The sequence below is a fragment of the Chelatococcus sambhunathii genome, from assembly GCF_001418005.1.
GTDB classification, from domain to species: domain Bacteria; phylum Pseudomonadota; class Alphaproteobacteria; order Rhizobiales; family Beijerinckiaceae; genus Chelatococcus_A; species Chelatococcus_A sambhunathii.
Genome location: NZ_LIOL01000009.1, coordinates 112,709 through 157,109, shown reverse-complemented (window position 1 = coordinate 157,109; position 44,401 = coordinate 112,709). Strand labels below are relative to the sequence as shown.

General features: G+C 67.7%; 49 protein-coding genes, 1 tRNA gene and 1 pseudogene (1 of these 51 only partly in view). 37 read left to right on the top strand and 14 right to left on the bottom strand.

Features of this window, described 5'->3' with window-relative positions; all coding sequences use genetic code 11:
• The 9 genes from ASC46_RS16565 to ASC46_RS16530 all read left to right on the top strand — a co-directional run.
• A partial coding sequence (locus ASC46_RS16565; RefSeq protein WP_055460405.1) for a recombinase family protein occupies positions 1-1,109 on the top strand: 1,109 nt, incomplete at its 5' end.
• Positions 1,106-1,495: a hypothetical protein gene (locus ASC46_RS16560; protein ID WP_055460404.1), complete on the top strand. Its 390-nt coding sequence runs from the start codon at positions 1,106-1,108 to the stop codon at positions 1,493-1,495. The genes ASC46_RS16565 and ASC46_RS16560, both read left to right, overlap by 4 nt.
• Before the next feature lie 73 nt (positions 1,496-1,568).
• Positions 1,569-2,039 (top strand): Rrf2 family transcriptional regulator, encoded by a 471-nt coding sequence (locus tag ASC46_RS16555; RefSeq protein WP_055460403.1) that lies wholly within the window; start codon positions 1,569-1,571, stop codon positions 2,037-2,039.
• Complete coding sequence (locus ASC46_RS16550; RefSeq protein WP_055460402.1) at positions 2,029-2,922, top strand: NAD(P)/FAD-dependent oxidoreductase; 894 nt, start codon at positions 2,029-2,031, stop codon at positions 2,920-2,922. Before ASC46_RS16555 ends, ASC46_RS16550 begins: the two co-directional genes overlap by 11 nt.
• 87 nt (positions 2,923-3,009) lie before the next feature.
• Positions 3,010-3,222 (top strand): ParD-like family protein, encoded by a 213-nt coding sequence (locus ASC46_RS16545; RefSeq protein WP_055460401.1) that lies wholly within the window; start codon positions 3,010-3,012, stop codon positions 3,220-3,222.
• Positions 3,219-3,986, top strand: coding sequence for a type I methionyl aminopeptidase (map, locus tag ASC46_RS16540; RefSeq protein WP_055460400.1), 768 nt, complete (start codon positions 3,219-3,221; stop codon positions 3,984-3,986). The genes ASC46_RS16545 and map overlap by 4 nt, the downstream gene beginning before the upstream one ends.
• Positions 3,987-4,019: 33 nt before the next feature.
• Positions 4,020-4,397 (top strand): DUF3817 domain-containing protein, encoded by a 378-nt coding sequence (locus tag ASC46_RS20935; RefSeq protein ID WP_072249531.1) that lies wholly within the window; start codon positions 4,020-4,022, stop codon positions 4,395-4,397.
• Positions 4,397-4,822 carry a CopD family protein gene (locus tag ASC46_RS16535; protein ID WP_245280594.1) on the top strand — a complete coding sequence of 142 codons (426 nt, stop codon included), beginning with the start codon at positions 4,397-4,399 and terminating at the stop codon, positions 4,820-4,822. Before ASC46_RS20935 ends, ASC46_RS16535 begins: the two co-directional genes overlap by 1 nt.
• Positions 4,823-4,883: 61 nt before the next feature.
• A complete protein-coding gene (locus ASC46_RS16530; protein ID WP_055460399.1) occupies positions 4,884-5,531 on the top strand; it encodes a glutathione S-transferase family protein in 648 nt (215 codons plus the stop codon).
• A 319-nt stretch (positions 5,532-5,850) separates the two neighbouring features.
• Here the strand turns inward: ASC46_RS16530 and ASC46_RS21875 are convergent, their stop codons facing one another.
• Both ASC46_RS21875 and ASC46_RS16520 read right to left on the bottom strand, forming a co-directional pair.
• Positions 5,851-5,979 (bottom strand): hypothetical protein, encoded by a 129-nt coding sequence (locus ASC46_RS21875; protein WP_280949169.1) that lies wholly within the window; start codon positions 5,977-5,979, stop codon positions 5,851-5,853.
• 673 nt (positions 5,980-6,652) lie between these two features.
• Positions 6,653-6,742: transfer RNA gene (locus ASC46_RS16520), tRNA-Ser, on the bottom strand.
• A 662-nt stretch (positions 6,743-7,404) separates the two neighbouring features.
• Here ASC46_RS16520 and ASC46_RS16510 point away from each other — a divergent pair.
• The 16 genes from ASC46_RS16510 (at position 7,405) to ASC46_RS16435 (ending at position 22,156) form a co-directional block, all read left to right on the top strand.
• Positions 7,405-8,058, top strand: coding sequence for a 50S ribosomal protein L21 (locus tag ASC46_RS16510; protein ID WP_055460397.1), 654 nt, complete (start codon positions 7,405-7,407; stop codon positions 8,056-8,058).
• A 53-nt stretch (positions 8,059-8,111) separates the two neighbouring features.
• The gene (gene rpmA, locus ASC46_RS16505; RefSeq protein WP_055460396.1) at positions 8,112-8,378 is read left to right on the top strand and encodes a 50S ribosomal protein L27; all 267 of its coding nucleotides are present in this window, start codon (positions 8,112-8,114) and stop codon (positions 8,376-8,378) included.
• Positions 8,379-8,553: 175 nt separating this feature from the next.
• Complete coding sequence (locus tag ASC46_RS16500; RefSeq protein WP_055460395.1) at positions 8,554-9,234, top strand: GNAT family N-acetyltransferase; 681 nt, start codon at positions 8,554-8,556, stop codon at positions 9,232-9,234.
• On the top strand, positions 9,234-9,773 hold the full coding sequence (locus ASC46_RS16495; RefSeq protein ID WP_157672348.1) for a GNAT family N-acetyltransferase: 540 nt from the start codon (positions 9,234-9,236) through the stop codon (positions 9,771-9,773). Before ASC46_RS16500 ends, ASC46_RS16495 begins: the two co-directional genes overlap by 1 nt.
• 122 nt (positions 9,774-9,895) lie before the next feature.
• On the top strand, positions 9,896-10,966 hold the full coding sequence (gene obgE, locus ASC46_RS16490) for a GTPase ObgE (RefSeq protein WP_055460393.1): 1,071 nt from the start codon (positions 9,896-9,898) through the stop codon (positions 10,964-10,966).
• Positions 10,954-12,117, top strand: a complete 1,164-nt coding sequence (proB, locus tag ASC46_RS16485) for a glutamate 5-kinase (RefSeq protein ID WP_186438022.1) — start codon at positions 10,954-10,956, stop codon at positions 12,115-12,117. Before obgE ends, proB begins: the two co-directional genes overlap by 13 nt.
• Before the next feature lie 118 nt (positions 12,118-12,235).
• A complete protein-coding gene (locus ASC46_RS16480; protein ID WP_055460392.1) occupies positions 12,236-13,528 on the top strand; it encodes a glutamate-5-semialdehyde dehydrogenase in 1,293 nt (430 codons plus the stop codon).
• Complete coding sequence (locus ASC46_RS16475) at positions 13,528-14,175, top strand: nicotinate-nucleotide adenylyltransferase (RefSeq protein WP_055460391.1); 648 nt, start codon at positions 13,528-13,530, stop codon at positions 14,173-14,175. Before ASC46_RS16480 ends, ASC46_RS16475 begins: the two co-directional genes overlap by 1 nt.
• 82 nt (positions 14,176-14,257) lie before the next feature.
• On the top strand, positions 14,258-14,677 hold the full coding sequence (rsfS, locus tag ASC46_RS16470) for a ribosome silencing factor (protein WP_071923319.1): 420 nt from the start codon (positions 14,258-14,260) through the stop codon (positions 14,675-14,677).
• A 7-nt stretch (positions 14,678-14,684) separates the two neighbouring features.
• Entirely contained in the window at positions 14,685-15,164 is a 480-nt protein-coding gene (gene rlmH / locus ASC46_RS16465) for a 23S rRNA (pseudouridine(1915)-N(3))-methyltransferase RlmH (protein ID WP_055460389.1), read from the top strand.
• 18 nt (positions 15,165-15,182) lie between these two features.
• Positions 15,183-16,598 carry a murein hydrolase activator EnvC family protein gene (locus tag ASC46_RS16460; RefSeq protein ID WP_055460388.1) on the top strand — a complete coding sequence of 472 codons (1,416 nt, stop codon included), beginning with the start codon at positions 15,183-15,185 and terminating at the stop codon, positions 16,596-16,598.
• Positions 16,598-17,917, top strand: coding sequence for a S41 family peptidase (locus ASC46_RS16455; RefSeq protein WP_055460413.1), 1,320 nt, complete (start codon positions 16,598-16,600; stop codon positions 17,915-17,917). Before ASC46_RS16460 ends, ASC46_RS16455 begins: the two co-directional genes overlap by 1 nt.
• A gap of 130 nt (positions 17,918-18,047) precedes the next feature.
• Positions 18,048-19,121: a divergent polysaccharide deacetylase family protein gene (locus tag ASC46_RS16450; protein WP_055460387.1), complete on the top strand. Its 1,074-nt coding sequence runs from the start codon at positions 18,048-18,050 to the stop codon at positions 19,119-19,121.
• Positions 19,122-19,123: 2 nt separating this feature from the next.
• The gene (locus ASC46_RS16445; RefSeq protein WP_055460386.1) at positions 19,124-19,642 is read left to right on the top strand and encodes an RNA pyrophosphohydrolase; all 519 of its coding nucleotides are present in this window, start codon (positions 19,124-19,126) and stop codon (positions 19,640-19,642) included.
• A 66-nt stretch (positions 19,643-19,708) separates the two neighbouring features.
• Positions 19,709-20,323 (top strand): phosphatase PAP2 family protein, encoded by a 615-nt coding sequence (locus tag ASC46_RS16440; RefSeq protein WP_055460385.1) that lies wholly within the window; start codon positions 19,709-19,711, stop codon positions 20,321-20,323.
• A gap of 51 nt (positions 20,324-20,374) precedes the next feature.
• Complete coding sequence (locus ASC46_RS16435; protein WP_055460384.1) at positions 20,375-22,156, top strand: ABC transporter ATP-binding protein; 1,782 nt, start codon at positions 20,375-20,377, stop codon at positions 22,154-22,156.
• 10 nt (positions 22,157-22,166) lie between these two features.
• Here ASC46_RS16435 and ASC46_RS16430 read toward each other — a convergent pair whose 3' ends face one another.
• Complete coding sequence (locus ASC46_RS16430) at positions 22,167-22,889, bottom strand: protein tyrosine phosphatase family protein (protein ID WP_055460383.1); 723 nt, start codon at positions 22,887-22,889, stop codon at positions 22,167-22,169.
• A gap of 194 nt (positions 22,890-23,083) precedes the next feature.
• Between ASC46_RS16430 and ASC46_RS16425 the strand changes: the two genes are divergently transcribed.
• The 3 genes from ASC46_RS16425 to ASC46_RS16415 all read left to right on the top strand — a co-directional run bounded on the left by ASC46_RS16425 (position 23,084) and on the right by ASC46_RS16415 (position 25,083).
• Positions 23,084-23,590, top strand: a complete 507-nt coding sequence (locus ASC46_RS16425; RefSeq protein ID WP_055460382.1) for a GNAT family N-acetyltransferase — start codon at positions 23,084-23,086, stop codon at positions 23,588-23,590.
• Positions 23,591-23,698: 108 nt separating this feature from the next.
• Entirely contained in the window at positions 23,699-24,235 is a 537-nt protein-coding gene (gene ppa / locus ASC46_RS16420) for an inorganic diphosphatase (RefSeq protein WP_055460381.1), read from the top strand.
• Positions 24,236-24,432: 197 nt separating this feature from the next.
• The gene (locus tag ASC46_RS16415; RefSeq protein ID WP_055460380.1) at positions 24,433-25,083 is read left to right on the top strand and encodes a LysE family translocator; all 651 of its coding nucleotides are present in this window, start codon (positions 24,433-24,435) and stop codon (positions 25,081-25,083) included.
• 12 nt (positions 25,084-25,095) lie between these two features.
• On the opposite strand, the gene trmD is transcribed toward ASC46_RS16415, so the two are convergent.
• From trmD to ASC46_RS16385, 6 genes are all read right to left on the bottom strand, one after another.
• Positions 25,096-25,785 carry a tRNA (guanosine(37)-N1)-methyltransferase TrmD gene (gene trmD, locus ASC46_RS16410; RefSeq protein WP_055460379.1) on the bottom strand — a complete coding sequence of 230 codons (690 nt, stop codon included), beginning with the start codon at positions 25,783-25,785 and terminating at the stop codon, positions 25,096-25,098.
• Positions 25,786-25,788: 3 nt separating this feature from the next.
• The gene (gene rimM / locus ASC46_RS16405; RefSeq protein ID WP_082464877.1) at positions 25,789-26,397 is read right to left on the bottom strand and encodes a ribosome maturation factor RimM; all 609 of its coding nucleotides are present in this window, start codon (positions 26,395-26,397) and stop codon (positions 25,789-25,791) included.
• Positions 26,394-26,768 carry a 30S ribosomal protein S16 gene (gene rpsP / locus ASC46_RS16400; protein WP_055460377.1) on the bottom strand — a complete coding sequence of 125 codons (375 nt, stop codon included), beginning with the start codon at positions 26,766-26,768 and terminating at the stop codon, positions 26,394-26,396. Before rpsP ends, rimM begins: the two co-directional genes overlap by 4 nt.
• Before the next feature lie 106 nt (positions 26,769-26,874).
• Positions 26,875-28,437 (bottom strand): signal recognition particle protein, encoded by a 1,563-nt coding sequence (ffh, locus tag ASC46_RS16395; protein ID WP_055460376.1) that lies wholly within the window; start codon positions 28,435-28,437, stop codon positions 26,875-26,877.
• Between the two features lie 432 nt (positions 28,438-28,869).
• Entirely contained in the window at positions 28,870-29,238 is a 369-nt protein-coding gene (locus ASC46_RS16390) for a DUF488 domain-containing protein (RefSeq protein ID WP_055460375.1), read from the bottom strand.
• Positions 29,235-30,074 (bottom strand): GyrI-like domain-containing protein, encoded by an 840-nt coding sequence (locus ASC46_RS16385; protein WP_055460374.1) that lies wholly within the window; start codon positions 30,072-30,074, stop codon positions 29,235-29,237. Before ASC46_RS16385 ends, ASC46_RS16390 begins: the two co-directional genes overlap by 4 nt.
• 173 nt (positions 30,075-30,247) lie before the next feature.
• On the opposite strand from ASC46_RS16385, the gene dapF reads away from it, so the two are divergent.
• Entirely contained in the window at positions 30,248-31,117 is an 870-nt protein-coding gene (gene dapF, locus ASC46_RS16380) for a diaminopimelate epimerase (protein WP_055460373.1), read from the top strand.
• A complete protein-coding gene (gene mtaB, locus ASC46_RS16375; protein ID WP_055460372.1) occupies positions 31,117-32,355 on the top strand; it encodes a tRNA (N(6)-L-threonylcarbamoyladenosine(37)-C(2))-methylthiotransferase MtaB in 1,239 nt (412 codons plus the stop codon). The genes dapF and mtaB overlap by 1 nt, the downstream gene beginning before the upstream one ends.
• Positions 32,356-32,358: 3 nt before the next feature.
• Here mtaB and ASC46_RS16370 read toward each other — a convergent pair whose 3' ends face one another.
• Entirely contained in the window at positions 32,359-33,063 is a 705-nt protein-coding gene (locus ASC46_RS16370; protein WP_082464876.1) for a GntR family transcriptional regulator, read from the bottom strand.
• A 392-nt stretch (positions 33,064-33,455) separates the two neighbouring features.
• Here ASC46_RS16370 and ASC46_RS16365 point away from each other — a divergent pair, with 392 nt between their 5' ends.
• The 4 genes from ASC46_RS16365 to ASC46_RS16350 all read left to right on the top strand — a co-directional run bounded on the left by ASC46_RS16365 (position 33,456) and on the right by ASC46_RS16350 (position 37,786).
• Positions 33,456-34,463 (top strand): 4-hydroxythreonine-4-phosphate dehydrogenase PdxA, encoded by a 1,008-nt coding sequence (locus tag ASC46_RS16365; RefSeq protein WP_055460371.1) that lies wholly within the window; start codon positions 33,456-33,458, stop codon positions 34,461-34,463.
• A 55-nt stretch (positions 34,464-34,518) separates the two neighbouring features.
• Positions 34,519-35,511, top strand: a complete 993-nt coding sequence (locus tag ASC46_RS16360) for a Bug family tripartite tricarboxylate transporter substrate binding protein (RefSeq protein ID WP_425349161.1) — start codon at positions 34,519-34,521, stop codon at positions 35,509-35,511.
• Between the two features lie 205 nt (positions 35,512-35,716).
• Positions 35,717-36,217, top strand: a complete 501-nt coding sequence (locus ASC46_RS16355; protein WP_055460369.1) for a tripartite tricarboxylate transporter TctB family protein — start codon at positions 35,717-35,719, stop codon at positions 36,215-36,217.
• A gap of 51 nt (positions 36,218-36,268) precedes the next feature.
• Positions 36,269-37,786, top strand: a complete 1,518-nt coding sequence (locus ASC46_RS16350) for a tripartite tricarboxylate transporter permease (protein ID WP_055460368.1) — start codon at positions 36,269-36,271, stop codon at positions 37,784-37,786.
• A gap of 90 nt (positions 37,787-37,876) precedes the next feature.
• Here ASC46_RS16350 and ASC46_RS16345 read toward each other — a convergent pair whose 3' ends face one another.
• Positions 37,877-39,277 (bottom strand): NAD(P)H-dependent oxidoreductase, encoded by a 1,401-nt coding sequence (locus ASC46_RS16345; RefSeq protein ID WP_055460367.1) that lies wholly within the window; start codon positions 39,275-39,277, stop codon positions 37,877-37,879.
• A gap of 167 nt (positions 39,278-39,444) precedes the next feature.
• On the opposite strand from ASC46_RS16345, the gene ASC46_RS16340 reads away from it, so the two are divergent.
• Positions 39,445-40,200, top strand: coding sequence for a GntR family transcriptional regulator (locus ASC46_RS16340; protein WP_055460366.1), 756 nt, complete (start codon positions 39,445-39,447; stop codon positions 40,198-40,200).
• Here the strand turns inward: ASC46_RS16340 and ASC46_RS16335 are convergent.
• Positions 40,194-40,670: a BA14K family protein gene (locus ASC46_RS16335; RefSeq protein ID WP_055460365.1), complete on the bottom strand. Its 477-nt coding sequence runs from the start codon at positions 40,668-40,670 to the stop codon at positions 40,194-40,196. The genes ASC46_RS16340 and ASC46_RS16335 overlap by 7 nt on opposite strands.
• Before the next feature lie 289 nt (positions 40,671-40,959).
• Here ASC46_RS16335 and ASC46_RS16330 point away from each other — a divergent pair, with 289 nt between their 5' ends.
• Positions 40,960-41,574: a glutathione S-transferase family protein gene (locus ASC46_RS16330; protein WP_055460364.1), complete on the top strand. Its 615-nt coding sequence runs from the start codon at positions 40,960-40,962 to the stop codon at positions 41,572-41,574.
• A 38-nt stretch (positions 41,575-41,612) separates the two neighbouring features.
• Here the strand turns inward: ASC46_RS16330 and ASC46_RS16325 are convergent.
• Together ASC46_RS16325 and ada are read right to left on the bottom strand one after the other, a co-directional pair.
• Positions 41,613-42,346, bottom strand: a pseudogene (locus ASC46_RS16325) (2OG-Fe(II) oxygenase).
• The gene (gene ada, locus ASC46_RS16320; RefSeq protein WP_055460363.1) at positions 42,343-43,416 is read right to left on the bottom strand and encodes a bifunctional DNA-binding transcriptional regulator/O6-methylguanine-DNA methyltransferase Ada; all 1,074 of its coding nucleotides are present in this window, start codon (positions 43,414-43,416) and stop codon (positions 42,343-42,345) included. Before ada ends, ASC46_RS16325 begins: the two are co-directional and overlap by 4 nt.
• Positions 43,417-43,670: 254 nt before the next feature.
• Here ada and ASC46_RS16315 point away from each other — a divergent pair, with 254 nt between their 5' ends.
• On the top strand, positions 43,671-44,401 hold the 5' portion of the coding sequence (locus ASC46_RS16315) for a GGDEF domain-containing protein (RefSeq protein ID WP_055460362.1). The gene runs 469 nt beyond the window's last position; the window shows 731 of its 1,200 coding nt (coding positions 1-731); its start codon is at positions 43,671-43,673; its stop codon lies off the right edge, out of view.

The window sequence follows — 44,401 nt, the reverse complement described above, 5'->3', positions numbered from 1 at the left end:
TGAAGCGTCTCATTCAGGACGTCGAAGCCGGTCTGATCGATGTGATCGTGGTCTACAAGATCGACCGGCTGTCGCGCTCGCTGATGGACTTCGCCAAACTGGTCGAGATCTTCGACCGCAATCAGGTGACCTTCGTGTCGGTCACGCAGTCGTTCAACACCACGACCTCGATGGGCCGCCTGACCCTGAACATCCTTCTCAGCTTCGCACAGTTCGAGCGGGAGGTGATCGGCGAGCGCATCCGCGACAAGGTCGCGGCATCCCGCAGGCGCGGCATGTGGATGGGCGGTCACGTCCCGCTGGGCTACGACGTGCGCGACCGCAAGCTGGTCGTCAACGAAGCGGAAGCCGCGACGGTCCGGATGATCTTCGAGCGCTTCGTCGCCATCGGCTCCGCTACGACGCTGGCGAAAGCGCTCGCGGCCGAGGGTGTTCTGAACAAGCGCGGCAAGCCGATCGACAAGGGCTTCCTCTACAAACTGATCAACAACCGGGTCTATCTCGGGGAAGCCGTGCACAAGGGGACTTCCTATCCCGGCGAGCACGAGGCCATCATTGATCAGGTCCTGTGGGACAAGGTTCACAGCATCCTGCAGGAGAGCCCGCGCCTGCGGGCGAAGAACACCCGCCGCCAGACGCCGGCTCTGCTGAAGGGGATCATCTTCACCGAGACGGGCACGGCGATGACGCCGACGGCGACGAAGAAGGGCACGCGCCTCTACCGCTACTATGCGTCGATGGACCTGATCCGAAACCGCCCGACCGGAGACGCCTCAGGTCCGCTGCGCTTGCCCGCCGGCATGGTCGAGGATGCCGTCGTCGGCGAAATCCGCCGCATGATCCGCGCACCCGAAGTCGCGGCGCGGACCATAAAGGCCCTTCGCGACGAGAACTCGACCGTCGATGAGAAGGTGGTCGTCCAGGCGCTCGGCGAGTTCGACCAGCTCTGGGCGGCGCTCTATCCGGCGGAGCAGACCCGCATCGTCCAGCTTCTGGTCGAGCGGGTGACCGTCGGCGAAGACGGCATTGCCGTCGATCTGCGCCACGACGGGCTGGGCTCGGTCCTGTATGACATGATGGCCCCCCGCCAGACGGAGGCCCGCGCATGACCGACACGACGAAAACCATCCGCGTCGTCATCCCCCTGACGATCCGCAAACGCAATGGGCGGCCGAAGATCCTCCCGCCCGACGAGGTGACAGTCCGGGACGGCCGGTCGCAAGACCCTCATGTGCTGCGCGCCATCGCCCGCGCTTGGAACTGGCGGCGGCAGCTGGAATCCGGTGCCGCTTCCACCATTCAGGATATCGCCGCGGCCGAGAAGGTCTCCGACCGGTTCGTGAGCCGCATGATGCGGCTCGCCTATCTGTCGCCGGAGGTGCTCGAACACCTCGTCATCAGGCGCGTACCACCGGCGCTTTCGCTGAACGACCTCGTCACAGTTGCCGATCGGCCGTGGGCGGAGCAGATGGGGATAGTGTTCGAAGCCCGCTGAATAGGCGCCATCACATCTTGCCAGCTAAGCCTGCTGCTTGACAAAAAGCCACTCATGCAACCAATAATGTTACATGAAGATAAACAGCCAGCTCTCGGACGTCCTGCACGTCCTTCTGCATATGGCGCAATCCGAGCGACCCGCGACCTCGGAAGCGCTTGCCGCTGCCATGCAGACGAACCCCGTCGTGCTGCGCCGCTTGATGGCCGGGCTCAGGGATAAGGGCTTCGTCAGATCATCCAAAGGCCACGGCGGTGGCTGGGTGCTGGCCTGCGCGCTGGACGCGGTCACGCTGCGCAGTGTTTACGAGGCGCTCGGCGAACCCCCTCTCATCTCGCTGGGTTTCCGGGAAGACCAGCCCCGATGTCTCGTCGCACAGGCCGTCAACGACGCATTGGGCGTGGCAATGGGAGACGCCGAGCGTCTGCTGCTGGAGCGACTGGGTGACGTGACGCTGGCCACTCTCGCCAGCGACTTCCGTCGACGCATGAGGGTTCATCGCCATGCCCCGCACCGGCTCGAGGAGCACGTCTATGAAGGTTGATTTCGCGGTCATCGGTGGCAGCTTCGCGGGCCTGTCCGCAGCGCTGCAGCTCGCCAGAGCCCGCCGCGACGTACTGGTGATCGATGCCGGACAGCGTCGCAACCGCTTCGTCGACGAGGCCGGCGGGCATTCGCACGGATTCCTCACGCGTGACGGCCAGTCCCCGGGCGCGATTGCTGACGAAGGCCGGAGCCAGTTGCTGCGTTACCCGAACGTGCAATGGCTGGACGGCCTTGCCGAGGACGCGTGCCGCGGGTCGGATGGTCGTTTCAAGTTCCGTGTCGCAAGCAAGGTGGTCAGTGCCCGTCGATTGATCCTGGCTGTTGGCGTGCGCGACGAGCTGCCGCCAGTGCCGGGTCTGGTCGAGCGCTGGGGCCGCAGCGTATTTCATTGCCCCTACTGCCATGGCTATGAGTTGGACGCTGGGCCCATCGGCATCGTTGCCGCATCACCGATGGCGCAGCACCATGCCCTCATGCTGCCGGACTGGGGCAAGCCAACCCTGTTCCTCAACGGCGCCTATACGCCGACGCAGGAGGATCTGGCCGCACTCGGCAGGAGGGGTACGTGCGTCGAGTCAACGCCCATTGATCGCATCGAGGGTGCGGCCGACGTCGTGCTGGCGGACGGACGCATCCTGTCGATGAAAGGTCTGTTCACTCAGACACGAGCCCACCTCAGCAGCCCTGTGGCGCAACAACTGGGCTGTGAGATTGAGGAAGGTCCGCTTGGCGCGTTCATCAAGGTCAACTCTGCACAGGAGACGAGCGTGCCAGGCGTCTTCGCATGTGGAGATGCCGCGCGAGCGGCGGGAAGCGTGGCGCTGGCTGTCGGCGACGGCGCACTCGCGGGTCTGGCTGCTCATCGCTCGACTTTGTTTTGACTCGCCTGCGGCAGATCTGCAGCTCCCTTGCGCCAAAATCAGAAAGAGCATATATGATTCGCATACGATTCATATAGACGAGGATAGATGGGCATCGTAAATATCGACGACGATCTGCATGACCAACTGCGCAAGGCCAGCGCGGTGTCGTGCCGCTCTATCAATGCGCAGGCGGCCTTCTGGATCAGGATCGGCATGCTGTGCGAAATGAACCCGACACTGAGCTTCAACGACATCGTCACTCGTGAGCTGCGGGCCGCAGGTGTTGTGGCTGAACCTGCCAAGATAGTGTCGGCATGACCAAGCGACCAGAGGAAATCGAGCTGATGGCGGAGTCAGGCCGACTGTTGGCGCAGGTGTTCGGCTATCTTGATCGGTTCAACCTGATTGGCATGTCCACCATGCAGGTCAACGATCTGGTCGATGCATTCATCGTCCATGAGCTCGACGCGCGCCCGGCCAGCAAGGGGCAATATGGGTATGCCTACGCGCTCAACGCCTCCCGCAACCATGTGGTCTGCCATGGCATTCCGTCTGCTGAAGACATCCTGCAGGACGGGGATATCGTCAATTTCGACATCACGCTGGAGAAGAACGGCTACATCGCCGATTCCAGCAAGACCTATCTGGTCGGCGAGGCGTCACTGCCGGCGCGGCGACTCGTTCAAGTGGCTTATGAAGCCATGTGGAAAGGCATTCGTGCCGTTCGGCCCGGCGCCACCCTTGGCGACGTAGGCCACGCCATCGAGCGGCATGCCCGCAGGAATGGCTATTCGATCGTCAGGGAATACTGCGGGCATGGCATTGGACGTGACATGCATGAGCCCCCTCAGGTAGTGCATTGGGGCAAGCCGCGAACGGGCCTGGTCTTGCGTGAAGGCATGGTGTTCACCATCGAGCCGATGGTGAACCAAGGACGGCGTGCCGTTCGGACCGAGGAGGATGGCTGGACGGTGGTCACCTGCGATGGCCGATTGTCGGCTCAGTTCGAGCATACCGTCACCGTCACGGGCAATGGCGCCCAGGTCCTGACCTTGCGCCCCAGCGAAAAATGCCCGGTGTGAATTTCATGAATCGATGCCTCGAACAGAGTAGATATGGCCACAGACACAAAAGCCGAAAAGAACCCGCATCATCAACATGGACTCATCGCGGATCTTGAGCGCACGCAACTGAAGCGCCTTGAGGCATTGTCGATCATCGAAGCCACAACGCTGGTCCTTTTGGTATTCATTGCGGTTCCACTGCGGCATCTTTGGGGCTGGCCGTATGGCTCGAAGCTGTTGGGGCCAATACACGGAATCGCATTTCTGGCATACATCTGGACAGCAATACAAACTGTAGCTGGCGGCGGCTGGCATCAACGTGAAGTGGTTCGATTGTTGTTGGTCGCGTTTGTGCCATTCGGGGGGTACGCCAATATCCGATGGCTGCGCGAACGGGCGAGAACAATCGCCGAGATCAAGCAGGCCTGATGATGGTGGCAGCGATCTACCCCTATTTGGTGGCGGCGCACGTCGCGGCGGTGGTGTTTCTCGTGGGCGGCCTGCTTGCGCAAGAACGAATCGTCAATGCCATCTCGCAGTCGCCACCGGAGGCACAAACAGGGGTGCTGGTGGCGCTGCAGCGTTTTGAACGCACGGTCACCACGCCCGCATTGTTGTTGACCTGGATCCTTGGATTGTCTCTGGCACTCAGTGCAGGCTGGCTGTCATCAGGATGGCTGATAGTCAAGCTGATTTTCGTCGTCGCCCTGTCGGCATTACACGGTTTACGTTCTGGCCGAATACGTCGTTGCCTTCGGACAGGAGCGTCTGTGGAAAAAATTCCTGGCGCTGACCTCGGTATCGTTGTTGCGATGTTGGTCATCGCCGTGTTGGCGCTTGTGAAGCCGGTCTAGCAAGGCAATGGAAACCCGCCTCAGCCGCAATGCTACAGTCGCTTGGGAGGAAAGAACTACGATGGATACATATCGTCTCCACTATTTCCCCGAGTCAGGAAACAGCTACAAGCTGGCACTGATGCTGACGCTCTGCGGCCAAACCTTCGAGTCCATCTGGACGGATTTCGGGGCGCGCGTGACGTGGACGCCGGAGTGGCGGAGCACGATCAATCCGATGGGTGAAATCCCAGTGCTGGAGGTCAATGGCCGCAAATTAACGCAGACTGCACCGATCCTGCTGCAGCTTGCGGCCCAGTACGAGAAATTCGGGGCGACAAACGACGCAGAGACCTACGAGCTTCTTCGCTGGCTCTTCTGGGACAACCAGAAAATGTCCGGTGGAATGGCTACCTATCGCTTCTTGCGCACCTTCACGCCCAAGAGTGATCCGGCCGTGCTGGCTTGGCACTTGGCCCGGGTCAAGGATTATCTGGGCATCCTCGAGCAACATCTTGGCGCGACCACCTTCGTAGCGTGCGAACGCTTGACCATCGCAGACATTTCAATGTGCGCTTACCTGTCTTATCCCATGGACGAGACAGGGATCGATCTGACGGCCTCATACCCCAATATCACTGCCTGGCTGGATCGGCTGATGAAAATGCCAGGCTGGAAGTTGCCGTACGAGCTGTTGCCCGGCAAGCGGCTGCAAAGATGGTCGGCGTAGGCTGGACGGTCTTGAATGTGCGCTATTCACCACTCGACGCATCAAGCAGCAGCGTAGTCAAGGACTAGGCTCGCATCCCATCGATGCAGGTCAACAGTGATGCTGATGCGTCGTACCGCTGCAGCGTGCCTACGCGCTCGGCTGTGCCCTGCGAGAAAACAAGAACTTCAATTACTTGCCTGTGGAAACTCCCATACTTCGTGCTGATCGGCCCAATTCCGTCGCAGAGAATCGGGCCGCCTGCGTGGGGTCTGCAGGTTCAGATGGCGGGGCTGGCGCCAGTCTAGGCTGGCGTCGACGTAGTTATAGGCCAGCAGGGTCAGACGCAGTCCCTCGGCCACCAGCCTGGCTCGAACTTCAGGGTGCGGGCTAGTCTGGTCGTCGTGGGATAGCGCCCCCGCTCGAACTGCTGCTTCCAATAGAAGGTCTTGCCGATCGTCCTGATCATCGGCGCATTTAGTCCTCCCGTGGCCTCAGGTGCGGCCTTGGGCACCGGAGGGATCAGGAGCTTGCCGCTCTGCAAGCGCTTAACCGCCAAGGACGCCAGGGCCACCCGCTGCCGGTCGCTGACGTAGCTGCGCATGTCGTTTCTGATCGCGACGATAATCCCGCCCGTTGCCGTATGGCGGTGACTTTAGGCCGGCAGGCCGATGGCAGAACAGCTCTGACGCCCCGCCAGCTTCATCCCGGCCGCACCCAGCGGGAGCAAACCATCGGCGCCGTCAGCTATGGTGTCCATACGTTCGACAAGTTCGCCGCACATCTGGCAACGCTCCGAGACGCGGGAAACTGAAGGCTGGCGGCACCGCAGTATACCTAAGAACTGCACCTGGTTTCCCCCAAATATGCCTACCGAGCGTTCTCTGGAAGGCGATGCCAACCGGAAGAGCGCCCGCTGAATCCATTGTCGAGCGACCTGCGAAACCCGCTGGAAACGCTGGGCTTCGTGAAGCCGAACCAGGCCTGACGAGGTTCGCTCGGTTAGAGACGGAGGGCCGTTCAGAGACGGAAATTGGACCCGGCGCCAGTCTCCGAGGTTCGGCTGCATCGGCTAAGCGCCTTTGAAACAAAAAGAAAATGGCCCCCAACGGGAGCCTCATCTCGGGTTCGCTACAGGATAATGGCGGAGAGGGAGGGATTCGAACCCCCGATAGACTTGCGCCTATGCCGCATTTCGAGTGCGGTGCATTCAACCACTCTGCCACCTCTCCTTGATGGCGGGCCGTTCATATACGCGCAACCGGGCCAAGATCAAGTCGCCCTGTGAATAAAGATCCCCGCGGCCCGTCTCGCGGGGGACGCCGCAGCGGATGGCAGGCAGCAGCGTGCGGCATGGGAGCGCCCGATCAACGGGATTGTCTTCCCGCGACCGTTTCCATCCGCCTCCGCCCCGTGACGGGCGGACAATTGCGGCCAAAGCCTTCGGCTGCGGGCCGGCTACCACGCCTTCTACAGGCGCTCCGGGCGAAATCGCCCCCTGAGCCGCGTCGTTATCTGCCGGATCAGTCGCGGATGTGCAGCGCGTCTGCCGGCAGCCCCATGGGACGAAAGTGGCCGCTGTGCAGCACCACGACAAGATTGCAGAGCGCACCGGCGGCCGTGGCCGCCCCGGTCCCCCGGCGCCCTCCTTCCGACTCGACGAGCGCCGAAATATGCCGCCGAGCGCCCGTTTTCATTGACAGGCGCGGCCGCGGCATGTATTGAAACGCTCTGGCGCGGCTGGTCCGCGCTTTTTCGAGTCGCGCGCTTCTCTTTCGATACCGCCCTTAGCACGGCGGTGATTTTGAGTGCGTGTCACAAGCCGGAGCAGGCTGACAAGAAGCCGGCCGGGCGGGCAGCCGCCGAGAGCCGGGAGACGAACACGAGGACAAAGATGTTCGCAGTCATCAAGACCGGCGGCAAGCAGTACAAGGTTGCCGCCAACGACGTGATCAGGATCGACAGGCTCGCCGCCGAGGCGGGCGATGTCGTGACCTTCGACAGCGTGCTGATGCTCGTCGACGGTGACAAGGTGGAAGTAGGTGCGCCGTCGATTGCCGGCGCCCTGGTCGCCGGCGAGCTCATCGAGCAGGCGCGCGGCCCCAAGGTCATCGCCTTCAAGAAGCGTCGCCGCCAGAATTCGAAGCGCAAGCGCGGCTACCGGCACGACCTGTCGGTCGTGCGCATCACCGAGATTCTGACCGGCGGCGCCAAGCCGTCGGGCAAGAAGGCCGCTGTCAAGCCGGCGAAGGCCGCCAAGGAAGCCGCTGTCCCGGCCGCCACCGGGGCGCGCGACAGCAGCAACCTGTCGCTCATCGCGGGCGTCGGCCCGACGATCGAGAAGAAGCTGCGCGCCGCCGGCGTCACGTCCTGGGAGCAGATCGCCGCCTGGAGCGAGGCGGACGTCGCGAAGTATGACGAAGAGCTCAACCTGCGCGGCCGCATCGCGCGCGACGAGTGGATCGAGCAGGCGAAGGAGCTCCTCGCCGGCAAGCCCCCGCGCGCCAAGGTCGATCAGGCCGAGCTGAAGTCGGGCGAGGATCTCTGAGGCGCGGCGCGGCTATCGCTGCCCCCCTCTGACAGTATTCGGGAGTAACGGACATGGCACACAAAAAGGCAGGCGGCTCCTCGCGTAACGGCCGCGATTCCGACGGCCGCCGTCTCGGCGTGAAGAAGTTCGGCGGTCAGTCCGTCGTTGCCGGCAACATCATCGTGCGTCAACGCGGCACGCGCGTCCATCCGGGCGTGAACGTCGGCATGGGCAAGGACCATACCCTCTTTGCGCTCACGGACGGTCGCGTGGCTTTCGGCACGAAACTCGGCCGAGCTTACGTGTCGGTTGTACCCGCCATCGAGGCGGCAGAGTAAACGGCGGCAGCTGAGACGAAGGAGCTACCGCCGGCATCCCACGAACCGGCGGATCGAAGCTCCAGACGAATGCTTCCGATCCATGCGACAGGGGAGATGGGATGCCATCTCCCCTTCGTCGTTTCTGGCACCGGCCGCGGGAGGCGGCACGGGCCACAAGGATCGGAGCGAGACTATGTTTACCCGCGAGATCATCGACGACGCCTTCGTGATCGAGACCGCCCGGCTCGAGCTGCGCTGGCCGCGTCTCGCCGACGCCCGAGCTGTCGAGCGCCTCGCAGGTGACAAAGCCGTCGCGGAGATGACGGCGCAAATCCCCCATCCCTATCCGCCAGGCACGGCCGAAGGCTTCATCTACGAGGCCCGTCGCGCCAATGCCGACGGCAAGGCGCTGACGCTCGCCTTCGCGCCGCGCGGCAGGAGATGCGAGCTGATGGGCGCCATCAGCCTGCGCCGGTCGGCTGCCGGCGAGCCGGAAATCGGCTACTGGCTGGGCACACCCTTCTGGGGCTGCGGCTTCGCCACGGAGGCGGTCAGGGCGCTCGTCGACACGGCCTTCACGCACAGCGAGGCACGCGCCATCGTCGCGAGCGTGCGCGTCGTCAACCCGGCCTCGCGGCGGGTCCTCGAGAAGTGCGGCTTCCACGCCGACGGGGCGGGCCTGCTACCGTTCCCCGCGCGCGGCGGCGTCTTCCCGGTCGACCACCTCAGGCTCGAGCGGCGCATCTGGGAGAGCCTCAAGGGGTGGACCAACCCGCTCTTCGTCGGCCTTGCTGTGCGCGAGCGCACAGCTGACGCAGCCTGCCTCGTGTCATCTGCAGAACCTTCCCCCGCCCTGTCCGGAGGAGAGCCATGATGCCGGATACGCTCAGCACCGAACGCCTGTCCCTGCGTGCCCCGCGCCGCGAGGACGTGCCGGCCCTGCACCGGCAGATGACCTGGCCAGTCGTGCGCTGGCTGTCGCAGGTGCCATGGCCGGTGTCTACGGACGACATCGCCGCCCACATCGAGAAGAGTGCCGAGGAGCGGGCCGCCGGCCGCGCGGCGCTCTATACGGTAACGAAGGCAGGCGAACCGATCGGCCTCGTCGGCATCGCCCCGCGCAACGGCGCCATGAACCTCGGCTACTGGCTGGGGGAGGAGCACTGGGGCCAGGGCCTTATGCCGGAGGCAGCAGGCGCCGTGGTGGATGCCTATTTCGCCGACAGCCGGGCGGTTCACATCTCCTCCGGCCTGTTCGCCGGCAACGAGGCCTCGCTCAAGGTGCAGCAGAAGCTCGGCTTCGTCGTCGTCGGTGAAGGGCTGATGCCCGCCAGGGCGCACGGCCGGATGCTGCCGCACTACGACACCATCCTCGGCCGGGCCCGCTGGACCGGTCAGCAGATGGCGGCGTAAGCGCGGAAGCGCCGGCTCCACCCATCGATGCCTGCCCGCGGCGACGCCCATGCGTTGCCGCGGGCGTCCGTCTCCTGTAGGAAAACCGCTCCCCGCCGTGGATGCGGGAGCCGTGTGGTGCCATGAAATTTCTCGACCAGGCCAAGATCTACGTCCGCTCGGGCGACGGGGGCGCGGGGTGCGTCTCCTTCCGCCGCGAGAAATTCATCGAGTTCGGCGGCCCGGACGGGGGTGACGGCGGGCGCGGCGGCGACGTCGTCGTCGAATGCGTCGAAGGGCTCAACACGCTCATCGACTATCGCTACCAGCAGCATTTCAAGGCCCGGCCTGGCATGCACGGAATGGGCAAGAATCGCACCGGCGCCAGGGGCACCGACGTGGTGCTGAAGGTGCCACAGGGCACACAGATCTTTGCTGAGGACAACGAGACGCTGATCGCCGACCTCACCGAGATCGGCCAGCGGGTGGTGCTGGCGCGCGGCGGCAACGGCGGCTTCGGCAACGCCTATTTCAAGACATCCACCAATCAGGCGCCGCGCCGGGCCAATCCGGGCCAGGAAGGCACCGAGATGTGGATCTGGCTGAGGCTGAAGCTCATCGCCGACGCGGGGCTCGTCGGCCTGCCGAATGCCGGCAAGTCGACCTTCCTCGCCGCCGTGAGCGCGGCGAAACCGAAAATCGCCGACTACCCCTTCACGACCCTCCACCCGGGGCTCGGCGTCGTGCGCGTCGACGCGCGCGAATTCGTGCTCGCCGACATTCCCGGCCTCATCGAGGGCGCGCACGAAGGCCACGGCCTCGGTGATCGCTTCCTCGGCCATGTCGAGCGCTGCCGCGTGCTGCTGCACCTCGTCGAGGGCACCAGCGAGCACGCCGGCAAGGCCTACAAGGTCGTGCGCCGGGAGCTCGAGGCCTATGGCCACGGCCTGGCCGAGAAGCCGGAGATCGTGGCGCTGTCGAAGGCGGACGCGCTTGATCCCGAGACGCGCAAGGAGCAGTTCGCTCGCCTCAAGCGCGCGGCGGGTCGCACGCCGCTCGTGCTTTCCGCCGCCTCGGGCGAAGGGGTGGAGACGGCGCTGCGGGCGCTGCTCGCCGAGATCGACGCCGCCCGTGGCGAAGAGAAGGATCACGCGCACAACGCGGTGGCCAACAAGGAAGGGGCCGGCGAGGGAGAGAGCTCGTGGCATCCCTGAGCGCCACTGCCGAGACCTCCGCGACGGCCGGCGTCCCGACGATCGACCGGTTCCGCCGCGTCGTCGTCAAGGTGGGTTCGTCCCTCCTCGTCGACAGGGCGCGCGGGCGGCTGAAGCACGCCTGGCTCGCCGCGCTTGCCGAGGACATCGCCGAACTGCACGGGCGCGGCGCAGACGTTCTCGTCGTCTCCTCGGGCGCCATCGCGCTCGGGCGCACGGTGCTCGGCCTGCCATCGGGCCCGCTGAAGCTCGAGGAAAGCCAGGCGGCGGCCGCCGTGGGCCAGATCGCCCTGTCGCGCACCTGGGCCGAGGTGCTCGCCCATCACGGCATCACCGCCGGGCAGATCCTCGTCACCCTCGCCGACACCGAGGAGCGGCGGCGCTATCTCAACGCCCGCGCCACGACGGCGCGGCTCCTCGAGATGCGGGCGGTGCCCGTCATCAACGAGAACGACACCGTGGCCACGAGCGAGATCCGCTACGGCGACAACGATCGGCTGGCCGCGCGCGTCGCCACCATGGCCGGCGCCGACCTGCTCGTGCTCCTCTCGGACATCGACGGGCTCTATACCGCCCCGCCGGGGAGCGACCCCGACGCGAAGCTCATCCCGGTCGTCGCGCGCATCACGCGCGACATCGAGGCGATGGCCGGTGGCGCCGCCTCGGAACTGTCGCGCGGCGGCATGCGCACCAAGGTCGAGGCGGGCAAGATCGCCACCGCCGGCGGCACGCACATGGTGATCACCGATGGCCGGGTGAAGAACCCGCTGCGCGCCATCGCCGAGGGCGCGCGCTGCACCTGGTTCCTGACGCCGTCGAACCCGGTCACGGCGCGCAAGAAGTGGATCGCCGGCACGCTGGAGGCCAAGGGCGCGCTCGTTGTCGACGAGGGTGCGGCGCGGGCGCTGCGCTCCGGCGCCAGCCTGCTGCCGGCCGGCGTCCGGCGCGTCGAGGGCCATTTCGCGCGCGGCGATGCCGTCATCATCCGCGACGAGGCCGGCGGCGAGATCGGCCGCGGGCTCGTGGCCTATGACGTGGAGGACGCCCAGCGCATCGCCGGGCGCGCCTCGCGCGACATCGAACAGATCCTCGGCCATCCGGGCCGGGCCGAGATGGTGCACCGGGACGACATGACGCTGGCGGGCGGATGAGATGGACGAAAACTGCGCCCAGCCCTCCTCCGCAAGGGGGAGAGAATAAGGGGCACAGGTTTCGGATGTTTGGCCGACGGCCGGCCGCTATGATGGTCGGCGAACGGGAACGGGGACGATGAGCGAGAGCCTCAAGGTGATCAGCGGCAGCGACGATATCGCCGCACTTATGCACGACATCGGACGCCGGGCGCGCGCGGCCGCCCGTGCTCTCGCCATCACCCCGGAAGGGATCAAGACCCAGGCTCTCAACGAGGCTGCGGCAGCCCTTCGCGCCAACAAGGCCGCGATTCTCGCCGCCAATGCGGAGGACGTGGCGGAGGCGCGCCGTAACGGCCAGGCGGCCTCCTATATCGACCGGCTCGCCCTGGACGAGAGCCGTGTCGAGGCCATCGCCGCGTCGGTAGAAGCCGTGGCCGCGCTGCCCGACCCGGTCGGACGTACACTCGCCACCTTCACACGGCCGAACGGCCTCGTCATCGAGCGCGTGGCGACACCGCTCGGCGTCGTCGGCGTTATCTTCGAGAGCCGGCCGAATGTGACTGCCGATGCCGGCGCGCTGTGCCTCAAGGCCGGCAATGCCGCAATCCTGCGCACCGGCTCCGACAGTTTCCGCTCGGCCTCGGCCATCGCCGCCGCCATGGCCTTCGGCATCACGGCGGCCGGCCTGCCGGCGGAGGCCATGCAGCTCGTGCCGACGCGCGAGCGCGAGGCCGTGGGCCTCATGCTCGGCGGCCTCGGCGGCAATCTCGACGTCATCGTGCCGCGCGGCGGCAAGAGTCTCGTCGCCCGCGTGCAGGCCGAGGCGCGGGTGCCGGTCTTCGCCCATCTCGACGGCATCTGCCACGTCTATGTCCATGCCGCGGCCGACCTCGCCATGGCGCAGACCGTCGTGCTCAATGCCAAGATGCGGCGCACCGGCATCTGCGGCGCAGCCGAGACGCTGCTCGTCGACCGCGCCTGCGCGGCGACGCATCTCGCGCCCCTCGTCACCATGCTCCTCGACGCCGGCTGCGCCGTGCGGGGCGACGCGGCGACGCAGGCGGTCGATGCGCGCGTCACGCCCGCGAGCGAGGAGGACTGGCGCACGGAATACCTCGACGCCATCATCGCCGTTCGCGTGGTGGACGGGCTCGACGACGCCATGGCCCATATCGACACCTATGGCTCGCATCACACGGAATCGATCCTCACCGAGGATGCGGCGGCTGCCGCGCGCTTCCTCGCCGAGGTCGACTCAGCCATCGTCGTGCACAATGCCTCGACGCAGTTTGCCGATGGCGGCGAGTTCGGCTTCGGTGCCGAGATCGGCATCGCCACCGGGCGCATGCATGCCCGCGGCCCGGTCGGCGTCGAGCAGCTGACCTCATTCAACTATCGCGTGCACGGCAGCGGACAGACCCGGCCTTGATGCACGACACGCGCTTCGCCGGGCCGCCCCCGCTGCCCCGTCACGGGCGCGGCATGCGCATCGGCCTCTTCGGCGGCACGTTCAACCCGCCGCATGCGGGGCACCGGCTTGCGAGCCTGACGGCTCTCAAGCGGCTGGGCCTCGACCGCATCTGGTGGATCGTCACGCCCGGCAATCCGCTGAAGGACAACGCCGCCCTGCCGCCACTCGCCGCGCGCATCGCGGCAGCGTGCCGTGTCGCCGACCATCCGCGCATCGACGTCACCGGCTTCGAGGCGGGCATCGGCACGCGCTACACCTACGACACCCTCGCCTATCTGGTGCGCCGCTGCCCCGGCACCCGCTTCGTGTGGCTGATGGGGGCGGACAATCTCGCCGGCTTCCATCGCTGGCAGCACTGGCGCGACATCGCCGCGCTCGTTCCCATCGCGGTGGTGGACCGGCCGGGCGCCACACTGAAAGCCTGCCGCGCGCGCGCGGCGGTGGCGCTCGCATCCTTCCGCCTGCCCGAGCACAGGGCGGCCGCGCTCATGCAACGCGAGCCCCCGGCCTGGGTCTTTCTGCACGGGCCGCGTTCGCCGCTGTCCTCGACCTTGTTGCGCGCGCGGAGGAGCCGCACCGGGCCGGCGGCCGAGCAGCGGCGTTGAAGCGCGGAACAATGACGATTATCTTAAGGCTCGTGGCGCCCGGTTTGCGCCATTCATTGAAGAGGATCAGGCACTGAATCTCATGCCCCATGGCGAGGCGGAACATACTTCCCCTCCCCCGGCGGTCGGCTCATCGGCCCCAACTGCCGCGGACAGGCTCGACGGCGACCCTGTGGCGCTCGCCCGTCATTGTCTCGAGGAAATGAAAGCCGAGGAGACGGTCGAAATCGACCTCGCCGGCAAGACCTCGATCGCCGATACGATGATCATCACCTCCGGCCGCTCGCATCGCCATGTCGGCGCCATCGCCGACAGGCTGCAGCAGGTGTTGAAAGCGGCAGGCATCGGCCCCTTGCGGGTCGAGGGCGTGCCGGCTTGCGACTGGGTGCTGATCGATGCCGGCGATCTGATCGTTCACGTGTTCAGGCCCGAGGTGCGCGGCTTCTACAACCTCGAGAAGATGTGGGGCGCCGACCGGCCGCACGAACGTATCGCTGGCTGAGCGCCCCATGCGTCTCGCGATCGCGGCCGTCGGCCGTCTCAAGGCCGGGCCGGAGCGGGCGCTGATCGAGCGTTACCAGGAGCGCATCGCAGCGGGGGCGCGTGCGCTTGGCTTTTCCGCGCTCGAGGTGGCCGAGGTGTCGGAAAGCCGCGCTCGCCGCGAGGAGGACCGACGCCGGGAGGAAGGCGTCGCGCTGCTGCACAGGATCGGTGACAGCATCGCCGTTGCCTTCGATGAACGGGGCAAGATCCTCGACAGCCAAGGTTTCGCGCGGAGGCTCGCGGGCTGGCGCGACGGAGGAGCCAGGGCCCTTACATGCGTGATCGGGGGTGCGGACGGCCTTGCGCCCGAAGTGCGAGAGCGGGCGCGCATGGTCCTGTCCTTCGGTGCCATGACATTGCCGCACCAGCTGGTGCGCGTGCTTGTTGCAGAACAGCTCTATCGCGCTATGACCATCCTTGCCGGTCATCCCTACCACCGCGAATGACCGGTTGCCGGAGGAAGGATGCCGCTGCGCCCGTCGAGACTTCTGAACCGGACAGCATCGGAGGCAACCCGAATCGCCGCTGCGCTGGCCTTGCTGCCGGGCCTCGCCGCGCCGCTCCTCGCGCAGGAAGCGCCGGAAGGCTCGCAGGAGCCGCCTTCCGCACAGGTACCGCAGATCCCGCCGGAAGCACAGCGCGCGCTGGACCGGGCGGCGAAGACCGAGGAGGAGAGAGCGACGCGGGAGCGGGAGCTCGAAAAGCTCCAAGAACAGTTGCGCCTGAGCGAGGAGGCCCGCGACCGGATCCGCGCGGAGGCAGAGAGTCTGCGCGCCGACCGTTCCAAGCTCAATGCGGCGTTGATCGGGACCACGGAACGCACCAAGGCGGCGGAAGCCCGCGCAAGCGCCATCGAACAGCGGCTCGCCACACTCGACGCCAGCGAAACGGCGATCCGCAAGTCGCTGGAGAACCGCCGCGATGTTATCGTCGAAGTGCTGGCCGCCCTGCAGCGCATGGGGCGTCGGCCGCCGCCGGCAGTACTCGCAAGCCCCGACGACATGCTTGAGGCGGTGCGTTCCTCCATCCTCCTCGGCGCCGTGCTGCCCGAATTGCGGGGGGAGACGGAAGCGCTTGCCACCGATCTCGGCGAACTCGTGCGGCTGAAGGACGCGATCGCCAGCGACAGAGAGGCACTGGTGCGCGACCTTGCCACCCTCGCCAGCGAACGGGAGCGCCTCGCCGCGCTCGTCAACGCCCGACAGGAAGAGCTGGCGAAAGCGGAGCGGATCGAGGCCGACGAAAGCCGCAAGGCCAGCGAACTCGCTGCGCGGGCGCAATCCCTGGGCGATCTCATTCAAAAGATGGAGAGCGAGATCGCCGCCGCCCAGCGCGCCGCCGAGGAGGCGCGACAGGCTGCAGAGGCCCAGGCGCGGGAAATGCGCGAACGTCTCGCCGCCGCACCATTCGGCGATCCGGCGCGTCTTGCCCCCAAGATACCCTTTGCGGAAGCCAAAGGACTGCTGCCGATGCCGGTCAACGGCAACACGTTGCGCCGTTTCGGCGCGCCGGACGGCTTCGGCGGCACCACCAAGGGCATGTCGATCGCGACGCGCAACGGCGCGATCGTTTCGGCCCCGTCGGACGGCTGGGTGGCCTTTGCCGGCCCGTTCCGCTCCTTCGGCCAACTCTTGATCATCAACGCCGGCGGCGGATACTATATCTTGCTGGCGGGCATGGAGCGGATCACCGTGGCGCTCGGACAGTTCGTGCTCGCCGGAGAGCCGGTCGCCGCCATGGGCGAGACGGCGACACCCCTCTCGACGGCGTTTGCAGGTACGAGCGGTCCCGTGCTCTACGTGGAGTTCCGGAAGGATGGCGGGTCGATCGACCCAGGTCCCTGGTGGGCGAAATCGCAGGGCGAAAAGGTTCGCGGATGATGCGTAAGATTTCTCTTCTGATGGTGGGCGCCCTCATGGGGGCGGGTGCGGCGGTCGTCGTCACCCAGTCGCCCCTGTTCACGACGACCCGTGCGGTGGCGGCCTCGGCCGAGACCTACCGCCAGCTCAACCTGTTCGGCGACGTGTTCGAGAAGATCCGTGGCGACTATGTCGACGTGCCGGACGAATCGAAGCTCGTCGAGTCGGCCATCAATGGCATGTTGACGTCGCTCGATCCCCATTCGAGCTACATGGATGCCAAGAGTTACCGCGATATGCAGGTGCAGACGCGCGGCGAGTTCGGCGGCCTCGGCATCGAGGTGACGATGGAGGATGGCCTCGTGAAGGTCGTCAGCCCCATCGACGACACGCCAGCCGCCCGAGCGGGTGTCCTCGCCAACGACCTGATCACGCATATCGATGGCGAGCAGGTGCAGGGCCTCACCCTCAATCAGGCCGTCGACAAGATGCGCGGCCCGGTCAACACAACCGTGAAGCTGACAATCCGCCGCAAGGGACAGAGCGACCCGGTGGAGGTCTCGCTGACGCGCGACACCATCCGCATCCGTGCCGTACGCTCGCGCACCGAAGGCGACGTCGGCTACATCCGCGTGACCCAATTCAACGAGCAGACCTTCGAGAATCTCAAGACCGCCGTCGAGAAGATCGCGGCGGAGCTGCCGGGCGACAAGCTGAAGGGCTACGTGCTCGACCTGCGCAACAACCCGGGCGGGCTGCTCGACCAGGCGATCCTCGTCTCCGACGCCTTCCTGGATCGGGGCGAGATCGTCTCCACCCGCGGCCGCAATGCGGATGAGACGCAGCGTTTCAACGCCAAGGCCGGTGACCTGACCAAGGGCAAGCCCGTGGTCGTGCTCATCAACGGCGGCTCTGCCTCGGCTTCCGAAATCGTCGCCGGCGCGCTGCAGGACCACAAGCGGGCGACGGTGCTCGGCACCCGGTCCTTCGGCAAGGGCTCCGTGCAGACCATCATCCCGCTCGGCGGCAACGGTGCCCTGCGCCTGACCACGGCCCGCTACTACACGCCTTCCGGCCGTTCGATCCAGGCCAAGGGCATCGAACCGGACCGCGAGGTGCTGCAGGACGTGCCGGACGAACTCAAGGGCAAGGACGAGACCAAAGGCGAGGCGGGCCTGCGCGGCCACCTGAAGAACGGCGAGGAGGAAGCCTCCGGCTCGTCGGCCTATGTCCCGACCGACCCGGAGAAGGACACCCAGCTCAAGGCGGCGCTCGAGCTGCTGAAGGGCACGCGCAAGGACGCCGCGACCACGGCCGAGAAGTCCGCCGTTCCCAACTGACAGACGCGGCCCTGCCGGGCGCGCCATCTCGACGGCTCACCCGTATTCTTGAAAGAATGCGGCGTGGGCCGTGTGATTCGTGACCCTGACAAGGGTCCAGCGCGGAACCTCTCGGTCGGAGACGCCGATCTTGCCGCAAGCGACGCTGAAGGATCTCGACAAACCGCTCGGACGCGACAACGGCCGCCGTCCCGCAGCGTCCGGCCGGGAGCGCCTGCTGCGTTTCGGCCTCGTCTGGGGTGTCGCGATAGGGGCCGTCCTTCTCTTTGGCGGGCATCTTCTAACCGGGGGGCTGATCTCGCGCTCTGCGTTGCGGCCCGCCGCGACGCCGGTTGCGGCAATCCCCGCGGTACCGGCACAGGCGGACGTACCGGCCGCCACCAAGCCGGCACCTCCGAGCAATGCCGCTCCACCCGCAAGCAATCGCAGGCCCGCATCCGACATCGAGCAGCAGGCCGGCGTCGCCGTGGTCCGGCCGGCCGGCAACGTGCCCGGCGCCATCATCATCTCCGTGCCGGACGGCAGCGAGCCCGGCCTTGCGCCGGCGCCGGATCCGCGCGTCACGGCCGACACGCCGGCCGGTCCCCTGCCGCGCATCGGCGATGACGGCAGCCGGGCGGCCGAGGTCTATGCGCGGCCGACACCTCCGCACGCCGCCATGGCTCCCGCCCGCATCGCGGTGGTGGTCGACGGGCTCGGGCTTTCCGAGGCGGCAACGCGGCAGGCCATCGAGACCTTGCCGGCCGACGTCACGCTGGCGCTCGCCGCGGCCGGTGTCGACCTGCCGCAGGCCGCGGCAGCCGCGCGGCAGAGCGGGCACGAAGTCCTGCTGTCGCTGCCCGCGGAGATTCCGGGCGGCGACCTCATCACTGCGATGGCACGCTTTGCCGGCTACGCCGGCATCCTCACCGCGACGAGCGCGGACCGGCTCGGGCCGCTTGCGCAGCAAGCCGAGCAACGCGGCCTGCTCCTGATGGCCGCCGGGGGATCTGACCTCCTGCTGCCGCAGACGATGCCCGCCGAAGCCGTGGAGCAGGCCTTCGCGCGGGCCGAGCGGCTGGCCCAGCGCAACGGCCGCGCGATCGTCGTCGCCGAAGGATCTCCTTCCCTCCTGCGCCAGCTGGCACGCTGGACCGCGAGCCTCGAGCGCCGTGGCGTGCTGCTCGTGCCGGCGACGTCCCTCATCGCCAATTCCAAAGGCTGAACATGTCGGGTTTCGAACATCTGCCCTATCGGCCCTGTGTCGGCATCGCGCTGTTCAATGCGCAGGGGCTTGTCTTCATCGGCCGGCGACCGGTCAACGGCAATACGGAGAAGGTGAGCCCCGATCACGCCTGGCAGATGCCCCAGGGCGGCATCGATGATGGTGAATCGCCACAGGAAGCGGCCATGCGCGAGCTGTACGAGGAGACTAACATCCGCTCGATCTCGCTCATCGCCGAGGCGCCCGACTGGTTCACCTATGACCTGCCCGGCGCCTTCATGGGCAAGGCCTGGAAGGGCCGCTACCGCGGCCAGAAGCAGCGCTGGTTTGCTTTCCGTTTCGACGGGGACGAAAGCGAGATCGACGTCGCCCACCCTGGCGACGGCCACAAGGCCGAGTTCGACAGCTGGCGCTGGGAGCGCCTGGAGCGGCTGCCTGAACTTGTCATTCCCTTCAAACGGGGCGTCTACGAGCAGGTTGTCTATGCCTTCGGCCCGATAGCCGCCAAGCTGGCAGGCTAGACATTGTCCGGCCTTCCGATGGCGTCCACACACCAATCCGTCGTCCCCTGGCGGGCCGGGTGGCCCTTGATCGGCCTTGCAGCCCTGCCCTTCGTCCTCATGGCCGTCAGCCTCGGCGCCGGGACGATCGGAGCTCTCGACCGCAGCATCCTGCTCGCCCTGCGCGATGGGGAAGGCAATCCCATCGGGCCGTGGTGGCTCATCGTCGCCGCACGCGATGCTACGGCGCTCGGCAGCATCACGGTGCTGGTGTTCATGGCCCTTGCGGCGATCGCCTATTGCATCGCGGACGGCGCACGCCGGGATGCGGGCGTGATCGCCATCGCCTTCATTGGCGGGGTCGTTCTGAACACGGGCCTGAAGCATATCATCGCCCGCGCGAGGCCCGAGCTCGTCAACCACGAGGTCATGGTCTACACGCCGAGCTTCCCCAGCGCCCATGCGATGTTGACGGCGACACTCTTCCTGGTCATCGGAGCACTCGCGGCAGCCGGCCAGTCGAACCCTGCGGCGCGCCACTTCGTCCTTGCCGCGGCTGTCGCCATGATCGTCATCGTCGGGCTCAGCCGTGTCTTTCTCGGCGTGCACTGGCCATCGGACGTGCTGGCGGGCTGGAGCGCCGGCATCGCCTGGGCGCTCGTGTGCCTCCGGTTCCTGGGCCCCCGGCCTGCGACGGCCTGACCGCGTGCCGCCCGTTGTACGGGGCGGCGCCCCGTGCTAGCGGCTCAGCACATGAGCAAGCGCCCGCCCCTCGTCACGAGAGACACCCTGCCGACCCTCATGCGCCTGTGGCGCGAATGGGTACGGCCCCACTGGCGAACGCTGGCGCTCGTGCTCCTGCTCATCGCCGTCGTCTCGGCGGCCACCGGCGCCTATCCGCTGCTCATCAAGGAGGCCTTCAACGCCTTCGAGCAGAAGAACGAGGAGGCACTCCTCCTCGGGCCCGTCCTCGTCATCGTGCTGACAGCGATCCGCGGCGGAGCGCTGTGGGGGCGCGCGGTGCTCACCAACAAGGTGGTGACGCGCGTCGAGGCCGACATGCAGACCGCGCTCTATGCCCACCTCATCGATGCCGACATTGCCCAGCTCGGACGCGAGAGCCCGGCGGCACTGACGCAGCGCTTCACCACGGATTTCGCCTTCATCAAGGAGGCGCTGACGCGCGTCTTCACGGTCTTCCTCAGCGATCTCGGCATGGTGATCGCCCTCGTCATCTCCATGCTGTGGATCGACCCGTGGCTGACGCTCGCCGCAGCTGTCGTCGCGCCCTTCGCCTCGCTGCCCATCTCGCGCATCGGCCGCAAGCTACGCCGCGTCGCCACCTCGACGCAGGAGGAGATCGGCGCCATGGCGAGCCACGTGTCGGAGAGCCTCGCCGGCGTGCGTGTCGCCAAGGTCTTCTCGCTCGAGGACTATCTGAAGCAGCGCGCAGCGGATGCCTTCGAGACCGTTCGCGCGCTCAGGATGAAGGCGGCCAACGCCCGCGCCAAGCTCGACCCTCTGCTCGAGATCGGCGGCGGCGTCGCCGTCGCGGGAGTGCTGGTGCTGATCGGCTGGCGCATCATGCGCGGCGAGAGCACGGTCGGCGACTTCACCGGCTTCGTCGCCGCCTTGCTGATGGCGGCGCAGCCCATCCGCGCCATCGGCAATCTCAACGCCATCGTCCAGGAGGCCATGGCGGCGCTGAAGCGCTATTTCGCGGTGATGGACGAGAAGCCGACCATCCTCGACCGGCCCGGTGCCCGGCCGCTCGTCGTCTCCTCCGGCCTCGTTCGCTTCGAGAACGTGCACTTCCACTACCGCTCCGACGTGCCGGCCCTCGACGGCATCGACCTCATCCTGCCGGCGGGACGCACCACGGCGCTCGTCGGTCGATCCGGCTCGGGCAAGTCCACTCTGATGTCACTGGTGCCGCGCCTTTATGACGTCACGCAGGGGCGCGTCACCATCGACGGCACGGACGTGCGCGCGGCGACGCTCGCCAGCCTGCGCACCAACATCGCCGTCGTCAGCCAGGAGGTGGTGCTGTTCGACGACACCGTGCGCGCCAACATCGCCTTCGGCCGCCCCGGTGCCGATGACGGGGCCATCGAGGCGGCGGCGAAGGCGGCGGCCGCGCACGACTTCATCATGCGCCTGCCGGAGGGCTATGGCACGCGGGTCGGCAGCGCCGGGGCGCGTCTTTCGGGCGGCGAGCGCCAGCGCATCGCGCTGGCCCGCGCCATCCTGAAGGATGCGCCGATCCTTCTCCTCGACGAGGCGACAAGCGCGCTGGACACCGAATCGGAGAAGGCCGTGCAGGAGGCGCTCGCCCGCCTGATGCGCGGGCGCACCACCATCGTCATCGCCCATCGCCTGTCGACGGTGCGCGATGCGGATCTCATCGTCGTCATGGACGGTGGGCGCATTGCGGAGACCGGGCGGCACGACGAACTCGTCGCCCGCGACGGCATCTATGCCAAGCTCTACCGCCTGCAGCTCGCCGACGACGTCACGCCCGTGCAGGCGAAATAACCTGGCAATTTCACTCGCGCCGCATGATGCGGTCGACGATCATGTCGGAGAAGAAGCCGGGCTTGAACTCGCGTTCCAGCCGCTCGGGATCGTAGCTCTCGGCAACCCAGGTCAGGAAATCCTGCCCCCTGGGTTCACCCTCGCGCCGGTAGGTCTCGAAGAAAGCATCGAGAATGCCGGTCTTGGCAAAGCGGAAATGGCCGAAGCGCAGCGAGAGCTGCCGCATCGCCTCGGCCACTGGCCGCTTTTCGTGGATGACGAGGTAGAGCGCCGCCATGAAGCCGGCCCGGTCGGCGCCCGACTTGCAGTGGACCAGGACCGGATATTCCAGCGTCTCGAAAAAATCCTTGGCCGCGAGGATCGTCGCACGGTCGGGCGCTCCGCGCGAGCGCACGACGAAATCGGTCAGCCGGATGCCGAGCTGTTCGCAGGCCTCGCGCTCGAGCGGCCAGGAGCCGTATTCACGGCCACCGCGCAGGTTGACGATGGTCCGAACGCCGGCCCGCGCCGCCGCACGGATCTGGTGCGGCGCCGGCTGGGCCGCGCGCCAGAAGCGCTCGGTCACGCGGTGACGGTTGAGGTAGGCGAGCCGGAAGATGCCATGATCGACGAAGACCATGTTGACCCAAGCGCGCCAGCGGTCGAGCCCGTCGGCGACGGGTCTGTCCCAGCGGGCGATGCGCGCCATGCGGCGCCGATAGCGCTCCTCCGGCTTTCGGAAACGGTTGATCAAGCGTCCTCTCGACACATGCGGCCATTGGTCCCGCTCATCATCAGAACGGTCCCGGCGCGCAGACGGCTTTCATCCCGCGGGGCATAGCAGCCCCGGTCGAGGCCTGCAATCTCACCGATGTAGATACACAAAGCCTGTTCAACAAGGCGTGTGGGCCTTGTAAGGGGGGGCGAAGCGCGCGTATTTTGGTTGTCATGAGCGAGCTCGTCATCAGCCTGCGACCGGCACGCCCCACCGATGCGGTGGAACTGGCGGCGGTGCATGATGCGGCCTGGAAGGAAGCCTACCGGGGCGTTCTGCCCGGCGTCGTCCTGGAGCAGATGCTCGCCCGGCGCGGCCCGCGCTGGTGGCGCAACGCGGTGACGCGGCCACGCCGCATCAGCGTCGTCGATTTCGGCGGGAAGCTGGCGGGCTATGCTATCTACGGGCCGACGCGCAGCCTCAACCTGCCACAGGGCGGCGAGATCGACGAGCTCTATATCGACCCCGTGATGCAGGGTATCGGCCTTGGCACCCGCCTGTTCGCCGCAGCCCGGCAGGAACTGGCGGCGGAGGGCCGGCGCGGCCTTGTCGTCTGGGCGCTTGCCGACAACGAGCGTGCCTGCCGCTTCTACGAGCGCCTGGGCGGACGCGTCGCGGCCGAAACTAGCGCCCTCTTCGGCGGCCGGTCCTGTGCCAAGGTCGCCTATACCTTCGCCTGACACTGCCTTGTACATGAAGGGCCGGCTTGCGAAGCCGGTCGCACGTGCGTACTAGAGGGGCGGCCGCAAGGGTGCGGCGCACCATCTGCCCTCAGGAGTGACATATCCATGCGTCTCGACGCGATCGCGATCGGCAAGAATCCGCCCCACGACGTCAATGTCGTCATCGAGGTGCCGATCGGCGGCGAGCCGATCAAGTACGAACTCGACAAGGAGGCCGGCACGCTGGTCGTCGACCGCTTCCTCTACACGGCCATGCGCTATCCGGGGAACTACGGGTTCATTCCCCACACGCTCTCCGATGACGGCGACCCCTGTGACGTGCTGATCGCCAACACGCGCGCCATCGTGCCCGGCGCCGTGATGTCGTGCCGCCCGGTCGGCGTCCTCATCATGGAGGATGAGGCGGGTCAGGACGAGAAGATCATCGCCGTGCCGTCGCGCAAGCTCACCAAACGCTACGACCGCTGCGAGAATTACACGGACCTGCCCGAGATCACGCTCAGGCAGATCGAGCACTTCTTCGAGCACTACAAGGACCTCGAGCCCGGCAAGTGGGTGAAGGTGGTGCGCTGGGGCGACGCAGAGGAAGCCCGCCGCCTGGTCCAGGAAGGCATCGACCGCGCCAAGGGCGCCAAGAGCTAAGGCCCGCGTCGGGCACAGGCTGCCCTTGCTGCTGCCCGATCTTGTTTGACCCGCATTCGTCTTTGCTTCTCACCCTCTGCCCGCCTGCGGGGAGAGGGTGAGAGCACCGACCCACCATCTGCCGCTGGCAAATCCCGATTGACAGCTTCGCCCGGCCGCAGGCTTGATGGCGAAAATCCTTCGCGAGGACGTGCGGAATGGACATCGTCATCCCCGGCGCCGCCAATCTCGGCCTGTTCGTCAGCGCCGCCCTTCTTCTGCTTCTGATCCCCGGCCCGGCCGTGCTCTTCATCTTCGCCCGCTCGATCGAGCAGGGGCGACTCGCCGGCTTCGTCTCCATCGCCGGCATCCATGCGGCGACGCTGGTGCATGTCTTCGCCGCGGCCGTCGGCCTGTCCGCGGTGCTCGCTTCCTCGGCGCTCGCCTTCAGCATCGTCAAATATGCGGGCGCGGCCTATCTTATCTGGCTCGGCCTCCGGAAGCTCTTCGGCCCCGCCGAAATCACCTCGGTCGATGTAGCCCTGCCCCGCCACAGCCATGCGCGGCTCTTCCGCGACGGCTTCATCGTCAACCTGCTCAATCCGAAGACGGCGCTGTTCTTCCTCGCCTTCCTGCCGCAGTTCGTGGAGGTGAGCCGCGGCTACGTGGCGATGCAGATCGCCTTGCTGGGCTTCATCTTCACGGCCCTCGGCCTCGTGACCGACGGTCTCTATGCGCTCGCGGCCGGCACGGCGGGCAACTGGCTGAAGCGCAGCCGCGACTTCCTCAGACTTGAGCGCTATGTCAGCGGCGGCCTCTACATCGGCCTCGGCGTGACGGCGGCCTTCGCCGGCAACGGCAAGAAATAGGCGCGGCTTCTTTCAAGTCTTCCGCTGTTGCCACAGGTCCGGGCGGCGCGCGCGCGTCAACCGCTCCGCTTCTTCGCGCCGCCACCGCGCGATGGCGGCGTGATTGCCGGACAGCAGCACGTCGGGAATGGCACGCCCCTCCCATTCGCGCGGGCGCGTGTAATGGGGATATTCGAGCAGGCCGCCCTCGAAGCTCTCCTCCTCGCCCGAGGCCTCCTTGCCCATGACACCGGGCAGGAGGCGCACGCAGGCGTCCATCAGCACCATGGCCGCGATCTCGCCGCCGGAGAGCACGTAATCGCCGATCGACACCTCCTCGAGCCCGCGTCCCTCGATGACGCGCTCGTCGACGCCCTCGAAGCGGCCGCAGACGATGACCGCGCCGGGGCCGGCGGCAAGGGCGCGCACGCGCGGCTGGTCGAGCGGGCGCCCCCGGGGGCTCATGAGGAGGCGCGGCCGCGGGTCGTCCGCGGGCGCGGCGGCATCGATGGCGGCGGCGAGCACGTCGGCGCGCAGCACCATGCCGGCGCCGCCGCCGGCGGGCGTGTCGTCCACCGCCCGGTGGCGGCCGAGGCCGTGGGCGCGGATGTCATGGGTGTCGAGCTGCCACAGGCCGCGCGCCAACCCCTCGCCCGAGAGGCTCTCGCCGAGCGGGCCCGGAAACATCTGCGGATAGAGGGTGAGGACGGTGGCCTGCCACATGGGTCAGCCCTCGCCCTCGTCGTCCTCGTCGCCCGCAGCGAGGCTCTCCGCCGCCACGACCACCCGGCCGCCGACGATGTCCACCTCCGGCACGAACGCCTTGGTGAACGGCCACATCACGGTGGGGCCGCCCTCCGCCGGGGCGACCTCCATGACGTCGCCCGCCCCGAAATCGTGCAGGGCGACGATGCGGCCGAGCACCGTGCCGGCCGGATTGTGAACGGCAAGGCCGATGAGGTCGGCCTGCAGGTATTCGTCCTCGTCGAGTGTCTCGGCATCGAGGCTCTCGCGCGGGACATAGAGGCGCAGGCGCGTCAGCGCCTCGGCCGCCGTGCGGTCGGTGATGCCGGCGACGCGCACGACGAGCATGTCGGCCGTGCCGGCGACGGGTCGCGCCGCCTCGATGCGGAAGCGGCGGCTGCCGTCCTCGCTCTGCAGGGTCGTGAAGCGGGCGATGGCCGCCGGCTCGGCGGTGTAGGACTTGAGCCGCACCTCGCCCCTGAGCCCCTGCGCGCGGCCGAACTCGCCGACGAGCACGAGCCGCCGCGCCGCGCCCGACGAAGCGGGGGCGGCGGACGACGGCCCGGTCGCCCTTGAGGAGCGGCGGCTCACGCCTCGGCGGCGGCTTCAGCCGGCGCGGCAGCGGCCTCGGCCGCGGCGGCACGCTCGGCGGCGCGCTCCTGTGCCTTCTTGCCCGGCTGGGCCTTCTGCGGGTTGTTGCGGGCCGGGCGCTTCAGGACGCCGGCGTTGTCGAGGAAGCGCAGCACGCGGTCGGTCGGCTGGGCGCCCTTGGCGATCCAGGCCTTGGCCTTCTCGATGTCGAGCGCGACGCGGGCCGGATCGTCCTTGGCCTTCATCGGATCGTAGGTGCCGATCTTCTCGATGAAGCGGCCATCACGCGGGGAGCGCGAATCGGCGACGACGATGCGGTAGTAGGGGCGCTTCTTGGCGCCGCCGCGCGTCAGGCGGATCTTGAGAGACATAGGTTCTTCCTTTCCACTTTCAGTTGGTCCAGCCCGGCGGCACCCAGAGGTCCGCCGGAGCCGATATCAGCCGCCGCACGCGCAGCGGGTTGATCTCTTCAAAGGCTCACTTCTTCTTGCCGAAGGGGAAGCCGGGAAGACCGGGCGCTCCCGGCCCTTTGCCGCCGAGCCCCGGCAGGCCGGGCAGCTTCGGCGCCCCGAAACCGCCGGGCGGCAGCGGCGGCAGGCCGCCGGCGCCACCGGGCATGGTCTCGGGCAGGCCGCCGGGCAATTGCCCCTTGAGCTGCTCCAGCATCTCCGGCGTCGGCTGCGGCATGCCGCCCCCGAGGCCGAACATCTTGCCGAGCGCCCCGCCCATGCCGCCGCGTCCCCCCCTGCCCATCATCTTCATGACGTCGGCCATCTGGCGGTGCATCTTCAGCAGCTTGTTGACGTCCTCGACCTTGGTGCCGGAGCCGGCGGCGATGCGCTTCTTGCGGCTGGCCTTGAGAATGTCGGGGTTGCGCCGCTCCTTCGGCGTCATGGAATCGATGATGGCGCGCTGGCGGCGGATGACCTTGTCGTCGAGATTGGCGTTCTCGAGCTGGGCCTTCATCTTGCCGATGCCCGGCAGCATGCCGAGCACGCCCTTCATGCCGCCGATCTTCTCCATCTGGCCGAGCTGCTCGCGCAGGTCGTCGAGGTCGAAGGCGCCCTTGCGCATCTTGTCGGCGATGCGCTTGGCCTTCTCGGCGTCGATGGTCTCGGCCGCCTTCTCGACGAGAGAGACGATGTCGCCCATGCCGAGGATGCGGTTGGCGACGCGCCCGGGGTGGAACTCTTCGAGCGCATCGACCTTCTCGCCTGTGCCGACGAGCTTGATGGGCTTGCCGGTAACGGCGCGCATGGAGAGCGCGGCGCCGCCACGGCCGTCGCCGTCCATCCGGGTCAGCACGATGCCGGTGACGCCGAGGCGCCCGTCGAAGGCCTTAGCGGTATTGACCGCATCCTGGCCGGTGAGGCTGTCGGCGACGAGCAGCACCTCGTGCGGCGCAGTCGCGGCACGCACCTCGGCCGCCTCCGCCATCAGCGCCTCGTCGACCGTAACGCGGCCGGCGGTGTCGAGCATGACGACGTCGTAGCCGCCGAGGCGGGCCGCCTCCATGGCGCGACGGGCGATCTGCACCGCCGACTGGCCGGCGACGATGGGCAGCGTGTCGACGCCCACCTGCTTGCCGAGCACGGCGAGCTGCTCCATGGCCGCCGGGCGGCGCGTGTCGAGCGAGGCCATGAGCACGCGGCGCTTCATCCTGTCGGAGAGGCGCCGGGCGATCTTGGCCGTCGTCGTCGTCTTGCCCGAGCCCTGCAGGCCGACCATGAGAATGCCGACGGGCGCGGGGGCGTTGAGATCGATCCCCTCGGCCTCCTTGCCGAGCATCTCGACGAGGGCGTCGTGGACGATCTTGACGACCATCTGGCCGGGAGAGACCGACTTGATGACCTCGGTGCCGACGGCGCGGCTGCGCACCGTATCGGTGAAGGAGCGCACCACCTCGAGCGCGACATCCGCCTCGAGCAGCGCGCGGCGCACCTCGCGCAGGGCCTCGTTGACGTCGTTCTCGGTCAGCGCGCCGCGACGCGTCAGGGAGCCGAGAATGCCGGACAGCTTGTCGGACAGGCTTTCGAACATCGTCTAGCGGTCCTCCGATGGGGTCCTGCCGGCACGCGGGCAGGACGAGGCACTGCGCCCGACATGGGCCGCCCCGATCCGTTCCGCAATGTCCGCCTCAGCGCGTCGCATCATGTCTTCCCGTGACCCGAGGGCCCAAAGCGAAACGCACCCGAGGGCGCAACGCGCTGTCGGGTGTTGACCTCCAGCCTCACGGGCTGGGCGGCGGCTCGCGAACGGACCGTTCGGGCTTTGACCGCGTCCTTATGCTGCGGCAGGCCTTGCGAGTCAAGGAAAAGGGAATGAGCGCCGCCGTCTCGCCCGCTGCAGAGACGCTGCAGAGATAAAGATCGAGAGGCCACATACGAGCCGCGCTGTTCCCCTCCCCCCACTGCGTGGGGGGAGGGAGGAGCTTCGGCGGCGATGTCTGCATGCGGCGGGCCGGAATGAAGCCTATTCCTGCCGCCCCAGCAAAAATGCCCTTAGCAGCACGGCACTGTTCTGTTCACGGTTGCGAGCGGCCGACAGCAGCGTGATCTTGCCCTTCTTTGCCTCGGCCCGCAGCATCGCAAGACCTGCCTTGGCATCGCTCTGCGCCGCCTCGAGCTCCGCGCGGTAACGGGCCTGGAATTCCCCCCACTTCGCCGGTTCGTGGCCGAACCACTTGCGCAGGTCCGGCGAGGGCGCGACCTCCTTCAGCCACAGATCCCACGGCGCCGTCTCCTTGGCGATGCCGCGCGGCCACAGCCGGTCCACCAGGATGCGCTTGCCGTCCCCCTTCTCCGGCGGATCGTAGACGCGCTTGACCGCGATCTCGCTCATTGCGGGGCTCCCGCTTCTGGTGTCTTCGGGGCGTCTGTACCTGGCTCTGCCGGCGTGGCGGGCGGGGGCGCGGAGGCCGGCGGCGGCGCGCTGCCAGGAGGGGCGGCGGGCGGAGGCGCGCCCGCCTCGACCGGCTGAACGTAGATGTAGACCTCGAGGCCGGCATTGTCGCCGCTCGTCAGGTCCGTCGCATATTCCTCGATGAACATGTCGCGGACCGTGATGGCCTTGGCGTCGAGATAGGCGGTGATCGCCTCGTAGGTGGAATCGATCTCGTCGTAAGGGCCCTTGTGCACGAAGCGCAGGGCCTTGCCCGATGGCGTCGTGCCGAAGCGGATGCCTTGCGGCGGCGGGGCTGCGCCCGCAGCCGGGGCCGTCTCGACCGGCAGCAGCGCGTCGTAGCGGAACCCGGTGTCGTCGGTCTCGAGGAAGAGCACCACGGGGCGGCCCGCGATCTTGACACCGGCACCGTCGAGAAAGTTGCGCAGCTTGCCGAAAGCGTCCTTAAGGGTCCTGACGATATCGTCCCATTGCGCCCGTCCGCCCGCGATGGCGGCCAACTTCTCCGGCAGCACCACCTCGTCGACGTCGCCGGCATTGGCCGGCGGCGGCACGAGCGTCGGCTGCGCGGGTGTCGACAGGCTCGGCGGCGGGGGCGGAGCGTCCGCCGGCGGAACGGCTTCGGCGGGAGCGGCCGAAGCAGCGCCAACAGCCGGGGCATCGGCCGGCGCCGGTGCGGCTGCCGCCGGTCCCGCGAGCACGAAGACGAGAGCGCAAGCGGCAGCGCAGATCCCGCCGCGAGCCGCACCGATCAAGGGCCACGAAGCCGTCGTCATCTGCTGCACCCAACCGTTTCGCGCAAACCCGCGAATCGCCCTGCCCAGTCTCCCCGACCATAGGCGGCTTTGGGCGAGGCCGCGAGACGCGCCGTTGCGGAAGGGACTCGCGCTTTTGCGCGACATGGCCCATATACCGGAGGAATTTCGCGGCCCGGCCGCCGGACAATACGATGAACGCGCTGATCGGACACCCCTTTCTCAAGATGAACGGCCTCGGCAACGAGATCGTCGTGCTCGACCTGCGCGGGCAGCGGCACGTCGTCACGCCCGCCGAGGCGCGCGCCATCGCGGCCGATCCCGCCTCGCATTTCGACCAGCTGATGGTGCTCAACGACCCGCGCACGCCCGGCACCCACGCCTTCATGCTGATCTACAACGTGGATGGCTCGCTCTCCGCCTCCTGCGGCAACGGCACGCGCTGCGTCGCCTGGGCACTGACGCGGGACGGAGCGCGCGACGAACTCCTGCTCGAGACCGAGGCCGGGCTGCTCGCCTGCCGGCGCGAGGGTGAATGGCTCTTCACCATCGACATGGGCGCGCCCCGCCTGCGGTGGGACGAGATCCCGCTCGCGGAGGAGTTCCGCGACACGCGCGCCATCGAACTGCAGATGGGCCCGATCGACGCGCCGGCGCTGCACTCGCCCTCGGTGGTCAGCATGGGCAACCCGCACGCCATCTTCTGGGTGGAGGATGTCGAGGCCCACGACCTCGCCCGCCTCGGGCCGCTCCTCGAGAACCATCCGATCTTCCCCGAGAAGGCGAACATCTCGCTCGCCGCGGTGAAGAGCCGGGAGCACGTGGTCGTCAAGGTGTGGGAGCGCGGCGCCGGCCTGACGCGCGCCTGCGGCTCGGCCGCCTGCGCCGTCGCCGTCGCGGCCGCGCGCAAGGGCCTCGCCGGTCGCAAGGTGCGCATCACCCTGCCGGGCGGTGACCTCTTCATCGATTGGCGCGAGAGCGACGGCCACGTCATGATGACGGGGCCGGTCGAATTGGAGCACGAAGGCCGGTTCGCCGCGGAGCTCTTTGCGGAAACGGCCTGATGGGCGTCGAGGTTGTCACCTTCGGCTGCCGGCTCAACATCGTCGAGTCGCAGGTCATGAAGCGCCACGCCGAGGCGGCGGGGCACGACGAACTCGTCGTCGTCAACACCTGCGCCGTCACCAGCGAGGCGGTGCGCCAGGCGCGCCAGACCATCCGCCGCCTCAAGCGTGAGCGGCCCGACGCCTCGATCGTCGTCACCGGCTGCGCGGCACAGGTCGACCCGGCGAGCTTCACGACGATGCCCGAGGTCGCGAAGGTTCTCGGCAATGCCGAGAAGCTCGAGGCGGCGAGCTGGCGCGGGCTCGCCGCCGGCGAGAAGGCGGCCGTCGGCGACATCATGACGGTGCGCGAGACGGCGACGCATCTCGTCGACGGCTTCGACGGCCATGCACGTGCCTTCCTGCAGGTGCAGAACGGCTGCGACCACCGCTGCACGTTCTGCATCATCCCGTACGGGCGCGGCAACTCCCGCTCGGTGCCGATGGGCGCAGTGGTCGAGGCTGTCAAACGCCTCGTCGACAACGGCTATCGCGAGGTGGTGCTGACCGGCGTCGATCTCACGGCCTATGGTCGCGACCTGCCGGGCGCGCCGCCGCTCGGCCGGCTCGTCGGCCAGATCCTCAGGCACGTGCCGGACCTGCCGCGGCTGCGTCTGTCGTCCATCGATTCCGTCGAGGCGGACGAGGAGCTCCTCGCCGCCATCGCCGGCGAGCGGCGGCTGATGCCGCATCTGCACCTGTCACTGCAGGCCGGCGACGACATCATCCTGAAGCGCATGAAGCGCCGGCACCTGCGCGAGGACGCCATCCGCTTCTGCGAAAGCGTGCGGCGGGCACGGCCCGACATCGTCTTCGGCGCCGACATCATCGCCGGCTTTCCGACCGAGACGGAGGAGATGTTCGCGCGCTCGCTCGCCATCGTCGGCGAATGCGGGCTGACGCACCTCCATGTCTTCCCCTTCTCGCCGCGGCCCGGCACGCCGGCGGCGCGCATGCCGCAATTGCCGCGCGAAGTGGTGAAGGAGCGCGCCGGGCGCCTGCGCGCCGTCGGCGCAGAGGCCCGCCGGCGGTTTCTGGCCACCCAGGTCGGCACCCGCCAGAGTGTCCTCGTCGAGCGGGGCGACGTCGGCCATACGGAGGGCTTCGCGCTGGTGCGCCTGCCGCCCGGCCTCTCCGTCGGCGCTGTCGTCGACGTCGCCATCGCGCGCCACGATGGGGAAGCGCTGATCGCCGCCTGAGGTCTATGGGAGCGTCTCCCTGACGCGTTCCCAGCTGTTTCGCATGTGATTGGCGAGGATTATGGCGAGGCGGTCGGGGTCGCGGGCGGTGAGGGCCGCGATCATCTCCTCATGCTCAGAGACGGCCTCGTCCCACTTAGGCGGCTCCTGGTTGCCGAGGAAGCGGATGCGCTTGAGGCGCGACTGCAGCGTCTCGTGGATATCGGCGAGCACCGCATTGCCCGAAAGGCGCACGATGGCCGTGTGGATGGCTTGGTTGAGCTTGAAGTACTCAAGCCGGTTGCGGCTTTCGTAAAAGGCCATCATGCGCGCATGCAGGCCGGCGACCGCGGCGATGTCGGCGTCGCTGGCGTTGGCGCAGGCGAGGCGCCCGGCCTCGGCCTCCAGCGTCGCCAGTACGCTCAGCATGTCGTAGACGTCCTTCGGCGAGAAGCGGCGCACGATGGCGCCGCGGCTCGGCACCAATTCGATCAGCCCCTCGCGCGCCAGGAACTTCAGCGCCTCGCGCAGGGGCGTGCGCGAAATGCCGAGCGCCGCGCCGAGCTGGCCCTCGTGGACGCGCGTGCCCGGCGCCAGCTGGCCCTCGGTGATCATGTCGCGAATGCGGATGACGACCTCGTCGTGCAGCGTGCGCCGGGCGATGGGGCGAGCCTCATCGGAGGCCGCCTCGGGCCTGTCCGCCGACGGGGCGATGGTCTCGTCTGTCATGCTCACCTGTGACCTGGGCCTCGTGTTCGGCTCGGAATAGGAGCGCCTTGGATCGCCAAGGGATCTTGTCCGGTCTCCCTGGGGCGGAAGGGATCGGCGGGCGAAGGGTCGGGCCTGGTCAGCCGTGACCTCTTCCGCTGTCCCGCCGACGCTCCCTTGGCAAACCCTTCGACTCCCTCGGCGAATCCTTTGCGCATCAAGGGTCATGATGCCTGTGGTCGGGGCGCCGGTCAATTGAACGCTGTAGGATGGCATTCTGTATACAGCATACTTGACGACAGCATTGCACCCCTCTAGCCTCCCCAAGTCATCTCGAGGAGGTCCGCACCGTGGCTCTCAGGCCGCTCAATTCTGCTCCCCAGCCGACCGTCACCCCAACGATCGCACTCGCCATGGGTGATCCCGCCGGCATCAGCCCGGAACTCATGGCCAAGGCCCTCGGCCTCGACGATCTGCGCGCCGCCGCCCGGCTCGTCGTCTTCGGCGACCGGCGCGTCCTTGCCGCCGGCGCCGCCGTCGCGGGCGTTTCTCCCGAGATCGCCGTCGTTGGCGATCCGGCCGAGGCCTCCGCGGACGAGACCCGCCCGATCCTTGTGGACCTTGGCCATCTCGACCCAGCCACCATTCGCCCAGGGGAGGTGAGCCGCGCAGGAGGCGCCTTCGCCGTCGCCAATTTCCGCGCCGCCCTGGACTACGCCATGGCCGGCCATGCCCAGGCAGTCGCCTTCACCCCCTTCAACAAGGCGGCCATGCGCCTCGCCCACCCCACCTACGAGGACGAGATCACGTTCCTCAAGGAGGAGATGGGGGAAGACGGTCCAGCGAGCGAGTTCAACATTCTCGAGGGCCTGTGGAATGCGCGCGTCACCTCGCACGTGCCGCTGAAGGATGTCGCCGGCCTGATCACGCGCGAGGCCGTGCGCGATGGCCTCGCCCTCGCCGACGACGCCATGCGCCAGGCTGGGTTCGTACGCCCGCGCATCGCGGTGGCGGGACTCAACCCGCATGCGGGCGACGGCGGCAACTTCGGCCGCGAGGAGATCGAGGTGATCGCACCGGCGATCACGGAGGCCAAGGCCCGCGGCATCGCCGCCGATGGACCGTTTCCGTCCGATACCGTCTTCCTGCGCGCCAGGGCCGGCGCGTTCGACGCCGTGCTGACCATGTACCACGACCAGGGTCAGATCGCCATGAAGCTCATGGGCTTCGACCGCGGTGTCACCCTGCTCGCCGGCTTCCCTGTCCCCGTGCTCACCCCCGCCCACGGGACGGCATACGACATCGCCGGAAAGGGCATCGCAAACATCGGCGCAACACACGCCGCATTCGCGCTCGCCGCAAAAATGGCCGGCAAGAGGCTTGCGGCGCACGAACCGGAAGCCCGCACGGCCGCCGGCTGAACAATCCGCCCGGTCCGTGGCGGCAGGGAAGAGGAAACTGGAGGAAACGATGATGATGAAGAAAGCACTGATGGCGGCAACCGCGCTCGTCGCGGCACTGGGCATCTCGGCGGCCGAGGCCGCCTGGAAGCCCTCGAAGCCGGTCGAGTTCGTGGTCACGTCGGGCCCCGGTGGCGGCACGGACCAGTTCGCCCGCACCGTGCAGGCCATCATCACCAAGCACAACCTGCTCGACCAGCCGGTCGTCGTCGTCAACAAGGGCGGCGGCAGCGGCGCCGAAGGCTTCGTCTACGGCAAGACGGCGGCAGGAGAGCCGCACAAGGTCATCTTCGCCACCAACAACGAGTGGCTGCTGCCCCTCGTCGCCAAGCTCGCCTTCAAGCCAGACGACCTGACCCCGGTCGCGGCGATGGCGGTCGACGAATTCCTGCTCTGGGTGCCGGGAGATTCCCCTCACCAGGACGCCAAGAGCTTCATCGAGGCGGCCAAGGCCGCGCCGGGCAAGATGAAGATCGGCGGCAGCCAGTCGAAGGACACGGATCACATCCTCGTCAAGCAGATCGAGAAGGCCGCCGGCATCAAGGTGACCTACGTGCCCTTCAAGAGCGGCGGCGAGGCGGCGACCCAGCTGGCCGGCGGCCATGTCGACGCCAATACGAACAACCCCGCGGAGAACCTCGGTCAGTGGAAGGCCGGCGGCGTGCGCCCGCTTTGCGTCTTCGCGCCCGACCGGATGGCCAAGGGCGAGCCGGTGGTGGACGGCAAGGGCTGGGCAGATATCCCGACCTGCAAGGAGGCCGGGGTGCCGCTCGAGCACTACCAGATGCCGCGGACCGTCTTCCTGCCCGGCGACGTGCCGCAGGAGGCCGTCGCCTTCTACGTCGACCTCCTGAAGCAGGTGCGCGAGAAGCCGGAATGGCAGGAGTACATCACGCGCACGTCGCAATCGAACCGTTTCTTCGCCGGCGAAGACTTCCAGACCTTCATCAGGAACAATGAGGATGAAGGCCGCGCCGTCATCGCCGCCGAGGGCTGGCTGGTGAACTGAGGCGTCGACACGCTCTCGTCTGCGACAAGCCGGCCAAGGGCTTGCCGGAGACTGGCGCGGGGGTCGCAGCGTGTCAGGGAGCGTATTGCCATCTGCATGCTGCCCCTTGCCCGTGTCCCTCCCCGCGAGTGGGAGGGACAAATGTTGCCGCCATTCGCCGAATGAACAACGACAAGAGCGGGCGAACCGATCGAGGAGGAGACCCATGTCGACGAACGAAAGAAGCCTCGTTTCCCGCTTCGCCATGGAGGTCGCGACCGGCTGCGCCACGCTCGCCGCCGGCGTCGTCGTCGTCCTCGGCGCGCTGGAGTACGAGATCGGGTGGGACGAGGGCGGGCCGCAGCCGGGCTATTTCCCCTTCTATGTCGGCCTCATCATCATCGCCGCGAGCCTCGGCGTGCTGGGGCAGGCCTTCCTCAACCACAGGCGCTCACGCGAGGCCTTCATCACGCGCGAGGGCTTTGCGCGGGTGATGGCGTTCTTCCTGCCGCTCGCGGCCTTCACGGTTGGCTCCTATGTGCTCGGCCTCTACGTCGGCACCTTCGTCTATCTCGCCGGCGTCATGATATTCCAGGGCGGCTATCGCTGGCCCTTCGCGCTCGCCGTCGCCGGCGGCATCACGGGCTTCTTCTTCGTGCTGTTCGAGCGCTGGTTCCAGGTGCCGCTGCTCAAGGGGCCGCTCGAAACCCTCTTCGGCATCTACTGACGCACCACCGCACCAAGAAGCCGCGCATAGCGGCCAGCAGGGAGAAAACGGGTGGAAAACATCGCTTCCCTCATGCATGGCTTCGGCGTCGCGCTGACCATGCATCACGTGCTCCTGATGATGCTCGGCGTACTGCTCGGCATCCTCGTCGGCGTGCTGCCGGGCCTCGGCGCACCCAACGGCGTCACGCTCCTGATGCCGCTGACCTTCTCGATGGATCCGATCTCGGCCATCATCCTCTTGACGAGCATGTACTGGGGTGCGCTGTTCGGCGGCTCCACGACGTCGATCCTCTTCAACATACCGGGCGAACCCTCCTCGGTGGCGACCACCTTCGACGGCCATCCCATGGCGAAGCAAGGGCGCGCTACGGAAGCGCTGACCTATGCCTTCCTCTCCGCCGGCTTCGGCGCGCTCGTCGGCGTGGTGCTCATCACCGTATTGTCGAGCTGGGTGGCGAAGTTCGCCCTGCGCTTCTCCTCGCCCGAGTTCTTCGCCGTCTATTTCCTCGCCTTCGCCTCCTTCATCGGCCTCGGCGGGTCCTCGCCCTTCAAGACCGTCATCTCGATCATGCTGGGCTTCGCCTTCACGGCGGTGGGCATGGACACGGTGTCGGGCAGCCTGCGCCTCACCTATGGCATCGACGAGCTCATCCGCGGCATCAGCTTCCTCGTCGCGGTCATCGGCCTGTTCGGCATCGGCGAGTTGCTGCTGACCATGGAGGAGGGACTGCGCTTCGATGGGGTCAAGGCGCGCGTGTCACCGCGCAAGGTCTTCGCGACGCTGCTGACCCTGCCGCGCTACTGGTTGACGCTGCTGCGCTCGGCGGCCATCGGCTGTTGGATGGGCATCACCCCCGGCGGGCCGACGGCCGCCTCCTTCATGAGCTACGGCCTCGCCAAGCGCTTCGCCCGGCGGCGCGACGGCTTCGGCAAGGGCCGCGAGGAAGGGGTCATCGCGCCCGAGACCGCGGACCATGCTGCCGGCTCCAGCGCCATCCTGCCCATGCTTGCCCTCGGCATCCCCGGCTCGGCCACCGCTGCCGTGATGATGGGCGGCCTGATGATCTGGGGGCTTACGCCGGGGCCGATGCTGTTCATCGAGCAGAAGGACTTCGTTTGGGGCCTGATTGCCTCAATGTATCTCGGCAATGTCGTCGCCGTGGTCCTCGTGCTCGCCACCGTGCCGCTCTTCGCCGCCATCCTGCGGGTGCCCTTCGCCATCATCGGGCCGGTCATCCTCGTCATCTGCGTCAGCGGCGCCTATACGGTGGCCGGCGCCTCTTTCGACCTCTGGCTGGTACTGATCTTCGGCGTCGTCGGCTATGTCTTCAAGAAGCTCGACTATCCGATCGCGCCGATGGTGCTCGCCATGGTGCTGGGCGACAAGGCAGAGGACGCCTTCCGCCAGTCGGCGATCATGTCGGGTGGCGACCTGTCCATCTTCTGGTCGAACGGGCTCGTCGCCACCATCATGGCCCTCGGCGTGCTGCTGCTGGTGTGGCCGCTCCTGTCGCTTATCGTCCAGCGCCTGCGGCCGTCACGCGATGTCGGGGCGACGACCGCCTGAACGCCCTTCCTCCCCTGGCGGTAGCGTTCAGGCGCTGCCGCGCCTTCTCCACCCCGGGGCCATCGGCCCCGGGGCTTTTCCTGTCTCGCCTCAGGCCGCGGCCGAAGGGCCGAAGAAGGCGGCGTCCTGCGCCTGACGCAGGGCCAGGAGAACGGAGCCCGAGGCGACCTCGATGTCGGCCATGGTGACGAGCGCCCCCTGCCGGACGGCACGTATCAGGCGCTGGTTGGCGGCGAGGTAGAACGGCGCCGGTGCCGCTGCCGACAGCGGCGCGGCGGGCTGCAACTCGGCACCGAGACCATCGATCGTATGATGATGCCCGCCCATGGCGAGTACCGTCCCGGCCGGCAGGTCGCGCTCGGCCCGCGCGACGAGATCGTAGCGGGGCTTCGGCGCCGCGGCCCCGGTCGAGGCGCCGTGAATGGCCGCCTCGAGCACGCTCGTCGCCGCCTCGAGACCGAGCAGGTGGCGCGGCAGGAGGATCGTGGCGTGATTGCCGGTGCGGCTGACGAGATGGCCCTTCTCGGCGAGGATGCGCCACGTATCCTTGTCGGTGCAGCGCACGACGACGAAGACGCCGCCGGCCGCGCTGACCTCGTGCGCGCCACGCAGGCAATGGAATACGTCGAGCCTCCCGGTGCCCGCGAGGAGCCCGCCGTCCTCCGCCGGACACAGGAGGGAGGCCACCTCGTCGATGCGGGCGATGGGCGCGTGCAGGTCCGGCCGGTCGAAGGACAACCCGGTCGCATTGGCGACGAGGAGCAGTTCGCACAGGTCCGGCACGGCCCGCTGAGGCAGCGCCGCCGCGGCGCGGGAGCGTGCAGCGACCCGCTCCCGCGCCGCGGAATCGCCCAGCCGGCCGAGACAGGCGAAGCCGGACGCAGGAACGGTGCGACCGTTGCTGGTGATCGCCTCTTCCGCCGCGTCGAGCACGAAGTCGTATTCGCTCGACTTGCCGGCGGCGACGATCTCGAAGCCGAGCACCTCGGCCCAGGAGATGAGGCCGATCAGCAGGCTCGGCTGATCGCCGTCGACGGGCGTCACGACGACGCCCTTCTCCCGCGCGCGGCGGGCGAGTTCGGGCCCGACGACGCTGTCCACCTCCTTCGAGACGAGCACGAGATGCCGGCCGGCCGCGATGGCGAGTTCGCCGTGACGAGCGCCGGCTTCCGGGTGGCCCGTCGCCTCGATGACGACGTCGATCGGAAGGTCGACCACCCAGGCAAGATCGCCGGCGGCGAGAAAATGGCCGGCGGCCCAGGCCGCGGCCGCCTGTTCGGCCGTCTCGCAACGGCGGATCCGCTCCGCCGGGATTCCCACCGCGCGCAAGGCCGCGGCAGCAGCGACGGAATCGACGTCGACCGCGATGCGCGCATTGACCGCCTTCATGTGCTGCGCCTGCAGGAGAAAGCTGCGACCGAAGCTGCCGGTGCCGACGATGGCGGTCTCCACCGGCGGACGCCCGGTGGCGAAATAACGATGGTAGTTCATGGGGATCCCGTGGCGCTCCTGTCGTTGCTGCCTCTGTCGACTGGCGGGTCGGCAAGGCCGCCCATCGTGGACATGATGACAAATTGCATGCAATATAGCTATCATGATTCACAGATTCCGCTTCATTCAACCAATATGATGCATATTTGCATTCAATAAGAAGATCGATGGAGAACTTGCAGATGTCCCGCGGCCGGCTGACGTCGGTCGTCGCCGAGAGGATCCGCGACATGATCGTCGGCGGCGATCTGCCGGCGGGCGAGCGGATCGGCGAGCGCGCCCTAATGGAACGGCTCGGCATCACGCGCACGCCGCTGCGCGAGGCTTTCAAGGTTCTGGCGGCAGAAGGCCTCGTCGAGATCGTGCCAAACCGCGGCGCGCTGGTGACGCAGCTATCGCTCGCGGATGTCGATGCGGCGATAGAGGTGCTCGTAGGGCTCGAGACCATAGCGGCTCCGCTCGCCTGCGAGCGGGCGCTGGAGGATGAGATCACGGCCATCGCCGATCTGCACCGGCGCATGGTGGAGGCGCACGGCACCGGCGACCTGATGGGTTATTTCCACCTCAACCAAGCGATCCACCAAGGCATCGTCGACGCGGCCCACAATGCCGCGCTCTCGCGGGTCTATCGCAGCGAGAGTGCCCGCATCCGCCGTTATCGCTACACGGGGAACCTCGACGGGGTACGCTGGGCGCGCGCGCTTCACGAGCACGCACAGATTCTCGATGCCTTTCAACAGCGCGCGGGGGCGCTGCTGCGCGAGATTCTGCGCGCCCACCACCTCGCCGGCTGGCGCGTCACCCGGGCCATGCTCGCCGATGCGGCGCCCCATGAAGGCAGGCGGCCGGCGCGCCGTCGCTCCCGGACAAAAGAAAACCCCGCTCAAGGCGGGGCTCCATCAGTTCCCTCCAACCGTCAGTAATATGGCGAGATGCATTGCTGACGCGGCCCGTTATAGGGCTGGAAGGTGTTGTCCGAGGCGCGGTACGACCGGTAGCGGTCATAGCACCAGCGCACGTGCGCATCGCTAACGCTGCCACGCCGATAGGCGGGCGGCGCCGCCTGCACGGCCTGACCTGCGATGATGCCGCCGACGATGGCGCCTGTCGCAAAGGCCGCCGGCGGGAACCACCAGCCGTTATAGCGGCGCCAGCCCGGCCGTGCGTAGCGATAGCCGCGATGTCCGTTGTAATAGTAATAATCGCCGCGACGATAGAAACCGCGGTCGACATGACGCGGCGGGCGGTAGCGATACTGTACGGTCTCGATCATCTCACCGGCCGGCAGGGCGCGCTCCACCCGCAGCGGCATGGCCTGCGCCGTGGCGCCGCTCGCGCCGACGGCAGCCAGGGCCAAGGCCGCCGCACCCGTCATGGAAAGCAATAGTTTCATCGTTCCCGTCCTCCATTTTTTCAATCTTGGTCCAGATTGCCGCCGGCCCGCTGAACCAATTCTGAATGTGAAATTAAATAATGGTAATGTTCCTCATGGAGAGATGCTCAAACCGATCCCTCAACAGAACGCTTGGCTCGGGCACAGGTTCCCTTTCCGGCAGATCGAGCCTTTCACATTTCATGAGATCATTCACGTTCGGGAACATGGCTGTTGGGCCGCAACTCTCCCGTTGACTTCCTCGATAGCCGGTACAATCTGCGATCCCTACAACCGGCGGGAGCCGCCCATGTCCGAAGAGGTCACCTTCTATTACAACCCGCGCTCGCGGGCGGTCATCGTGCACTGGATGCTGGAGGAGGTCGGCGCGCCCTACCGCGTCGTCACGCTCGACATGGAAAAGCGTGAGCACAAGGCTCCCGCTTTCCTCGCCATCAATCCGATGGGCAAGCTGCCGACCATCGTCCACCGCGGTGTCGTGGTGACGGAAACGCCGGCCATCATCGCCTATCTGGCCGACGCCTTTCCCGCCGCCGGGCTCAGCCCGGCAACGAACGATCCGGCCCGCGGCGCCTATTATCGCTGGCTCTTCTTCGGCTCCGGCTGCTACGAGCCGGCGACGCTCGACGTCATGCTGAAGCGCGCGCCTCTCGAGGGACCGCAGAAAGGCATGGCCGGTTGGGGCGGCCATGAGGACGTGCTGGCGACGCTGAAAACGGCGCTCACCCCGGGTCCCCATCTTCTCGGCGACCGTTTCACGGCGGCGGATCTCTATATCAGCGCGGAACTGGCTTGGGGCATGATGATGGGCGTCCCCGGCCTCAAGGGCGACCCGGTGTTCGACAGCTATGTGGCCCGTCTGCGCGAGCGCCCGGCCTTCCAGCGCAGCATCGGCGCCAGCTGACCACCTGGGGCGGCGGCTCCAGGGCCGCCGCCGCTCCTTCACGTCGCGTCGTGGAAGATGAGGCCGAGCGTGTGCCGGCGCCCCGCGCGCACGCGGCTGACGCCATGGCGCAGGTTGACGCGATAGGCGCCCTTCGCGCCATCGACGGGACGGTTGTATACGGCAAAGACGACCGCACCACCCCGGCGCAGTGGTACCACCTCGGCCCGGCTCTGCATGCGTGGGCGCTGATCCGTCATACGAACTCGCCGCCGGAGAAATCCGCGCCCGGCTGCGACAGCAGCACGGCGACCTGCAGAGGAAAGGCGAGCTCACCATAAAGATCCTGGTGCAGGCAGTTGTCGTCGCCCGGCCTGTAGCGCAGCAGGAGCGACGTCGGCCGCGCCTGCCCGGCTGCGTGGCATTGCGCGAGGAAATCGGCGCGCCTGCAGGAGTAGACGACATCCACCGCGAGCCGCGCATTCCCGCGATTGGCGATCTCCGCGAGCGGCGGATAGAGCGCCGTGCGCAGCGCGGCCAGCCGGTCCGGCAGCGGGTAGCGGAAATACTTGTACTCACCGCACCCAAACCCCTGCCGCGCCATGTGCATATGGCTGCGGAACCGCGCTTCGTCATCGTAGAGCGCGGCGATGCCGGTGCATTCATCCGCGCTCAGAAGGCCGGGCAGCACGGCACAGCCGAAGCCGTCGAGCTCCCGCGCCAGCTCGGGCCAGCCGTAGCGCGCAACACGGTCGGCGGCGATGTCCGGCGTCATTTGCGCAAGGGCCGTCATGCCTTCGCCTCCCGGGCGAGAAGCGCGCGCTTGCGCTCGACGCCCCAGCGATAGCCGGAGAGATCGCCGTCGCGGCGCACCACCCGGTGGCAGGGCACGGCGATGGCGAGGCCGTTGGCGGCGCAGGCATTGGCGACGGCCCGCACCGCCTCCGGCCGGCCGATGCGCCGGGCAAGATCGGCATAGCTCACAGTGCTGCCGGGCGGGACCTCGCGCAGCGCCTGCCACACCCGCTGCTGGAAGGCCGTGCCCCTGAGATCGAGCGGCAGGTCGAGCCCGAGCGAGGGCGCGTCGACGAGCCCGACGACCCGGGCGACGAGAGCGGCGAAAGCCGGGTCGTCACCGACGAGGCTGGCACGCGGGAAACGGTCCTGCAGATCGCGGGCAAGCACCTCCGGATCGTCTGCGAGGGCGATGGCGCACACGCCCTTGTCGCTCGTGGCGACGAGCACGGCCCCGAGCGAGGACTGGCCGATGGCGAAACGGATCTCGGCATCCTCGCCGCCGCGCCGATAGGCCGTTGGCGTCATGCCGAGCATGGCGTTCGACGCCGCATAGAAGCGGCTGCTGGAATTGAATCCGGCACCGTAGATGGCCTCGGTGACGCTGACATCTGCTTGAGCCAGTTCCTCGCGCAGGCGCCGCGCGCGCCGGGCCGCGCCATAGGCCCGCGGGGTGATGCCCGTCACGGCCTTGAAGACGCGGTGGAAGTGGAAGGGGCTGAGGCCAGCCGCCGCGGCAAGTGCCGCGAGGTCCGGCATCTCCTCGGCCTCGTCCATCATGCGGCAAGCGCGCGCCACGGCTGCGACATGGCGGCTCGCCACGGTCGCCGCCGCTTCGTTCGGCCGGCAGCGACGGCACGGACGGTAGCCAGCAGCTTCCGCTGCCGCGGATGTATCGTAGAAGGCGACGTTCTCGCGTCGGCCGCGGCGTGAAGGGCAGGTCGGTCGGCAATAGACGCCGGTCGTCCGCACCGCGTAGACGAACCGTCCGTCGCTCGCCACGTCCCGGCTGAGCACGGCTTGCCAGCGTGCATCCTCCACCGGCTCTGTCCGCGTGATGACGTTCATGGCTGGCTCCTGAACTTCCCCTGAAACGTCATCCCGTTTATGACGCGCCCCGCCGCGAGGCACTCCGCTCCTTGCTGCCGAATTCGAAACGGCAGGCCCGACCGACGATAGTACCAGGGTGGTCGATGGTCACGCCCGCCCCACACGCGGGCCAGCAACGGTGCCGACAATCCGCCGAGTCCCGTGCGAAATTCATGGCCATTGCCGCAGCGACACGGTATCGGCAATGCTCCACCCATCAGCGTGCCCGAGGCATGGACGTGCTCGATCTCGTGACCGCCCTCGTCCTATGGTCGTCGGCCACCGCGACGGTCGCCATCGTGCTTCTGGTCGTCTGGTGGCGGAACCGGGCGTTCATGGCAAGCCTCTGGTGGTCGGGGGCCTTCGCCCTCATGTCGGTCGGCCGGCTGCTGCTGGCTCTGCGCGGCCATGTCGCCGACATGTGGGCCATGGAGGTCGCGGTCGCACTGTCGCTCGCCGGCTTTGCCTTGTCGCTGACCGGCTTCTCCGTTCTCGACAAGCTGAAGCCGCGCCCGTGGTTCCTGCTGCCGCTCGCGCTCTGGGCGCTTGGCTGCCTTACCCCGTTCTTCGCCGCCAGCGGCAGCTTCCGCATCATGCTGGCGAACGGCACGGCGGGGCTTGCCTATGTGCTGCACGTCGCCGTGCTGCGGCGAGCCGGACGGCGCTCGCCGGCGCGGCGCTGGCTCTCCCAGATCTTCTGGTTCGCCGTCGGCCTGAACGTCGCGTCGCTCATCCTCGCCGCGCTGTTCCCACCTGCCGATTTCTTCTCCTACCGGTTCGCTGCCGCGGCCCTCGTCGCCGGGCTCGCCGCGCTGGTGGCCACCGCCATCGCCGGCGCCCGCCTCCTCGTCGAGGAGACCGAGCAGGGGCTGCGCCAGCTCATCGAGACCGATCCCCTGACCGGTGCGCTGAACCGGCGCGGCCTCGCGCAGCGTTTCGACGGCATGGCCGCGAACGGCCGACG

What these genes read in the sequence shown, in the direction of transcription:
- ASC46_RS16560 (WP_055460404.1), top strand. Translation starts at nt 1,106, where the DNA reads ATGACCGACACGACGAAAACCATCCGCGTCGTCATCCCCCTGACGATC.
- ASC46_RS16555 (WP_055460403.1), top strand. Translation starts at nt 1,569, where the DNA reads ATGAAGATAAACAGCCAGCTCTCGGACGTCCTGCACGTCCTTCTGCAT.
- ASC46_RS16550 (WP_055460402.1), top strand. Translation starts at nt 2,029, where the DNA reads ATGAAGGTTGATTTCGCGGTCATCGGTGGCAGCTTCGCGGGCCTGTCC.
- ASC46_RS16545 (WP_055460401.1), top strand. Translation starts at nt 3,010, where the DNA reads ATGGGCATCGTAAATATCGACGACGATCTGCATGACCAACTGCGCAAG.
- map (WP_055460400.1), top strand. Translation starts at nt 3,219, where the DNA reads ATGACCAAGCGACCAGAGGAAATCGAGCTGATGGCGGAGTCAGGCCGA.
- ASC46_RS20935 (WP_072249531.1), top strand. Translation starts at nt 4,020, where the DNA reads ATGGCCACAGACACAAAAGCCGAAAAGAACCCGCATCATCAACATGGA.
- ASC46_RS16535 (WP_245280594.1), top strand. Translation starts at nt 4,397, where the DNA reads ATGATGGTGGCAGCGATCTACCCCTATTTGGTGGCGGCGCACGTCGCG.
- ASC46_RS16530 (WP_055460399.1), top strand. Translation starts at nt 4,884, where the DNA reads ATGGATACATATCGTCTCCACTATTTCCCCGAGTCAGGAAACAGCTAC.
- ASC46_RS21875 (WP_280949169.1), bottom strand. Translation starts at nt 5,979, where the DNA reads ATGATCAGGACGATCGGCAAGACCTTCTATTGGAAGCAGCAGTTCGAG.
- ASC46_RS16510 (WP_055460397.1), top strand. Translation starts at nt 7,405, where the DNA reads ATGTTCGCAGTCATCAAGACCGGCGGCAAGCAGTACAAGGTTGCCGCC.
- rpmA (WP_055460396.1), top strand. Translation starts at nt 8,112, where the DNA reads ATGGCACACAAAAAGGCAGGCGGCTCCTCGCGTAACGGCCGCGATTCC.
- ASC46_RS16500 (WP_055460395.1), top strand. Translation starts at nt 8,554, where the DNA reads ATGTTTACCCGCGAGATCATCGACGACGCCTTCGTGATCGAGACCGCC.
- ASC46_RS16495 (WP_157672348.1), top strand. Translation starts at nt 9,234, where the DNA reads ATGCCGGATACGCTCAGCACCGAACGCCTGTCCCTGCGTGCCCCGCGC.
- obgE (WP_055460393.1), top strand. Translation starts at nt 9,896, where the DNA reads ATGAAATTTCTCGACCAGGCCAAGATCTACGTCCGCTCGGGCGACGGG.
- ASC46_RS16480 (WP_055460392.1), top strand. Translation starts at nt 12,236, where the DNA reads ATGAGCGAGAGCCTCAAGGTGATCAGCGGCAGCGACGATATCGCCGCA.
- ASC46_RS16475 (WP_055460391.1), top strand. Translation starts at nt 13,528, where the DNA reads ATGCACGACACGCGCTTCGCCGGGCCGCCCCCGCTGCCCCGTCACGGG.
- rsfS (WP_071923319.1), top strand. Translation starts at nt 14,258, where the DNA reads ATGCCCCATGGCGAGGCGGAACATACTTCCCCTCCCCCGGCGGTCGGC.
- rlmH (WP_055460389.1), top strand. Translation starts at nt 14,685, where the DNA reads ATGCGTCTCGCGATCGCGGCCGTCGGCCGTCTCAAGGCCGGGCCGGAG.
- ASC46_RS16460 (WP_055460388.1), top strand. Translation starts at nt 15,183, where the DNA reads ATGCCGCTGCGCCCGTCGAGACTTCTGAACCGGACAGCATCGGAGGCA.
- ASC46_RS16455 (WP_055460413.1), top strand. Translation starts at nt 16,598, where the DNA reads ATGCGTAAGATTTCTCTTCTGATGGTGGGCGCCCTCATGGGGGCGGGT.
- ASC46_RS16445 (WP_055460386.1), top strand. Translation starts at nt 19,124, where the DNA reads ATGTCGGGTTTCGAACATCTGCCCTATCGGCCCTGTGTCGGCATCGCG.
- ASC46_RS16435 (WP_055460384.1), top strand. Translation starts at nt 20,375, where the DNA reads ATGAGCAAGCGCCCGCCCCTCGTCACGAGAGACACCCTGCCGACCCTC.
- ASC46_RS16425 (WP_055460382.1), top strand. Translation starts at nt 23,084, where the DNA reads ATGAGCGAGCTCGTCATCAGCCTGCGACCGGCACGCCCCACCGATGCG.
- ppa (WP_055460381.1), top strand. Translation starts at nt 23,699, where the DNA reads ATGCGTCTCGACGCGATCGCGATCGGCAAGAATCCGCCCCACGACGTC.
- ASC46_RS16415 (WP_055460380.1), top strand. Translation starts at nt 24,433, where the DNA reads ATGGACATCGTCATCCCCGGCGCCGCCAATCTCGGCCTGTTCGTCAGC.
- trmD (WP_055460379.1), bottom strand. Translation starts at nt 25,785, where the DNA reads ATGTGGCAGGCCACCGTCCTCACCCTCTATCCGCAGATGTTTCCGGGC.
- rpsP (WP_055460377.1), bottom strand. Translation starts at nt 26,768, where the DNA reads ATGTCTCTCAAGATCCGCCTGACGCGCGGCGGCGCCAAGAAGCGCCCC.
- ffh (WP_055460376.1), bottom strand. Translation starts at nt 28,437, where the DNA reads ATGTTCGAAAGCCTGTCCGACAAGCTGTCCGGCATTCTCGGCTCCCTG.
- ASC46_RS16390 (WP_055460375.1), bottom strand. Translation starts at nt 29,238, where the DNA reads ATGAGCGAGATCGCGGTCAAGCGCGTCTACGATCCGCCGGAGAAGGGG.
- ASC46_RS16385 (WP_055460374.1), bottom strand. Translation starts at nt 30,074, where the DNA reads ATGACGACGGCTTCGTGGCCCTTGATCGGTGCGGCTCGCGGCGGGATC.
- dapF (WP_055460373.1), top strand. Translation starts at nt 30,248, where the DNA reads ATGAACGCGCTGATCGGACACCCCTTTCTCAAGATGAACGGCCTCGGC.
- mtaB (WP_055460372.1), top strand. Translation starts at nt 31,117, where the DNA reads ATGGGCGTCGAGGTTGTCACCTTCGGCTGCCGGCTCAACATCGTCGAG.
- ASC46_RS16370 (WP_082464876.1), bottom strand. Translation starts at nt 33,063, where the DNA reads ATGACAGACGAGACCATCGCCCCGTCGGCGGACAGGCCCGAGGCGGCC.
- ASC46_RS16365 (WP_055460371.1), top strand. Translation starts at nt 33,456, where the DNA reads ATGGGTGATCCCGCCGGCATCAGCCCGGAACTCATGGCCAAGGCCCTC.
- ASC46_RS16360 (WP_425349161.1), top strand. Translation starts at nt 34,519, where the DNA reads ATGAAGAAAGCACTGATGGCGGCAACCGCGCTCGTCGCGGCACTGGGC.
- ASC46_RS16355 (WP_055460369.1), top strand. Translation starts at nt 35,717, where the DNA reads ATGTCGACGAACGAAAGAAGCCTCGTTTCCCGCTTCGCCATGGAGGTC.
- ASC46_RS16345 (WP_055460367.1), bottom strand. Translation starts at nt 39,277, where the DNA reads ATGAACTACCATCGTTATTTCGCCACCGGGCGTCCGCCGGTGGAGACC.
- ASC46_RS16340 (WP_055460366.1), top strand. Translation starts at nt 39,445, where the DNA reads ATGGAGAACTTGCAGATGTCCCGCGGCCGGCTGACGTCGGTCGTCGCC.
- ASC46_RS16335 (WP_055460365.1), bottom strand. Translation starts at nt 40,670, where the DNA reads ATGAAACTATTGCTTTCCATGACGGGTGCGGCGGCCTTGGCCCTGGCT.
- ASC46_RS16330 (WP_055460364.1), top strand. Translation starts at nt 40,960, where the DNA reads ATGTCCGAAGAGGTCACCTTCTATTACAACCCGCGCTCGCGGGCGGTC.
- ada (WP_055460363.1), bottom strand. Translation starts at nt 43,416, where the DNA reads ATGAACGTCATCACGCGGACAGAGCCGGTGGAGGATGCACGCTGGCAA.